51 protein-coding genes and 1 pseudogene (1 of these 52 cut by a window edge) are annotated in these 49,971 nt (G+C 53.2%); 15 read left to right on the forward strand and 37 right to left on the reverse strand.

The annotated features are described in order from the left end of the window. Nucleotides 1–541, reverse strand: partial view of a hypothetical protein gene (locus tag CIK95_RS05380; protein ID WP_144007746.1) — the 5' portion only. Its footprint begins 224 nt before the window's first position; the window shows 541 of its 765 coding nt (coding positions 1–541); its start codon is at nt 539–541; its stop codon lies beyond the left edge, outside the window. Between the two features lie 218 nt (nt 542–759). Here CIK95_RS05380 and CIK95_RS05385 point away from each other — a divergent pair, with 218 nt between their 5' ends. From CIK95_RS05385 to CIK95_RS05415, 7 genes are all read left to right on the forward strand, one after another. After that, nucleotides 760–1,314: a glutathione peroxidase gene (locus CIK95_RS05385; RefSeq protein ID WP_094423239.1), complete on the forward strand. Its 555-nt coding sequence runs from the start codon at nt 760–762 to the stop codon at nt 1,312–1,314. A gap of 4 nt (nt 1,315–1,318) precedes the next feature. Beyond that, nucleotides 1,319–2,248: a thioredoxin-disulfide reductase gene (gene trxB, locus CIK95_RS05390; protein WP_022309916.1), complete on the forward strand. Its 930-nt coding sequence runs from the start codon at nt 1,319–1,321 to the stop codon at nt 2,246–2,248. Between the two features lie 207 nt (nt 2,249–2,455). Further along, complete coding sequence (locus CIK95_RS05395; protein WP_022309917.1) at nt 2,456–2,932, forward strand: hypothetical protein; 477 nt, start codon at nt 2,456–2,458, stop codon at nt 2,930–2,932. Between the two features lie 10 nt (nt 2,933–2,942). After that, nucleotides 2,943–3,209, forward strand: a complete 267-nt coding sequence (locus tag CIK95_RS05400) for a helix-turn-helix transcriptional regulator (protein WP_094387383.1) — start codon at nt 2,943–2,945, stop codon at nt 3,207–3,209. 268 nt (nt 3,210–3,477) lie between these two features. Beyond that, nucleotides 3,478–4,962, forward strand: coding sequence for a glycoside hydrolase family 28 protein (locus CIK95_RS05405; RefSeq protein ID WP_094387384.1), 1,485 nt, complete (start codon nt 3,478–3,480; stop codon nt 4,960–4,962). A 19-nt stretch (nt 4,963–4,981) separates the two neighbouring features. Beyond that, nucleotides 4,982–5,638, forward strand: coding sequence for a glycosyl hydrolase family 28 protein (locus tag CIK95_RS05410; protein WP_094466477.1), 657 nt, complete (start codon nt 4,982–4,984; stop codon nt 5,636–5,638). 24 nt (nt 5,639–5,662) lie between these two features. After that, nucleotides 5,663–7,174, forward strand: a complete 1,512-nt coding sequence (locus CIK95_RS05415) for a glycoside hydrolase family 28 protein (RefSeq protein WP_094466478.1) — start codon at nt 5,663–5,665, stop codon at nt 7,172–7,174. Nucleotides 7,175–7,656: 482 nt separating this feature from the next. Here CIK95_RS05415 and CIK95_RS05420 read toward each other — a convergent pair whose 3' ends face one another. From CIK95_RS05420 to CIK95_RS05430, 3 genes are read right to left on the reverse strand one after another with little or no spacing between them, the layout of a single operon-like run. Next, a complete protein-coding gene (locus tag CIK95_RS05420) occupies nt 7,657–9,105 on the reverse strand; it encodes a sodium:solute symporter (protein ID WP_094466479.1) in 1,449 nt (482 codons plus the stop codon). A gap of 6 nt (nt 9,106–9,111) precedes the next feature. Then, nucleotides 9,112–12,576 (reverse strand): transcription-repair coupling factor, encoded by a 3,465-nt coding sequence (gene mfd / locus CIK95_RS05425; protein ID WP_094466480.1) that lies wholly within the window; start codon nt 12,574–12,576, stop codon nt 9,112–9,114. Between the two features lie 36 nt (nt 12,577–12,612). Next, on the reverse strand, nt 12,613–13,365 hold the full coding sequence (locus CIK95_RS05430; RefSeq protein ID WP_094466481.1) for a polyprenol monophosphomannose synthase: 753 nt from the start codon (nt 13,363–13,365) through the stop codon (nt 12,613–12,615). 26 nt (nt 13,366–13,391) lie between these two features. Here CIK95_RS05430 and CIK95_RS05435 point away from each other — a divergent pair, with 26 nt between their 5' ends. Continuing rightward, nucleotides 13,392–13,865, forward strand: coding sequence for a hypothetical protein (locus tag CIK95_RS05435; RefSeq protein ID WP_094466482.1), 474 nt, complete (start codon nt 13,392–13,394; stop codon nt 13,863–13,865). A gap of 43 nt (nt 13,866–13,908) precedes the next feature. On the opposite strand, the gene CIK95_RS05440 is transcribed toward CIK95_RS05435, so the two are convergent. The 10 genes from CIK95_RS05440 to CIK95_RS05485 are packed head-to-tail and all read right to left on the reverse strand — an operon-like array spanning nt 13,909 to nt 24,093. Beyond that, on the reverse strand, nt 13,909–15,390 hold the full coding sequence (locus CIK95_RS05440) for an NADH-quinone oxidoreductase subunit N (protein WP_022309926.1): 1,482 nt from the start codon (nt 15,388–15,390) through the stop codon (nt 13,909–13,911). Nucleotides 15,391–15,424: 34 nt separating this feature from the next. Continuing rightward, the gene (locus tag CIK95_RS05445; protein WP_022309927.1) at nt 15,425–16,927 is read right to left on the reverse strand and encodes a NuoM family protein; all 1,503 of its coding nucleotides are present in this window, start codon (nt 16,925–16,927) and stop codon (nt 15,425–15,427) included. A gap of 12 nt (nt 16,928–16,939) precedes the next feature. After that, nucleotides 16,940–18,889: an NADH-quinone oxidoreductase subunit L gene (gene nuoL, locus CIK95_RS05450; protein WP_094466483.1), complete on the reverse strand. Its 1,950-nt coding sequence runs from the start codon at nt 18,887–18,889 to the stop codon at nt 16,940–16,942. Nucleotides 18,890–18,895: 6 nt separating this feature from the next. After that, nucleotides 18,896–19,207 (reverse strand): NADH-quinone oxidoreductase subunit NuoK, encoded by a 312-nt coding sequence (nuoK, locus tag CIK95_RS05455; RefSeq protein ID WP_022309929.1) that lies wholly within the window; start codon nt 19,205–19,207, stop codon nt 18,896–18,898. Next, nucleotides 19,204–19,725, reverse strand: a complete 522-nt coding sequence (locus tag CIK95_RS05460) for an NADH-quinone oxidoreductase subunit J (protein WP_094466484.1) — start codon at nt 19,723–19,725, stop codon at nt 19,204–19,206. The genes nuoK and CIK95_RS05460 overlap by 4 nt, the downstream gene beginning before the upstream one ends. Nucleotides 19,726–19,732: 7 nt before the next feature. Continuing rightward, a complete protein-coding gene (locus tag CIK95_RS05465; protein ID WP_094423378.1) occupies nt 19,733–20,263 on the reverse strand; it encodes an NADH-quinone oxidoreductase subunit I in 531 nt (176 codons plus the stop codon). Between the two features lie 47 nt (nt 20,264–20,310). After that, nucleotides 20,311–21,396 carry an NADH-quinone oxidoreductase subunit NuoH gene (gene nuoH / locus CIK95_RS05470; RefSeq protein ID WP_022309932.1) on the reverse strand — a complete coding sequence of 362 codons (1,086 nt, stop codon included), beginning with the start codon at nt 21,394–21,396 and terminating at the stop codon, nt 20,311–20,313. Between the two features lie 37 nt (nt 21,397–21,433). Next, complete coding sequence (locus tag CIK95_RS05475) at nt 21,434–23,005, reverse strand: NADH-quinone oxidoreductase subunit C (RefSeq protein WP_022309933.1); 1,572 nt, start codon at nt 23,003–23,005, stop codon at nt 21,434–21,436. A gap of 21 nt (nt 23,006–23,026) precedes the next feature. Beyond that, nucleotides 23,027–23,752 carry an NADH-quinone oxidoreductase subunit B gene (locus CIK95_RS05480; RefSeq protein ID WP_022309934.1) on the reverse strand — a complete coding sequence of 242 codons (726 nt, stop codon included), beginning with the start codon at nt 23,750–23,752 and terminating at the stop codon, nt 23,027–23,029. Beyond that, nucleotides 23,743–24,093, reverse strand: coding sequence for an NADH-quinone oxidoreductase subunit A (locus CIK95_RS05485; protein WP_022309935.1), 351 nt, complete (start codon nt 24,091–24,093; stop codon nt 23,743–23,745). The genes CIK95_RS05480 and CIK95_RS05485 overlap by 10 nt, the downstream gene beginning before the upstream one ends. 416 nt (nt 24,094–24,509) lie before the next feature. Between CIK95_RS05485 and CIK95_RS05490 the strand changes: the two genes are divergently transcribed. Continuing rightward, entirely contained in the window at nt 24,510–24,812 is a 303-nt protein-coding gene (locus tag CIK95_RS05490; RefSeq protein ID WP_094466485.1) for a hypothetical protein, read from the forward strand. Between the two features lie 22 nt (nt 24,813–24,834). On the opposite strand, the gene CIK95_RS05495 is transcribed toward CIK95_RS05490, so the two are convergent. The 5 genes from CIK95_RS05495 to CIK95_RS05515 form a co-directional block, all read right to left on the reverse strand. Continuing rightward, on the reverse strand, nt 24,835–25,170 hold the full coding sequence (locus CIK95_RS05495) for a transglycosylase SLT domain-containing protein (RefSeq protein WP_254046020.1): 336 nt from the start codon (nt 25,168–25,170) through the stop codon (nt 24,835–24,837). Nucleotides 25,171–25,698: 528 nt separating this feature from the next. Continuing rightward, on the reverse strand, nt 25,699–26,220 hold the full coding sequence (locus CIK95_RS05500; RefSeq protein WP_094388652.1) for a ferritin: 522 nt from the start codon (nt 26,218–26,220) through the stop codon (nt 25,699–25,701). A 1-nt stretch (nt 26,221) separates the two neighbouring features. Further along, nucleotides 26,222–26,407 (reverse strand): hypothetical protein, encoded by a 186-nt coding sequence (locus tag CIK95_RS05505; RefSeq protein WP_144007747.1) that lies wholly within the window; start codon nt 26,405–26,407, stop codon nt 26,222–26,224. 131 nt (nt 26,408–26,538) lie between these two features. Then, nucleotides 26,539–27,015 carry a 6,7-dimethyl-8-ribityllumazine synthase gene (ribH, locus tag CIK95_RS05510; protein ID WP_022309938.1) on the reverse strand — a complete coding sequence of 159 codons (477 nt, stop codon included), beginning with the start codon at nt 27,013–27,015 and terminating at the stop codon, nt 26,539–26,541. 2 nt (nt 27,016–27,017) lie between these two features. Then, on the reverse strand, nt 27,018–27,716 hold the full coding sequence (locus CIK95_RS05515) for a tetratricopeptide repeat protein (protein WP_094388654.1): 699 nt from the start codon (nt 27,714–27,716) through the stop codon (nt 27,018–27,020). A 206-nt stretch (nt 27,717–27,922) separates the two neighbouring features. On the opposite strand from CIK95_RS05515, the gene CIK95_RS05520 reads away from it, so the two are divergent. Both CIK95_RS05520 and CIK95_RS05525 read left to right on the forward strand, forming a co-directional pair. Continuing rightward, nucleotides 27,923–29,044, forward strand: coding sequence for a DNA replication/repair protein RecF (locus CIK95_RS05520; RefSeq protein WP_094387398.1), 1,122 nt, complete (start codon nt 27,923–27,925; stop codon nt 29,042–29,044). Further along, complete coding sequence (locus CIK95_RS05525) at nt 29,037–29,327, forward strand: DciA family protein (protein WP_094466486.1); 291 nt, start codon at nt 29,037–29,039, stop codon at nt 29,325–29,327. The genes CIK95_RS05520 and CIK95_RS05525 overlap by 8 nt, the downstream gene beginning before the upstream one ends. 12 nt (nt 29,328–29,339) lie before the next feature. Here CIK95_RS05525 and CIK95_RS05530 read toward each other — a convergent pair whose 3' ends face one another. The 15 genes from CIK95_RS05530 to CIK95_RS05600 all read right to left on the reverse strand — a co-directional run bounded on the left by CIK95_RS05530 (nt 29,340) and on the right by CIK95_RS05600 (nt 42,996). Beyond that, nucleotides 29,340–30,212 carry a hypothetical protein gene (locus CIK95_RS05530; protein WP_094466487.1) on the reverse strand — a complete coding sequence of 291 codons (873 nt, stop codon included), beginning with the start codon at nt 30,210–30,212 and terminating at the stop codon, nt 29,340–29,342. 16 nt (nt 30,213–30,228) lie between these two features. After that, a complete protein-coding gene (locus CIK95_RS05535) occupies nt 30,229–30,759 on the reverse strand; it encodes a 5-formyltetrahydrofolate cyclo-ligase (RefSeq protein WP_094387401.1) in 531 nt (176 codons plus the stop codon). Nucleotides 30,760–30,777: 18 nt separating this feature from the next. After that, nucleotides 30,778–32,463, reverse strand: coding sequence for a S41 family peptidase (locus CIK95_RS05540; protein WP_094423372.1), 1,686 nt, complete (start codon nt 32,461–32,463; stop codon nt 30,778–30,780). Continuing rightward, the gene (locus CIK95_RS05545) at nt 32,444–32,893 is read right to left on the reverse strand and encodes a dCMP deaminase family protein (protein ID WP_022309945.1); all 450 of its coding nucleotides are present in this window, start codon (nt 32,891–32,893) and stop codon (nt 32,444–32,446) included. Before CIK95_RS05545 ends, CIK95_RS05540 begins: the two co-directional genes overlap by 20 nt. Before the next feature lie 12 nt (nt 32,894–32,905). Beyond that, complete coding sequence (locus tag CIK95_RS05550; RefSeq protein WP_094387403.1) at nt 32,906–34,993, reverse strand: M3 family metallopeptidase; 2,088 nt, start codon at nt 34,991–34,993, stop codon at nt 32,906–32,908. 299 nt (nt 34,994–35,292) lie between these two features. Then, nucleotides 35,293–35,547, reverse strand: a complete 255-nt coding sequence (locus CIK95_RS05555; protein ID WP_144007748.1) for a hypothetical protein — start codon at nt 35,545–35,547, stop codon at nt 35,293–35,295. A 67-nt stretch (nt 35,548–35,614) separates the two neighbouring features. Continuing rightward, a complete protein-coding gene (locus CIK95_RS05560) occupies nt 35,615–36,718 on the reverse strand; it encodes a cytochrome d ubiquinol oxidase subunit II (RefSeq protein ID WP_094423393.1) in 1,104 nt (367 codons plus the stop codon). Between the two features lie 34 nt (nt 36,719–36,752). After that, the gene (locus CIK95_RS05565; protein ID WP_094466488.1) at nt 36,753–38,309 is read right to left on the reverse strand and encodes a cytochrome ubiquinol oxidase subunit I; all 1,557 of its coding nucleotides are present in this window, start codon (nt 38,307–38,309) and stop codon (nt 36,753–36,755) included. 65 nt (nt 38,310–38,374) lie between these two features. Then, on the reverse strand, nt 38,375–38,590 hold the full coding sequence (locus CIK95_RS05570) for a DUF4492 domain-containing protein (protein ID WP_022309949.1): 216 nt from the start codon (nt 38,588–38,590) through the stop codon (nt 38,375–38,377). Next, nucleotides 38,587–39,285: a Crp/Fnr family transcriptional regulator gene (locus tag CIK95_RS05575; RefSeq protein WP_158215098.1), complete on the reverse strand. Its 699-nt coding sequence runs from the start codon at nt 39,283–39,285 to the stop codon at nt 38,587–38,589. The genes CIK95_RS05570 and CIK95_RS05575 overlap by 4 nt, the downstream gene beginning before the upstream one ends. Before the next feature lie 31 nt (nt 39,286–39,316). Then, on the reverse strand, nt 39,317–40,351 hold the full coding sequence (locus tag CIK95_RS05580; protein ID WP_094387407.1) for an FAD:protein FMN transferase: 1,035 nt from the start codon (nt 40,349–40,351) through the stop codon (nt 39,317–39,319). 13 nt (nt 40,352–40,364) lie between these two features. Continuing rightward, a complete protein-coding gene (locus CIK95_RS05585) occupies nt 40,365–41,018 on the reverse strand; it encodes a DUF6048 family protein (protein WP_371327124.1) in 654 nt (217 codons plus the stop codon). Continuing rightward, on the reverse strand, nt 41,008–41,490 hold the full coding sequence (locus CIK95_RS05590; protein WP_094387408.1) for a DUF6452 family protein: 483 nt from the start codon (nt 41,488–41,490) through the stop codon (nt 41,008–41,010). The genes CIK95_RS05585 and CIK95_RS05590 overlap by 11 nt, the downstream gene beginning before the upstream one ends. After that, nucleotides 41,478–42,440, reverse strand: coding sequence for a glycosyltransferase family 2 protein (locus CIK95_RS05595; RefSeq protein WP_022309954.1), 963 nt, complete (start codon nt 42,438–42,440; stop codon nt 41,478–41,480). The genes CIK95_RS05590 and CIK95_RS05595 overlap by 13 nt, the downstream gene beginning before the upstream one ends. A 25-nt stretch (nt 42,441–42,465) precedes the next feature. Further along, nucleotides 42,466–42,996, reverse strand: a complete 531-nt coding sequence (locus tag CIK95_RS05600) for a DUF4199 domain-containing protein (RefSeq protein ID WP_094387409.1) — start codon at nt 42,994–42,996, stop codon at nt 42,466–42,468. 499 nt (nt 42,997–43,495) lie between these two features. On the opposite strand from CIK95_RS05600, the gene CIK95_RS05605 reads away from it, so the two are divergent. The 3 genes from CIK95_RS05605 to CIK95_RS13295 all read left to right on the forward strand — a co-directional run bounded on the left by CIK95_RS05605 (nt 43,496) and on the right by CIK95_RS13295 (nt 46,519). After that, nucleotides 43,496–45,466: a KUP/HAK/KT family potassium transporter gene (locus CIK95_RS05605; RefSeq protein WP_094387410.1), complete on the forward strand. Its 1,971-nt coding sequence runs from the start codon at nt 43,496–43,498 to the stop codon at nt 45,464–45,466. Nucleotides 45,467–45,575: 109 nt separating this feature from the next. Beyond that, entirely contained in the window at nt 45,576–46,214 is a 639-nt protein-coding gene (locus CIK95_RS13445; protein WP_256387372.1) for an IS982 family transposase, read from the forward strand. A 35-nt stretch (nt 46,215–46,249) separates the two neighbouring features. Beyond that, the gene (locus CIK95_RS13295) at nt 46,250–46,519 is read left to right on the forward strand and encodes a hypothetical protein (RefSeq protein ID WP_173823501.1); all 270 of its coding nucleotides are present in this window, start codon (nt 46,250–46,252) and stop codon (nt 46,517–46,519) included. 66 nt (nt 46,520–46,585) lie between these two features. Here the strand turns inward: CIK95_RS13295 and CIK95_RS05615 are convergent, their stop codons facing one another. Genes CIK95_RS05615 through CIK95_RS05625 form a run of 3 tightly spaced genes read right to left on the reverse strand, consistent with a single transcriptional unit; the run spans nt 46,586 to nt 48,326 of the window. Then, nucleotides 46,586–46,951 (reverse strand): hypothetical protein, encoded by a 366-nt coding sequence (locus CIK95_RS05615; protein WP_094387411.1) that lies wholly within the window; start codon nt 46,949–46,951, stop codon nt 46,586–46,588. 42 nt (nt 46,952–46,993) lie between these two features. Further along, entirely contained in the window at nt 46,994–47,827 is an 834-nt protein-coding gene (locus tag CIK95_RS05620) for a hypothetical protein (protein ID WP_094387412.1), read from the reverse strand. A gap of 16 nt (nt 47,828–47,843) precedes the next feature. Then, nucleotides 47,844–48,326, reverse strand: a complete 483-nt coding sequence (locus CIK95_RS05625; protein WP_254046427.1) for a hypothetical protein — start codon at nt 48,324–48,326, stop codon at nt 47,844–47,846. A gap of 433 nt (nt 48,327–48,759) precedes the next feature. Here CIK95_RS05625 and CIK95_RS05630 point away from each other — a divergent pair. Then, nucleotides 48,760–49,466, forward strand: a pseudogene (locus CIK95_RS05630) (transposase); the annotation flags it as partial. Nucleotides 49,467–49,971 lie beyond the last annotated feature (505 nt).

Raw genomic sequence — 49,971 nt, forward strand, 5'->3', positions numbered from 1 at the left:
CGATGAGCATATTGACAGGGTCTTGGCCCGACTGGCTGGGGTCGTAGGAGATTTCAATGCCGCCATATCCGTTGACACACCAAGAGAAATTGGTGCGCGTCTCGCCCTCGTCCTCGTTGTAGCGATACTCCGTGCCGCGGCCCTTGACGTCTGACGAGGCACTGAGCTCAAAGTGCCATATCACCTGATAGTCGGTATACACGGTCTGCCCGGCCTGGTTCTTGAAGTACATGCGCAGCGGGCCCTCCCATTCGCCGTTGAGATAGCGCGCCATGGTGGTGCGCGAGTTGTTTATGTCGGCATTTACCGCATTGATAAACGAGCGGTAGTCATAGTCCGAAGCGTAGGGATAATAGTGGTCAAACCAGTCGGCAGTGGTACGGTCGTCGGTACCGAAGTCACCATAACGGTTGAAATACTCAGTCAAAGCTCTGTCGAGGTCGAAATAGTAGTCATAGTCGTCGCTCTCACCACACGACACCATCGTCGCCGACATCATCACCAGCACCACGGCTGTCATCAAGGTTGCTAACTTTTTCATAATCGTATATTTTTAGTTGTTATTGCTTATTGTTATGCTGCAAAATTAGCATTATATCCTGACAATGCCAATGGAAAATGGATATTCTTTGGTGGGCTTATCCCTACACTTTGTGGGGAAAACCCTAAATAATCTAAAAATCTCTGCTTTACGCCTTCTCCGTCTCGTGAGAAATAAGTAACTTTGTCGCCATATAACTGATATTTATAGTAAACAAGATGAAAACCGTTTTCGATTTTGCTGTCAAAGACAGAAAAGGCAAGGAGGTATCGCTGCGCGAGTATGCCAACGAAGTGCTCCTCATAGTAAACACCGCTACCAAGTGTGGCTTTACTCCTCAGTATGAGGAACTCGAAGCCCTCTATCAGGAATATCACACCCAGGGCTTTGAAATCCTCGATTTCCCCTGCAACCAGTTTGGCCAGCAGGCCCCCGGCACCGATGAGTCTATCCACAATTTCTGCAAACTCACCTACGGCACCGACTTCCCCCGTTTCAAGAAGGTCAAGGTCAACGGCGACGATGCCGACCCTCTCTTCCGTTTTCTGCAGGAGCAGCGCGGTTTTGCCGGCTGGGACGAGAGCCATCCCCTCACCCCAGTCCTCGACAAGATGCTCAGCGAGGCCGACCCTGACTACAAGCAGAAGAGCGATATCAAGTGGAATTTCACCAAGTTCCTCATCAACAAGCGCGGTATGGTGGTAGCCCGCTTCGAGCCCACCGAAAGCCTCGACAACATCAGCAAGGAAATAGAAAAACTCTTAGCCCAATAACAACGTGGAACATACCAAATGTCTCATCATCGGCAGCGGCCCCGCCGGCTATACAGCCGCCATCTACGCCGGCCGCGCCAATCTGCAGCCCATCGAGTATTGCGGTCTGCAGACGGGTGGTCAGCTCACCCAGACCACCATCGTCGAAAACTTCCCCGGCTATCCTGAGGGCGTCGATGCCAACCAGATGATGATGGAACTGCGCGAGCAGGCCGAGCGATTCGGTGCCGACATCCGCGACGGCGTGGTGACGGCTGCCGACCTGTCCAAGCGTCCCTACATCGTGACCATCGACGACGGCACTCAGATAGAGGCCGACACCATCATCATAGCCACCGGCGCCAGCGCCAAATACCTGGGGCTGCCCGATGAGCAGAAGTACAATGGCATGGGCGTATCGGCTTGCGCCACCTGCGACGGCTTCTTCTACCGCAAGAAGGTGGTGGCTGTAGTGGGCGGCGGCGACACCGCCTGCGAAGAGGCATCCTATCTGGCCAATCTCTGCACCAAGGTCTATATGATTGTGCGCAAGCCCTACCTCCGCGCTTCCGACATCATGCGCCGCCGCGTCGAGGAAAATCCAAAGATAGAAATCCTCTACGAGCACAACACCGAAGGACTCTATGGCGACAACGGCGTAGAGGGTGCCCACCTGGTGGCACGACGTGGCGAAGCCGATGAGCGTCACTACGATTTGCCCATCGACGGCTTTTTCCTCGCCATCGGCCATAAGCCCAACACCGACGAGTTCCGCGGACAGATAGACATGGACGAGCAGGGGTATATCAAGACCCTGGGCGCATCGCCATGCACCAATGTCGAGGGCATATTTGCCGCCGGCGACTGTGCCGACCCCACCTACCGTCAGGCCATCGTAGCCGCCGGCAGCGGATGCAAGGCCGCGCTCGAGGCCGAGCGCTATCTCAACCGATAGGGTTGGCTGAGACTGATTACAGATACTGTATCTGACATTCCATCTGCAATATCTACACAATTCACCACATGCTTCTTGATTGAAGCAAGTGGTGAATTGTGTGTTATATAGGTGATTATTTATAGCCAAAAGCACAAATTATTCACTCAAAAGTGAATTAAATAAGAAATTATACTTACCTTTGCAGCAACAAGAACCCATACGACTATGACGACAATTTCATTAAAAACCATAGAGCAGAATGATAACGTAGGCATGTTCTCTATCTGTTTCGACGGAAGTGAAGAAAGCGAGTTCGAAAAGTTCCTGATTGAATTTAAGGATAATGCCACATATAACAAGGATTTTAATGTTATCCTTATGGCTTTATCCAAGATCATTGACAAAGGTGCCCTTGAACGTTTTTTCCGTAATGAAGGCAGAATGAACGACAATGTCAAAGCCTTGGCTATCGACTCACGCAGACTGCGACTCTACTGTCTACGCATATCTGACCAAATTCTCATACTTGGCAACGGCGGCATCAAGAATACACGCACATATCAAGAGGATGAGAAACTAAGCGGTTATGTGATGGACTTGCAGACATTTGACAGGGTGCTTGTCAAAGCACAAAAGTCAGGCAAAGTTACCATTGAGAAAAATATGATAACCGATATTCAAAGTGCTACTTTTGAAATATAACATACAGCTTATGATACAGAATGAATTGTTCAGACAGTGCCTCACCGCTATACCAGCTGAGCAGAAAGCAGAATTTGACCTTTCCTTTGGAATAGCAGAGCGCATCAGCGAAGTTCTAAAAAGCAAGAACCTCACTCAGAAGGATTTTGCCCACTTGCTGCACAAGCGAGATTCTGAAGTATCCAAATGGTTGACGGGCAGACACAACTTCACCATGCAGACCATAGCGAAGATAGAGACTGCACTGGGCTGCAAACTGATTTCCATCGTACGATGAAACCAAATACGCTCAAGGCCGAGCGCTATCTCAACCGATAGGCTTGGCTGAGACGTACACCTTATTATAATATATATAGCTATTTCCCCCGACTCTGGCTCTGCGGCCAGTGTCGGGGGAATTTGCGTGATGGGAAACAAATAGCGGGGGTCAAATATCAAAAAGCACACACATGAGAAGGCGATTATTGTTAATTTTGTAGGCGTAAAGAAATCTAACAATCACCACTCGCGGCCATGTTGCTGCGAGAAACATAACTATCTACGACATGAGAACTATTACTAAAAGTCTGCTCTGTGTGCTCTGCACACTCCTGAGCGTCACAGCCAATGCCGGGGACTATCGCGTTACCGACTTCGGAGCCAAAGCCGACGGCATCACGCTCAACACCAACATCATCCAGCATGCCATCGACCACGTGAGCAGCCACGGAGGCGGCAACCTGGTGTTTACGCCGGGCCGTTACCTTACGGGCACCATCTATCTGAAGTCTGATGTCACGCTGATGCTTGAAAACGGCGCCGAACTGCTGGGCTCTACCAATCCCTGGGACTATGACAAGAGTCCCGTGGTCAACTGGCAGTCGCTCATCTTTGCCTTCGGACAGAAGAACATCGCCATCCGTGGCAAGGGAACCATCAACGGACAGGGCGCACAGACCGCCTACAACCAGGTGGATATCATCAACCGCGGACTCTACGACGATGCGCTGCGCAACGGCCGCCCCTATGAGGGCAACCGCCCGCAGAACATCTATTTCCGTGAGTGCGACAACGTGGTGGTCGAGGGCATCACCCTGCGCGACCCCGCCAGCTGGAACCAGACCTACGACCAGTGCCGCAACCTGTTGGTCGAGGGCATCACCGTAGACAGCAAGTCGTACTGGAACAACGATGGCATCGACGTCGTAGACTGCGACGGAGTGGTGATACGCCACTGCACCATCGACGCTGCCGACGACGTGTTCTGCTTCAAGTCCCACTCTGCCGACCACATCTGTCAGAACGTGGTGGTCGAAGACTGTGTGGGCCGCTCCAGTGCCAACGGTCTGAAGTTTGGCACCGTATCACGCGGAGGTTTCCGCAACTTCAAAGTCAAGAATCTTACCATCTATAACACGTATCGCTCTGCCATCACCTTCGCTACTGTCGATGGAGGTATCATCGACAATATCGAGGTCGATGGCGTGCGGTCCATCAACACCGGCAACGTAATCTTCCTGCGTACCGGCGAGCGATGGAACAAGGGCAAGCGCCCATCCATGAGCAACATTACCATCCGCAATGTCTATGCTGAGATACCCTCTTTCAAGCCCGACGCTGGCTACAGCTATGAAGGACCGGTAGAGGATATGCCGCGCAACATCTCGCCGGCCAGTATAGTGGGCATCCCCACCTGCAAAATCAAGAACGTGACGCTGCAGAACATCGAGATAGTCACCCCCGGCGGCGGCAACCCGCTCTTCGCCTACCGCGGCACCACGGCCAAAGACCTCGACAGCATCCCCGAGATGATTAAGTCTTACCCCGAGTTCTCCCAGTTCAAGGAACTGCCTGCATGGGGCTTCTATCTGCGCCATGCCGAGAATGTCACCTTCGACAACATCGTCTTCCGTGCGCTCAAGCACGACTACCGTCCGGCCATCGTAGCCGACGATGTCAAGGGGCTGACCCTGAAAGACATGCAGTATATAGAGCCCGACAGCAAGGGCAAGGTACAGGAAGTGCTATACCACTCTACACGCAACAAATAACCTAAAAACAACAGAAATCATGAACAAGATAAAGACTCTGCTCTGCGCCACCCTGCTGGCCCTGACTTCCATCTCGGCCATGGCCAAAGACTATCAGGCTGTAGCCTTCGGCGTGAAGAGCGACGGAGTGACCAACAACACCCGATCCATACAGCATGCCATAGACTATATCTCTGCTCAGGGCGGCGGACGCCTCGTCTTCTACGTAGGCCGCTACCTCACCGGAAGCATCGAACTCAAATCGGGCGTAACCCTCGTGATACACGAAGGAGCCGTGCTCGTGGCCTCTCCCTCGGTCTACGACCATAAGGGCAGCCCCCGCCGCGCACTCATCCATGCCCAGGGACAGCACGACATAGCCATCACTGGCAAGGGCATCATCGATGGCAACAGCCGCGCGCTCATCGCCGACATTGCCGAGCAGACCGCTCGCGGATACGCCGACGCCAATGCCGAGGTGCCTGCCCTCATCGCCCTCGACCGCTGCAAAGGTGTGCAGACAAGCGGCGTCACCCTGCAGAACTATGCCTGCCCGCCACTGCAGTTTGACCACTGCCACAACGTCCAGGTCACAGCCGTGACCCTGGGTCTCTCCGACGCCGCCATGCCTCTCTACGAGGCCAAGGAGTGTGGAAAGATGACTGTCAAAGACTGTCTTACACAGCCCCGTTATTAACCTACTACCCAACAGCATAAAACTATGAGCAAGATAAGACATTTGATACTGGTGGCGCTGATGACCCTCGCCGCCGCCAACGTCGCCGCCAAAGACTACCAGATGACCCTCTTCGGCATCAAGAGCGACGGAACCACCATGAACACCCGCTCCATCCAGAAGGCGATAGACTATATCGCACAGCAGGGCGGTGGCAGACTCGTATTCACCGTAGGCCGCTACCTCACAGGCAGCATCCACATGCGGTCCAACGTCACCCTGCACCTCAGTGAAGGCGCCATACTCGTGGGGTCGACCAATCCCTACGACTACGACATGGAGCTCAACTCTTGGTACGGACTCATCCTCGCCAACAAGCAAGACAACATAGCCATCACCGGCAAGGGAGTAATCGAGGGACAGGGCCGCGCGCTCGCCAACAACTTCCTGGCTCAGGCGTGCAACGGCATCATCAACGACCCGCTCAAGCTGGGCCGCGTGGCCAACCGCCCAAAGCTCATCTATTTCCGTGAGTGCAACCATGTCACCGTCAAGGACATTACGCTGCAGAACCCAGCCTTTTGGACCCAGACCTACGACCAGTGCACCAACCTCGTCATCGACGGCATCACCGTGCACAGCCGCGCCTATTGGAACAACGACGGTATGGACATCGTAGACTGCAACGGAGCGCTAATCCAGAACTGCTACGTCGACGCCACCGACGACGCCATCTGCCTCAAGTCGCACGATGCCAAAAGCCTCTGCCAGAACATCACCGTGCGCAACAACAAGGCTTGCTCGAGCGCCAGCGGCATCAAGTTTGGCACCGCATCGGTAGGCGGCTTCAAGAACATACGCATCGTCAACAACACCATCTTCGACACCTTCCGCTCGGCCATCACCATACAGGCTGTCGACGGCGGACACGTGGAGAACATCATCGTAGATAGTCTGCGCTCCATCAACACCGGCAACCCCATCTATCTCGTTGTGGGCCAGCGACGGGGCGACGCCCATGAGCTCATCGAGGTCAACGACGACACCAACAAGCCCGGCCGCAGCCGTATGGACAATGTGCATATCTCCAACGTATATGCCGAGGTGCCTGCCACCAAGCCCGATGCCGGATACGAGTATGAGGGTCCTACCGAGGACAACCCACGCAACATCTCGCCCTCGGCCATCGTAGGACTTGAGAACAACCACATCACCAATGTGAGCATCGAGAATGTGGAGATAGTCTACCCCGGCGGAGGCGACCCCAACTACGCCCGCGTGGGAACCGACGAACTCGACAAGGTGCCCGAGATGCCTCGCGCCTATCCTGAGTTCTCCCAGCACAAGGAGCTGCCCGCCTGGGGCTTCTACGTGCGCCACGCCGACGGAGTGACCTTCCGCAACGTGCGCCTTACCGCCCGCAAGGCCGACTACCGCCCAGCCATCGTCCTCGACGACGTAAACCGCGGCTCATTCACCAAAATCAAGGTGGCCGAGCCAAAAGCCGGAAAGAAACAGCAGATATTCGCCCATAACTCCAAGCAAATTAAGAAGTAACTTAAGACCATAGCTACAAGCAGTCAGCCATCCGCCCGGCAACGGGAGAATGGCTGACTTTTGTTTTCGCACCACTGCCCTGCCCCATCGCGGTCGCGGCGGCAAGCCCTGCCACCTTCCGACGCCACTGACAGACCGGCACAAGCAATACTGCCAGACCACCGCACAACCCACAGCAATACGAGAGGACATCGCCACACCCGCAAAAGCTATTGACAGCCACCACATTCACCACCATGGCTGCTGCGTGCCTTATGTTACGTAGGCTCGTATCGTATGTTACGTGGGCCCGTGACTTCCGACACGTACTCACGTGACATACGATACGAGCCGCCAAAGGCCATCAGCACATCGGTGCACCTGACCGAGACCGAGGCTAAGCTGGCTGCGACCGAGGCAGCGGCAAAGAAGAGGGCTGGACTCCATGTGAGAAGTCCAGCCCTGGTTATGGTAAGGCCGTTGCCTGTGGCAGTAAGGCTGGTCTATGCTTGCAGCCCGGTCGTGGGGTGAGGTTGGGCGTCGCCCTTGCGGCTCACCGCCCACATGCCGGCAAAGGTGAGTAGGCCATTGAGCATCAGCAGCTCGTAGCCGAAGTGATATCCGCAGAGGGCGGTGGTGGCGGTGTCTATGCCAAAGCAGATGAGGGGCGAGGCGACGGCAATATAGGGCACCCAGCGGTCGCGCACCGTGCGGCGGGTGAGCAGCGCAAAGCCAAACATGCCGAGCAGCGGACCATAGGTATAGGAACACATGACATAGATGGCGTCGAGCAGACTGGTGTTGTTGAACACGCGGAAGAGCAGGATGAAGAGGGCAAAGACCACAGCCATACCCACGTGGACACGATGGCGCAGGCGCTCGTCGTTGGCCCGCCCGCGTATGTCTACGCAGAACGAGGTGGTGAGCGAGGTGAGGGCCGAGTCGGCACTGGAGAACGACGCCGCCACGATGCCGATGGTGAAGAACACGACCACCGCCATGCCCAACTCTCCCGAGGCGGCAAAGGCAGGCAGCAGCTGGTCGCCCGAGGCATCGACGCCCGTGCGCTGGGCAAGCATCATGAGCAGCACGCCCAGGGAGAGAAACAGCGCATTGGCGGGCAGAAACGCCACGCCATAGCTGCACATGTCCTTCTGCGCCTCGCGCAGCGTCTTGCAGGTCAGGTTCTTCTGCATCATATCCTGGTCGAGTCCGGTCATCACCACTACGATGAACACACCGCTGAAGAACTGCTTCCAGAAGTTCTGCCGCGACACCCAGTCGTCGAAGACAAACACGCGGCTGTGGCCGCTGTCCATCACAGCGCCCATCGCCTGGGCGAGGCTCATGTCGAGGGCATCGGTGACATGGATGATGATGAGTATCAGGGCGGCAAACATGCAGAGGGTCTGGAACGTATCGGTCCACACCAGCGTCTTCACTCCGCCACGGCGCGTGTAGAGCCATATCGGCACCACCAGCAGCGGCACGGTAATGTAGAAGGGTATGCCCATGCTGTCGAAGACAAACTCCTGGAGGATGATGCACACCACATAGAAACGGGCGGCGGCGCCGGTCATCTTGGACAGCAGGAAGAACGAAGCCCCGGAGAGGTAGGAACAGCGCCCCAGCCTCAGACTGAGGTAGGTGTAGATGGTGGTGAGGTCGTAGCGGTAGTAGATGGGCAACAGCACAAAAGCCACGACAATGTAGCCCAGGATAAAGCCCATGCAGGTCTGCAGATAGGTCATGTCGCTGGCGCCCACCATGCCGGGTACTGAGACAAAGGTGACGCCGGAGATAGAGGCGCCCACCATGCCAAACGCCACCATGTACCAGGGCGAGCGGCGGTTGGCGCGAAAGAATGTGTCATTGCTCGAGCCGCGCGTGGTGAGCCGGCTGAAGGCCAGCAGCAGCCCGAAATAGATCAAGACCGAAAAGAGTATAATCATAATGTGTCAAGCGTTGAATGAGGTGGGCGTCTGGCTGTCTATCTCGCGCAGCAGAGCCACGGCATCGCCCACGGTGGCTATCTGCGCCACGTGCATGAGCCGTCGGCCCTTGACCTCCTTGAGCTCGCAGCGCCGCGGGTTGGCAGCCATGTAGTTGATGGCTTTGCCAAAGGCAGTGCTCTTGTAGTAGACGCTGTCTGGGTTGCCCACAAACTGAAGCGTCATGCGGCCCTGACGCAGGATAATCTTCTCGAAGCCAAGCCGCTTGCCCAGCCGGCGCAACGCCACGACCTGCATGAGCTCCTCGCCCTCGTGGGGGATGGGTCCGAAGCGGTCGATGAGCCTCTGGCGATAAGCGTCGAGCTCGCGGTCGTCGGTAATGTTGTCAAGCTCGCGGTAGAGCAGCATCCTCTCGCTCGAGCCAGGCACATAGGTGTCGGGGAAGTACATCTCGAGGTCGCTCTCCACGGCACAGTCGTCGACAAACTCGCCGCTGATGTCGCGGCCGGCAGCCATCTCGTCGGCATAGATGTCCTGGAACTCGTCGTTCTTGAGTTCGGTGACCGCCTGGGAAAGTATCTTCTGATACATTTCATACCCGAGGTCCTCCATGAAACCGCTCTGCTCGGCGCCCAGCAGATTGCCGGCGCCGCGGATATCCAGGTCTTGCATGGCGAGGTTGAAACCACTGCCCAGTTCAGAGAAATTCTCAAGCGCTTCAAGCCGGCGGCGCGCGTCGGGCTTGAGCAGCGATTTGGGGGGAGCCAGCAGATAGCAGAAGGCCTTGCGGTTGCTTCGGCCTACCCTTCCGCGCATCTGGTGCAGGTCTGAGAGACCAAAGCGGTGGGCATCGTTGATTATGATGGTATTGGCATTGGATATATCGATGCCGTTCTCGACGATGGTGGTAGAGAGCAGCACGTCGTAGTCGTAGTTGATAAATCCCATGATGACCTGCTCGAGCTCGTCGGGCGGCATCTGGCCGTGGCCGATAGCCACACGGCAGTCGGGCACATACTTGTGGATGAGGTTGGCTATCTCGGGCAGATTGGAGATGCGGTCGTTGACGAAGAACACCTGTCCGTTGCGGCTCATCTCAAAGTTGATGGCTTCGGCGATGACCTCGTGGCCATAGGTGTCGACCTCGGTATGCACGGGATAACGGTTGGGCGGCGGTGTGCGCATCACACTCATGTCGCGAGCACCCATGAGCGAGAACTGCAGGGTGCGGGGAATGGGGGTGGCCGACATGGTGAGCGTATCGACATTGGTCTTCATGGTGCGCAGCTTCTCCTTGGTCGAGACGCCAAACTTCTGCTCTTCGTCGATGATGAGCAGCCCCAGGTCTTTCCATTTGACGGTCTTGCTGATGAGCTTGTGGGTGCCCACGAGGATGTCTATCTTGCCGTCGGCCAGGTCTTTCAGCACCTGGGTGGTCTGGCGCGCCGTGCGGGCACGGCTGAGATAGTCTACGCGCACGGGGAAGTTCTTCAGACGGTTGCGGAAGGTCTGGTAGTGCTGGAAGGCGAGCACGGTGGTAGGTACCATCACCGCCACTTGCTTAGAGTCGCACGCGGCCTTAAAGGCAGCGCGCACGGCGACCTCGGTCTTGCCGAAGCCCACATCTCCGCAGACGAGGCGGTCCATGGGGCGGGCACGCTCCATATCGGCCTTCACCTCCTGGGTGGCTCGCAGCTGGTCGGGGGTATCTTCGTAGAGGAAGCTGGCCTCGAGCTCGTGCTGCATGAAAGAGTCGGCGCTGAAGGGGAAGCCCTTCTCGTGACGGCGACGGGCATAGAGCTTGATGAGGTCACGGGCAATATCCTTGATGCGCTTCTTGGTGCGCTCCTTGAGACGGTCCCAGGCGCCGGTGCCCAACGTGGAGAGGCGGGGTGGCTCTCCGGTGTCCTGGCGGCGGTACTTGCTGATTTTGTAGAGCGAGTGGATGGAGACATCGACCTTGTCGTTGTGCTGGTAGATGATGCGTATCACCTCCTGATAACTGTCGCCCACGGGCACGCGCACCAGGCCGCCAAACTTGCCGATGCCGAGGTCGACATGGACAATGAAGTCGCCGGGCTCGAGTTCGTAGAGTTCCTTCATGGTAAGCGCCATCTTGCCGGAACGGGCGCGGTCGCTGCGGAGGCTGTACTTGTGGAAACGGTCGAATATCTGGTGGTCGGTGAAGCAGCAGATGCGCAGCGCATTGTCGGCAAAACCGCTATGGAGGGCCTTGTCGACGCCCTCGAAGTCGATGCCGGTGCGCTGGGCATCAAGGTGGGAGCGCTCGCGGTCGCTGCCCATCTCGGCGAAGATTTCGCGCAGACGCTGTTGCTGCTTGGCGCTGTCGGCAAGGATAAAGAGGCGGTAGCCCTGGAGCAGATAGTCTTCGAGCGACTGGCGCAGGAGGTCGAAATTCTTATGGAAGAGGGGTTGCGGGGTGATGTTCATGGCGATGGTAGCCGTGGCGCCAGACTGGGCGTCGGCATGGGCGCCCACATTCATGCCAAACCACACATGGCGGAGGCGTGCCTGAAGGGTGTCGTACTGCGACGGCGGACAGAGAGCCCACTCGCGCCGCATCTCGCGCTCTATCTGCTGGCGCTCCATCTCGGTGGCGCCCTCAAGCCGCTCGGTGAGAGCCTGGGAGGAGAAACCCTCGCTATAAACGCGCGCCACCACGCTGCCCACGTAGTCGAAGTCGGGGGCAACGAGCAGCGTATCGTCGGGCACGAACTGCAGGAAGGACACGCGCTCGGTGGCAGTCTGGGCAAGTTCGGGCAGGATGTCTATCTCGGACTTGCGGTCCTTGGACAACTGGTCCTCGACCTCAAAGGTACGGATGGTATCAATCTCGTCGCCGAAGAAGTCGACGCGGTAGGGATACTCGCTCGAGTAGGAATAGATGTCGATGATGCTGCCGCGCTGGGCATACTGACCTGGCTCATAGACATAGTCGACCATCTCGAACCCCAGATCGCGCAGACGATGGGCGACATCGGTGATGTCGATGGTCTGACCCGTGGTGAGATGGATGCGGTGGTCGTCGATGTTCTGCTGCGACGCCACCATCTCGGCCAGAGCCTCTGGGTGGGTGACCACATAGAGCACGTCGCCACTGCTGCGCGAGCTGAAACGGCCGAGCACCTCGGTGCGCAATATCTCGTTGGCGGCATCGCGCTGGCCGTGGCGCACGGAGCGCCGGTAGCTCGAGGGGAAAAAGAGCACGCGCTCCTGGCCCATAATCTGAGTAAGGTCGTGGTAGAAATAGCCCGCCTCGTCGGCATCGGGGAGGATAAAGACCACGGGGACGGCCACTCTGTCGGCCACCGAGGCAAAGAGCAAAGGCGTGGCCGACGCCTGTGCACCTTGTATATAGATATGGCGGGTGGCAGGTTCGGCCAAAACCTTAACGAGCGTACCCGCTTGCGGGCACGCTCCGTAGAGTCTGCTTAAATCTTCTATCGTCATAGGCGTGAAATCGCTTCACTCAAAGAGAGGGATGGCTCAGGCTTTGGGCAAGGCAGGATAATGGCGGAACCAGCCGTCCCAACGGAGACGCATCACACCAAAGAAAGCCTCACCGAAGATGCCACCGCTCATCTTGCTGACACCCTCGCGACGGTTGACAAAGATGACGGGCACCTCTTTGATTTTGAACCCTATCTTGTAAGCGGTAAACTTCATCTCAATCTGGAAGCCGTAGCCCTTGAAGCGTATCTCGTCGAGGGGGATGGTGGCAAGCACACGGCGGCGGTAGCACTTGAAGCCGGCGGTGGTGTCGTGGACCTTGAAGCCGGTGACCATGCGCACGTACTTGGACGCGAAATAGCTCATCAGCACGCGCCCGATGGGCCAGTTGACGACATTGACACCGCTCACATAGCGCGAACCGATAGCTACATCGTAGCCCTCGTCATGACAGGCAGAGTAGAGGCGTGGCAGGTCGGCAGGGTCGTGACTGAAATCGGCATCCATCTCGAAGATGTAGTCGTAATTGTGCTCAAGCGCCCACTTGAAGCCAGTGATATAGGCGGTGCCGAGTCCGAGTTTGCCGCTGCGCTCGATGAGGAACAGGCGGTCGCCAAACTCGTCGGCCATAAGGCGCTTGACTATCTGGGCAGTACCATCGGGGCTGCCGTCGTCGATGACCAAGATGTGAAAACACTTGTCCAAGGAGAAAACCGCACGAACGATTTTCTCCATATTTTCCTTCTCGTTGTATGTAGGAATAATTACAATACTATCGCTGGTATTCATACCTCTCCATTTTTCTTACAAAGATAGTGCAAGTCGAAGACAATGCAAAGAAAAACACGAAGTTTTTTTCGTTTTGCATGGTTAAGACGCCGCCTATCTTGACTAAAGATGGTGCAAAGGGAGCAAAACTGAAAAGAAAGCACATTGACAGTGCAGCTGTAGCCTCTGTCGCTGCGATAAACGAGGGCGTGAGAAAACTACGGATAGTGGGTGCCACACTCCCACTCACGGAAACAAACCTGGCGGAGATGACATCTGCGGTGATTTCAAGGTTTGAAACGGGGAATGCAAACTCGGAAATGAATATGGCAAACCATGATTTCTGCATTTCAAGTCGCGGACCCGACTCAGAGTGGCTCGCAGCGGGGTTGCAGACGGCGAGCGGGTGGACGGGCTTCGTGGAGAAACTGACGGTGCGGGCGGAGAAACTGACGGCGCGGGCGGAGAGGCAGAAAAAAGAACAGGGAATAAGCGGTAAGATACCGACTTATCCCCTGTAGATATTATTAAGTTAGATTTAGTATATCTTGCTCTCTTGCTGCGTTATGCCAGAGCTATCCATTCGTAGATGAATGAGCATACACCGAAGAGCAGCACACCTGTGGTACAAACGGCGAGGGCGAGCTTGGTGCTCGTGGCGCTCTGGAATGTAGGCAGAGGATGCTCGTTGGGCTTGATGTACATAGCCTTGACGATGAGCAGATAGTAGTAGAGAGATATCACGGTGTTGACCAGCGCGATGAATACCACGATGTAGGCCAGCGCTCCGGTGGTGGTGGCCAAGTCGGCGCCCTTGACAGCTGCCATGAAGACGAAGAACTTGGAGAACATACCAGCGAAGGGAGGAATACCACCCAGGGAGAACAGGGCGAGGGTCATGAGGAAGGCCAGACGCGGATTGGTCTGATAGAGTCCGTTGTAGCTTTCCATATCTACCACGCCGTTATTGTGCTCCTCGATAGACGAGATGATGGTGAACACAGCCATATTGGCTACCACGTAGATGAGCACGTAGAAGCTGAGGGCGTAGACCGATGTGGCCTGGTTGCCCACGATGGCGAGCACGATGTAACCTGCCTGAGAGATAGAGCTGAACGCCATGAAGCGCTTCAGGTCGCTCTGATGGATGGCGAAAAGGTTGGCCACGGTGATAGACAGCACGATGACAATGAAGAGCATGTACTGCCAGTACTCGACCATGGGACCGAAGACCTTCATCAGCACGGTGCAGAGCGTGAAGGCTGCGGCTCCCTTAGAGATAACCGACAGATAGCCGGTAACGGTGGTGGGAGCGCCCTGGTAAGAGTCGGCTGTCCAGAAGTGGAAGGGCACGAGAGAAATCTTGAAGCCCAGACCGCTGACGAAGAACACCAGACCCACGATGACCATAGGAGTGGCAGAGAGTCGCATCACTACGTCGTCGAAGTAGAGTGTGCCTACTGCGCCATAGAGCAGGCTGATACCATAGAGCATCACGCCGCTCGAGAAGGTGGCGGTGAGGATGAACTTGGCACCTGCCTCGGCTGAGTTGTGGCGGTACTTGTCGAACGCCACCAAGCAGGCCATGGGCACCGAAGCCAGCTCAAGACCCAGGAAGAACAGCAGGAAGTGGTTGGCACTTACCATCATGTTCATACCCAAGAGGGTGGCGAGGGTGAGCATGTAGAACTCACCCTCCTTGAAGAAGGTATCGGGGCGGCGCATCCACTCGCGGCTCTGGATGAGCACGATGAGTGTGCCGAAGGCGAGGATGCTCTTGATGATACCGATAGAGGGTGTGGTATAGTACATGCCGCCAAAGGTAACGGCAGACTCTACGGGAGCGAGATTGAGCAGGGTGTGGACAAGCATGAGCACACACACCAGCGGACCGAACCATGCACGGGGAGCCTTGAAGTCGGCGCCAGCCTGTACATCGGCTACACGGGGGGCAGTAAAGAAGTCTGCAATGAAGACGATTACCAGAACAGCCATAAGGCTTACTTCGGGCATCATATGTAAAAACTGACTATAATCAATATTCATTTCTTTTAGATACTTAATCGTTAGACATTACAGTTTACTGGGCTATCGCAACAAAGTTGCCGATATGCTGGATGATAGGGCCTACTGCATCGTAGATAACCTCCTGTGCCCAGAAAGGCGCAGTACCGAGACCGGCTACGCAGAAGATAAGTCCACCCACGGCCAAGCGCTCGTCCCAAGTAGCATCGGTGAGCTTGAGGAACTCGGGGTTGGGTATCTTCTGGAATAGAATCTTGCCCACAACGCGCAGGATGTACACGGCTGTCACTACGATAGAGGTACAAGCCACGATGGTACATACACGGTGGAAGGTATCGGCGTTCTGGAACGAACCTACGAAGATGGTCATCTCGGCCACGAAGCCAGAGAAACCGGGGAGACCCAGGTTGGCCAAACCTGCCACTACATAGGAAACGGCGAGGAAAGGCACTACCTTCATCAGTCCGCCGAGATAGCGCACGTCGCGAGTGCCGGCACGGTGGTAAATCATACCGATGACAGCAAAGAAGAGGGCTGTCATCAGACCGTGGGACAACATCTGGATAACGGCACCGGTGATGGCGGTCTGGGTAACCATGCAGAGGGCGAAGAGCACCATACCGCAGTGGGATACCGAGCTATAGGCATTGATGTACTTGAGGTCGGTCTGCACACAGGCTGAGAGCGCTCCATATACCACAGAGATGGTGGTGAGGATGAGGAACACAGGTGCCCAGGTGTCGAGAGCGGAAGGCATGAGATACATCGCAATGCGGAAGCAGCCGTAGCCACCGAGCTTCATCAGCACACCGGCGTGGAGCATAGACACGGCGGTAGGGGCGCTGGCATGACCGTCGGGCGACCATGTGTGGAATGGGAAGAGGGCTCCCAGCACGCCGAAACCGATGAAGAGCAAGGGGAAGAAGATGTTCTGCACATTCTCGGGGATATTGGCCATAGCCGCAATCTCATTGATGTTCATCGTGGTGGCTCCACTGAAGAAGTAGATGGCCAGGATGCCGATGATGAGCAGCGCCGAACCACCCATAAGCATCAGGGTGAGCTTCATGGCGGCATACTCCTTGGCGCCTGTACCCCATACTCCGATAAGCAGATACATAGGGATAAGGGCTACCTCGTAGAACATGAACATGGTGAACATATCTACCGAGATGAAGAAGCCGAACACACCGGTGCTGAGCAGGGTGAACCAGAGGAAGTATTCCTTGTGGTTGGACATGGCCTGCCAAGAGGCAAAGGTTCCGGTGAAGACAATGATGGCCGACAGCAGGAGCATCACGACCGAGATGCCATCGACGCCTACGCTGTAGGCGATATGGAGCGAGGGGAACCATGCCACGCTGTAGGTGAACAGCATGGGATCGGTGTTACCGGCATGGCGCATCTGTATAAAAGTAACGGTAAGCCAGATGGCAAGGACCAACAGGGCGCTGGCACCTGCTACCATTACGCCACGTACCTGAGCCAGGTTCTTGGAAAACCAGAGCCCGAGGAGCATCAGGACGGGGATAACTACGAATAATGTTAATATACTCATAATGATAATGCTCTAAAGACAAAGAAGGATTAATGATATAGCTACACTTCCCGTGATAAACCATACGGCATACTGGCGCACGTCACCACTCTGCCATGGACGGATAGACTCACCGGCTTCCTGTGTACCCCATGCCATGAAGTTCATGGTGCCGTCGATGACGCGGCGGTCAAACCATGCGATGGGCTTGGAGAAGAGTCCGAAGACTATCTTGTGGGTGAAGAACTGCCATGCGTCGTCGATGTAGAAACGGTTGAGGGCAGCCTTGTGCAGCACAGGCATACGCTTGGCCAGAGTGTCGGCCAGCGGAGTCTTCTTGGGAGCGTACATATAGGTGGCAAGGGCAATGCCGATGACAGCCACCACAATGCTGGTAGTAGCCACCTGAGCATTGATGTGGATATCGTAGCTCTGGCCGGTAGCCGAAACAAAGTGGCCGAAAGGTATAAGACCGGCTACACACGAGATGATGGCAAGGAACACCAGCGGACCCCACATTACGAAGGGCACCTCTTGTGGCTTGCGACGGTGTTCGGGGTCAAGTTCGTAGTAGCTCTGGCCCCAGAATATCACGTAGTAGAGACGGAACATGTAGAAAGCGGTCATACCGGCAACCAGTGTCATGAAGTAGCCCATGAAGGGAGAGAACTGGAAGCAGGCGGTGATGATTTCGTCTTTAGAGAAGAAACCTGCAAAGGGAGGGATACCGGCGATGGCGAGACATCCGATGAGGAAGCAGACATTGGTAATGGGCATATACTTGTGCAGACCTCCCATATACTCCTTGAAGTTGCTGCCGATAATCACGATGATGGCACCGGAGCAGAGGAAGAGCAGGGCCTTGAACATGGCGTGGGTAAAGAGGTGGAACATACCGGCCATATAACCCAGACCACCCTCGTGGTTGTCGATGGCAGTACATACGCCAAGGGCTACCAGCATATAGGCTATCTGAGAGATGGTCGAGAAGGCCAGACCACGCTTGATATCGCGCTGACAGCAGGCTACGGCTGCGGCATAGAATGCGGTGAAGGCAGCGATGTAGGCCACATAGTGCAGGGCGTTGGGGGCGTAGTTCACCCAGATGGGGAACAGGCTGGCCACCTGATATACACCAGCCACAACCATGGTGGCGGCGTGGATGAGCGCTGACACGGGTGTGGGGCCTTCCATAGCGTCGGGCAACCAGATGTGCAGCGGGAACATGGCACTCTTACCGGCACCACCGATAAACATCAAGAACAGGGCGGTAGGCAGGACAAATGCTGCACCATGCAACTTCAGCACCAGGTCGTGGTCGGCAGCCAGGTCGTAGTTGAACGTGCCTACATAGAAGCTGTAGAAGAGAATACCGATGAGGAAGAAGAGGTCGGCGAAGCGAGTTACGATAAACGCCTTCTTGCTGGCGTGGACAGCGGCATGCTTGGGGTAATAGAAACCGATAAGCAGATAAGAGCACACGCCCACCAGCTCCCAGAAGAGATACATCTGGAAGAGGTTGGTGGCAACCACCAGACCCAGCATGGACATCGTAAACAGGCTCAGGTAAGCGTAGAAACGCTGGAAGCCCTTCTCATAGCCTTCAACCTCATAGTTCTCGTCGCGCTCGGCCATATAACCAAACGAATAGATATGAACCATAAAGCTGACAGTGGTGATAACGATGAGCATCATCACGCTGATAGGCGTAAGGCGGAAACCGATGTTGAAGGTAAGCAGCTCGCTAAACTTCAACCAGCTATAATTGAACACGGTAACGGTGTTGTAGGCGCCAGTGACGGCATCTCTTCCCTCTACGAAGAAATACTTGTAGGCGGTATATACCGACATGGCGAATACGCAGCCCAGCACGATGGTGCCGATGACACCCGCTACCTGCTTCTTCATCTTCATGCCCGCAAGTCCTAACACGAGGAAACTCAGCAACGGCAGAAGAAGTATCAAAAATGCATAACTGTACATAGTGTCTTAGAATTTCATGTTTTCAATACTGTTCACCTGGTCACTGTGATAGTTACGGTAAACATTAATAATAATAGCCAGCGCAACAGCAGTCTCGGCAGCACTCACACCGATAGAGAAGAGTGTGAAGAAGAAGCCTTCCATCTCACCGGGGAAAAGGATGCGGTTCATCACGGCAAAGTTCAAGTCGACAGAGTTGAGTATCAGCTCGACCGAGATGAGCATGGCCACAAGGTTGCGGCGTGTGACAAATCCGAATACACCTATAAAGAACAGCAATGCACTAAGTGTAAGGAAAAACTCTACGGGAATATTCATTTCTGGTCCTCCTTTCTTGCAATCATGATGCCTCCGATGATACAAGCCAGCAAAAATACTGATATCAACTCGAAGGGTAATACATACTGATATTTCTCTGAACCCACAAGGGCAGTACCTATCTCCTGCATGGTTACCTCCTTGTCGGCCAAGCTGGCTGCCATGTCGATAAACTTATGCTTGAGGATTACGCCCACTACTGTGGCGAGGCCCAGCAGTGAGATGAGCAGTCCGCCCATCAGGCGTGAGCCCTTGAAGTATTCGGTCTTGCCCTGGAGGGCGCGCTTGTTGACCAGCTGGATGGCAAAGACATACATCACGGTGATACCTCCGGCGTAGACAGCTATCTGGGCAGCACCCAGGTAGGTATAGTCGAGCAGGAAGTAAAGACCGGCGATGCCGAAGAGCACAAACAGCAGGAAGGTGGCTGCACGCATGATGCTGCGGGTCAGCACACACATTAAGGCTGAGCCAAGAATGACTACGGCCAGAATACAAAACATTACAATATTTGCCATAATCGGTTTACTTGGTTTTGGTGTTAAACTTACCTATTTCCAGGGGAGCGCCGCCATCAATGAGGTTGGGCAGCGAACCGCCTTTGTATACTTCCTTGTCCAGATGATAGACGAGCTTGTCACGGTCGAAGACAGCGTTTTCGAAATCGTTGACAAACTTGATGGCTCCGAAGTTACATGCATTGACGCAGAGCTCGCAGAACATGCAGTCGCCCAGGTCGTACTGGTAATCTACCAGCTGGCGCTTCTTCTTGCCTGTCTCGGGGTCCTCCACCATCTCGGTAACAATCTTGATGGTGTCATTGGGGCATGACTTCTCACAGAGTGTACATCCCACACACTTGTAGCTCTCGTCCTCGTTGCGCTCGAAAACCAGGCGTCCGCGGAATCGGGGCGAAATGTGGAGTGTAGTCTTGCGGTTCTCGGGATACTGCTCGGTGCTCTTGGGTGTGAAGTACTCCTTCATGGTAGTCTTCATACCTACGGCAAGCGTCTTCACGCCATCGGCAATACCTTTGAAATATGAATTGTTAGACATACTTTGTTATTAATCTATTGTTGAATTACGGTTTGATATTTCGCAGATTATCCGTGGAAGCCCAGCGCTACGCATACGGTCATCAGCACGAGGATAATCAGAGACAGAGGCATGAGATACTTCCACTCGAGGGTAAGTATCTGGTCGATACGCAGACGGGGGAAAGTCCAGCGTACCCACATCAGAATCCATACCACGGCGAAGGTCTTGCCGAAGAACCAGATAAATCCGGGGATGAGGTTCATCAGATTGTCGAAGCCCTCGATACCGATATTGAGAGGCGCCCAGCCACCGAGGAATACGGTAGAGGCGATGCCCGAGATAACGAAGAGGTTGAGGTACTCTGCCAGATAGTAGAAGCCGAAGCCCATACCCGAATACTCGGTGTGGTAACCGGCTGTCAGCTCGCTCTCTGCCTCAGCCAGGTCGAACGGGCCACGGTTGGCCTCGGCGTTACCAGCTACGAGGAATACGAGGAAAGCCAGGATGGCAGGCACGTGGCCCTTGATGATGAGCCAGCTCCAAGGACCGACCTGAGCCTCAACGATGCCGCTCACCTGCATGGTGCCTGTGAGGACTACGGCAGAGATAAGGCAGAGGCCGAGCGACATCTCATAGGAAATCATCTGCACGGCGCCACGCATGGCCGACACTACCGAATACTTGTTGTTGGAACCCCATCCGGCGAGGAACACGCCGAGTACGCCTATCGAACTGATGGCGGTGATGAGGAACAGACCCACATTGAAGTCGAGGATATGCGCACCCATGTTCCATGGCAGGAATGAGAAGGTGCCCACCGAGGCGATAATCACAAGGAAAGGAGCGATGTAGTAGAGCATCTTGTCGGCTCTGTCGACAACGAAGATTTCCTTGATAAGCATCTTGAGCACGTCGGCGAAGACCTGGAAGATACCCCAAGGACCTACTCGCATCGGGCCCAGACGGCACTGGAAGTAGGCACACACCTTGCGCTCCATGAAGATGAGGGCGATGGCTATCAGCGCATAGGCGGTAAGGATGCCTACACCCACGAGCACGCACTCTATCAGTATCGACCAGAAGTCGCCCAGACCGAGGGTCTGGCGCAGAAGACTGTCGATGGCGGTTGTTACTATACTAAAATCAAACATCATTATGTTCTCTTTTTACTTATACATTATTATATTATTATCTGTCGAGGTCGGGGATTACGAAGTCGATGGCAGCACCGGTGGTGATGAGGTCGGCTATCTTCTGACCACGGAGCATAGGGTCGAGGGCGCCGGTAAGCGACAGACCCATCGGGCGCATCTTCATACGGTAAGGCATCTTGTCGCCACGTGAGTCGAGATAGACGCCAAACTCGCCGCTGGCTCCTTCTACAGAGAAATACCACTGTCCCTCGGGCACCTTGATGATGGGCTTCTGCTTGATGTAGTATTCGCCCTCAGGGATATGGTCTATGAGCTGCTCGATGATGTCGAGGCTCTGATAGAGCTCCTTGATGTGACAGTAGTAGCGGTCCATAGAGTCGCCGCCGGTCATGGTTATCTCCTTCCACTCCACCTTGTCGTAGAGGGCATAGGGATGACGTTTGCGGGTATCGTTGGCCCAGCCTGCGGCACGTCCGGCAGGACCGGTCACGGCATAGTTGATACAGTCGTCCTTGCCCATTGGGCCAACACCTTCGAGACGGTTGTGGGTAATCACGTTGTCGCCGAAGACGTCGAGATATTCCTGTATCATCGGGCGCAGATAGGCGCAGAGCTTCTTGACATTGTCCACGAAGTTGGGGTCAATGTCGGCCTGCAGTCCGCCGATGCGATAATAGTTCTGTATGAGTCGGCCGCCGGTAGTTTCCTCCATCACGTTGAGCACGTGCTCACGGTCGCGCATACAGTAGAGGAAAGCGGTGAGGGCACCGAGGTCCTGTGCGGTACAGCCCAGGTAGAGCAAGTGGGAGTCGATACGCTGCAGCTCGTCCATGATGGTACGGATATACTGTATGCGCTCGCTGAGCTCTATGCCCATAGCCTCTTCGATGACGCCCACGAGAGCGTGGCGGTGCATCATGGCCGAGAGGTAGTTGAGACGGTCGGTCAGGGCGAGGGTCTGTGGGTAGGTCATATTCTCCCACATCTTCTCGATACCGCGGTGGATATATCCCAGGTGGGGATAGATGCGCTTCACGGTTTCGCCGTCCACTACGGTCTGCAGGCGCAGCACGCCGTGGGTGGATGGGTGGTTGGGGCCTACATTGATTACATATTCATCTTCGTCGAAGAGTCTCTTCTCGGTAGCTACCAGATGACCGTTCTTGTCGAGCGAGTATTCTACGGTGTAGTCGCTCTCGGGCTCGTCGGTACAGGGGAACTGGTTGGCCTCGGGGCTCATGTCGAAGTCCTTGCGCAGGGGATGACCCTTGAAGTCGGTGCGCAGGAAGAGGCGACGCATGTCGGGGTGGCCGAGGAACTTGATGCCCACGAAGTCGTAGACCTCACGCTCGAGCAGGTCGGCCACCTTCCACAGATTGATTACCGTGGGGATAACGTCGCTGCCATCCACCTTCTTGGCGATGGTTCTCACCGAGCAACGCTCGGCAGTGTCTGTATTTTCGAGAATGTAGATACATCCGAGTCCTTCCTCACCGAAGTCTTCACCGATGATGGTAACAAGGTAGTCGAAGTGTTTCTCGTTCTTCAATTTCGCCATCTCCTCGGCGAAATTGTCAAAACTCAGTTCTATGTTATTCAGCTTCATATTCTTATACCTTATTATATATTAGTCATCAAGTCCCTTCTGTGGGTCGAAGCCTTCGGGCACTTGGGTCACGATGATAGGCTTCTTGTTGCCCAACTTGTTGGCATCAGAGAGGTTCTCGTTGCTCAGACCGCGCAGACCACCCTGACTCATGGAGAGATTCTTCTCATCAGCAGTCATCTTGTGGTTGGCGCCGCCAAAGAATTTCTCGACCTTCACCTTGCGCTGCAGCTGCATCATGCCGTAGAGGATAGCCTCGGGGCGTGGAGGGCAGCCGGGGATGAACACATCCACAGGCACCAGCTCGCTGATACCGCGCACCACGTTGTAGCTCTTCTTGAAGGGGCCGCCGCTAATGGCGCATCCGCCTACAGCCACTACATACTTGGGCTCGGCCATCTCGTCGTACAGACGCTTGAACACTGGTGCCATTTTGTTGGTGATTGTACCGGCACACATGATAAGGTCGGCCTGGCGTGGAGAGTTACGGGTCACCTCGAAGCCGAAGCGAGAGAAGTCGTAACGGGCACAGCCTACGGCCATAAACTCAATACCACAGCACGATGTTCCGAAGGTAAGCGACCACAGCGAGTTGCTGCGACCCCAGTTGATGGCGGCGTCGAGTGAGCTCACCACCACATTGGCACCGCCCTCATTGAGCTCGGCGGCAATCTTCTCCAGCGTGTCGTTGTCCTTAAACTCGTCGTAAGGAATGCTCTTGATAGAGGCTCTGTTCTTTACTTCCATTCCAATGCTCCTTTCCGCCAGGCGTAAGCCAGGCCAAATACCAATACCAACAGGAAGAAACTGATGCTCACGAGGGCCAGACTTCCATACTGCTTAACGACTACAGCCCAGGGATAGAGCAACATAGTCTCGATGTCGAACATCAGGAAAAGGATGGCGAAGAGGTAGTAACCGATGTGCGAGGGCAACCATGAGCTGCCGCGCGTGGGGATACCACACTCAAAGGGCTCACCTTTTACCGGATTGTACGAACGGGGACCGATGAGCTTGGCAATGACATAAGCAGCCACCACCAAGGTTACAGCCGTTAGCATAACGGTAATCAACAAAGTGAAATTCATAAAAATTATAACGTTATTAATAAATATTTTATGCGCAGAAGGCGTTTTGTCACCTTCAAGTTGCAAAGTTACTACTTTTTTTGGTAACATTAGTCATTATTAACTGAAAAAACACCTATTTATATATACGCACGCCCGCAGGCGCGAGCAAAGTGGCATTTTTGGTGACAACCTGACTCACAAGCGACACCATCTACCCGTGCACCGACGGCCGGCGGCAACTTGGAGAGACTACCTCCTCGGGCATCGCCACCGTCACCGCGCACCGCTCCCCGTCGCCACGGTTGCCCGACATAATCTTTGCAAGTTCATCGGTCACCGCAGCCAGCCTCTTGGGCGGCTCGTAACATAAGGTACGTGAGCTCGTGACGCAAGATACGTGAGCTCGTGACTTATGTCACGTGGGCTCGTGTCTTATGTTACGAGCCGACAACCGTCATCAGGACATCGCCAAACCTACTGACAACAAGCGTATTGGGCACCTCTCTGCCATCTCCATCGACTACGAGCCAGACAGAACCCTTCCGGCCGCCTCCATGGCTGCCTGGGCGGAGGCTGTAGTGAGAGGCTGGCGAGGCGACCTCATGGGTGACGGTCTGCACCTGGCTCCGCCCCTCGCCCCTGCTCCACTCCATGCTTGCGACGGTTTACGGCGCCGCCGGCAAGACAGGCTCGGGGACAAAAAAAAGACTTCCATCACTGCACAGAGGCAGGAATGAAAGTCTTGATGTTGTGTTTGTATCAATACAAATGACGTTTCACTTTCTCAAGGTAACGCTGTGTACTCGCCACGGTGTAGTTCTGACCGCCGTTCCAAGCTCGGATGGCCTGTTCTACATTGTTCTGCGGGTTGTAAAACGACTGGATGAGCAGGAACATAGCTCGCGACTTGCTGATGCTGAATCTGTCGGCCAGGGTGTAGCGCTTGTTCGAGCCTCTCATGCGCAGTATGCGGTTGCAGTCTTTTACCAGTACGGGGGTTATCTGCATAGCTCCACAGGAGTTGCCCTTCACCGCCCTTGCGTTTCCTTCGCTTTCTACCTGGATTATCGCATCCATCACGGGATTCCAATCCATGGTCTTTTTAGTTTCCAGTGACCCACTTGCTATCGCCAGCAGTGGAAATGTCACACCAATAGTCAATAATACAAATAATCTTCTTGTTAATAAACTCATAAATTATTGTTTTTGACATCTGAGCCACATCCTGAAAAAAGCTCGCGACAACGGTATTGATAAGAAGAAAAACCACCGTGTCTGGATGCCAGTGAATACTGGGAGTAACCGTGTCTGAAAACCTTAAACCGACAAGCGTTACTCCGATTATCGCGTGCAAAGGTACGAAGAAAATCTGAACCGTGCAAGAAAAACGGCGAATAATTGTAAAGGATATGGTAGTCGAGGTAATCAAGAAACCTTTGTATCACAATCTTTTACGTTTCCAAATTGTTGTAAATTCTTACTTTTGCCATCGCCGCGACGAGGGCCATCGCCGCGGCTGCGACAGGCGCTGCGAGGGGCTTGGCGGAGCTCGTCGCGACGCCTCCGAAAACGAAAAAAGGCATCCCGGAGAGGGATGCCTTGTGGGGCTGGGGTGCGATGGTCTTACTCTTTGCCCACGAGCGGAGCGGCCTGGGTGTAGACACGTGCGCCAAGCTCCTTGTCGAGCATGTAGAGACCATATCCGTTGTCCTTAATCATGCGGATATTGTCGATGATGGTGCTGGCGTTCTCTTCTTCCTCCACCTGCTCGTCGATAAACCACTTGAGCATGCTCTGGGTGGCGAAGTCGAGCTCCTGGGTGGCCAGTGCGTAGAGGTTGTTGATGAGCGAGGTGACCTTCTGCTCATGGGCCAGTGTACTCTCAAATACGTCGAGCATCGACTCCCATGTGGTGGGCACAGCCTCGATGGGCTTGAGGGTTACCACTCCGTCGCGTGAAACGACATAATTGAAGAATATCTTGGCGTGGTCCTGCTCTTCACGGAACTGGACCTCAAACCACTTGGCCATACCGGGCTGGCCCTGGGCGTGGCAATAAGCTGCCATAGACAGATAGAGATAAGCCGACCAGAGTTCGGCATTGATTTGGGCGTTGATAGCCTCTTCTACTTTCTTGTTCAACATGTTATTCAGTTTTATGTTTACCTGCTGCAAATTTACGAAAAAATGTAAACACTGCATAGTTTTTTAACTTATTTATATTTAGCGACTCCACATCTGCGGGCGCCATCACTGTCCTGACAGCCACTTCTCCGCCGCCGACAACCTTTTCCCCACCGCCGACAACCATTTCCACGCCGCCGACAGCCATTTCCCCGCCGCAGCCACCCATTCACCCGCCGCAGCCACCCATTCACCCGCCGCCTACAGCCATCAAAAAAAGCCCATCGGGCGATACCTGCGTATCAGCTCCCGATGGGCTTCATATCTTTGGAATGGGTTTTAGAACTTAGCCATTTTGATGGCGTCGATGGCACACTCGCTTCCCTTGTTGCCATACTTGCCCCCACATCTATCCTTGGCTTGCTGCAAGTCGTTGGTGGTAAGCAGTCCGTAGATGACGGGGATGTTCTGGTTGGAGTTGAGCCGTGCTATGCCGTAGGTGACGCCCTGGCAGATGTAGTCGAAATGGGGCGTCTCGCCACGGATGACACTTCCGAGGATGATAACGGCATCAAATCCGTCATTCTTGGTCATCTGCTGTGCTCCGTAAATCAGCTCAAAGCTGCCGGGCACGGTCTTGACGTGGATGTTCTCGGGCAGAGTGCCATACTTCTCCAAGGTGGTCACCGCGCCATTGAGCAGCGCGTCGGTTATCTCCTTGTTCCATTCAGCCACTACTATGCCGAAGCACATGTTGCTGGCGTCGGGCACATTGGCTATATCCTCGTCGGAGAGGTGGTGGAGTGCTGTAGCCATGATTACTTCTCCTCCAGACGTTGGATGTATTTGTCTATCTCCTGGCTCTGAACAAGAGCAGAGGTGACATAGTTGGCCTTGATATCCTTGTATATCTCGAGCGCCTCATCATTCTTGTTCTGGCTCTCCAGCAACTGCGCTGCTGAGAGCAGGAACAGGGGCGACAGACTGTTGTTTACGCCGTTGTGGCCCTTGCTGTCGGCCATCTTGGCAGCCTTCTTCAGGTCTGATACGGCCTCGTCTATCTTGTTGAGGTTGGCATATACCTGGCCGCGGGCAGCTACTGCTGCGGGGCTTACCAGTGCGTCGGAAGCTGTAGAGTACTTGTCGAGATACTCGGCTGCCTTCTCCCACTTCTCGGTGTGAGCATAGCTCAGACCGGCATAGAGGTTGGCGAGATTGGCTGCATCGGTGCCGCTGTAGTCAGAAGCAATCTTCACGAAACCTACACAGTTGGCGCCGTCGCCATTAAGAGCCTTGTCAAACATGCCCTGGTCAAAATACTGCTGACAAAGACCCAGAGCGGTAGAAGCCTTGTCCTCGCGGGGAGCGCTTACATAATTCTTGTAACAGAAGAAACCTACGATGAGGAGTACTACTGCAGCGGCAGCAATAACGATGGGCTTTTTGTATTTGGTGATAAAAGCCTCAGAAACGGTAAGCACGTCGTTAGCGGGTGCTTGTTCTTTTTTGTTTGTCATTTTATTTATTATTTTTGTTTTTATTCCCAATGTTGCAATCATGCTGACGGCCACGAAAGCCGCGTGCATATTCAAGGCAAAATTAATCAAATAATCTCACATATTGAAATATATTTCTCTATTTTTTTGCTTTTGCGTGATAATTGGCGTAACTTTGCATCACTCACGGGGATAACACACTCCCAGAGAGCAAGGATAAAGCCGCTATGATTCTGAAAAGACTGTCCATACTCAACTACAAGAACATAAGGGAGGCAACGATAGAGTTGTCGCCCAAAATCAACTGTCTTATAGGGCAGAACGGCGTGGGAAAGACCAACTTTCTCGACGCTGTCTATTACCTGTCGTTCTGTCGGAGCGCCTTCACGCCCATCGACTCGCAGGTAATCATGCACGACCAGGACTTCTTTGTGCTCGATGGCGACTACAGGAGCGACAGCGGTGAGGATTTCAACATCTACTGCGGCATGAAGCGTGGGGTGAAGAAGCATTTCAAGCGCGACAAGAAAGACTACAAGCGTCTGGCCCAACATATCGGGCTCATCCCGCTGGTCTTTGTCTCGCCCGCCGACAGCGTGCTCATTGCCGGGGGCAGCGAGGAGCGCCGGAGGCTGATGGATATGGTGATATGCCAGTACGATGTGGCTTACGCCGATGCCCTGATGCGCTGCAACAAGGCCCTGCAACAGCGCAATGCCCTACTCAAGATGGAGGCTGAGCCCGACCCTGCCCTGCTCGACATTTGGGAGGAGGAGATGGCTTCACAGGGAGAGATTATCTATCGCCGGCGCGACGAGTTCATCAGCCAGCTCATTCCCGTGTTCCAGCACATCTACGAGACCATATCCGAGAACAAGGAGAAGGTGAGCCTGCGCTACATCTCTCATTGCCAGCGCGGACGGCTCATCGACGTGATACGCCGCGACAGGGCCAAAGACCGCGCCGTGGGCTACTCGCTCCATGGCGTACACCGCGACGACATCGAGATGATGCTCGGCGACTATCAGATGAAGCGCGAGGGAAGCCAGGGGCAGAACAAGACGTTTGTGCTGGCGCTGAAGCTGGCACAGTTTGAGTTTCTCAAGCGCACAGTGACGGCCACGGTGCCGCTGCTCTTGCTCGATGACATATTCGACAAGCTCGACGCACGCCGCGTGGAGCAGATTGTGAAGTTGGTATCGGCCGACAACTTCGGGCAGATATTCATCACCGATACCAACCGTGACCACCTGGACCGTATACTCCAGCACAGCGCGATGGACTATAAGTTGTTTGAGGTGGAAGATGGAGAAATCACCCAACGCAAGGAGGACGACAATCATGTTTAAGCGCAATGTAAAATCAATCGGTGATGTTATCAATCACCTGCTACGCGACCAGGGGCTGGAGACGCCCTTGCTGCAGCGGAGAGTTATCGACGCCTGGGAGACGGTGACCGGCGCCACCGTGGGCAGATATACCGGCGAGAAGTTCATCAAGAACCAGACGCTGTTTGTAAAAATAACAAATCCCGCCCTCAGGCAGGATTTGTCTATGATGCGTTCCAAGTTGGTACAGCGTCTCAATGCCGAAGTAGGCGCCATGGTCATCGCCGATGTGCGCATCTACTGAGGCTTTTATTCCTTATTTATCTTTCTTGTCTTCGTTCACAAACTTTTCGACCATACCCTGGGTCATCACCACGGCCTTGAAGCGATTGGCGTCGAAGACCACAACGTAGCCCTCGCTGTCGGCGTGGGGCTTGAAGGTCACGTAGGTCGACCCCAGACCGAAGAGGTCGTGACCGTAGAGCATGAAGCTGACGATGTCGGTAGCCGTAATCATCTCGCTGTCGGGAGCATGCCTGTGCGAGATAGAGTTGGAGTCATTGCCGATGGGTATCTCTATATAGAAGTTGTGCAGCCGCCTGAACGAGGTCACCTGGAGCTTGCCGTCCAGGTCGATGACATAATCATTGCCAAACGGCTGCACATCGGTATGGGTCGTGCCCTGGATGATGTACATCCTGAGCCGGCCGTTGTCCATGGGTATCACGTCGAAGTTGAGCGTACCGTCGGCGGAGCTATAGTTTAAGATGCTGTCGCCACACGTCTCCACCACCGTCTTGATGGCCTGTGTCCGCAAGACCATCGCCTGCATCTCACTGTTGTCGAGGGCACGCTTCTTGGTCGTGGTTATCGAGAACATCGACTGCGGGTCGAGCACATAATCAAGCAGCAGCTCGCCTTTCTTGTCCACATAGATGTAGTGCATGATGCCGTTGTCGTCGACGGTGACGCCTCCCATGCCGATTTTCTTCACATCCACCTTGTGCTTGGTCAGTTCGTCGGCACTGTGCCAAGCCAGATACTCATAGAGATACAGTCTGCGGGCTTCGTCGACCACCGAGTCTGCCATCTGCTGCAGTCGGCGCAGCTCGAGCGAGTCTATGGGCGTAATGGCAAGCGAGGTCATGACGCCCGTCGCCATCATCAGCATGAGGATAATGCGTTTCATATCTATTGTCTGTAGGTTATATCACTTCGTCTACGGCGATATCGGTAGACTCACACGGCACATGCTCCACGCGTTGGAAGTCGAAACACATACCTATCTTATAACAGTGAGGGAGATTGACCAGGAAGCGGTCGTAGTAACCCTTGCCGCGCCCAAGCCGATGGCCGCTGTCGTCGAAGGCCATGCCGGGAATGACAGCCAGGTCGATGCTTTCGTAGTCGGCAAAGCGCTCGCCCACGGGTTCGAGTATGTCGAAAGAGCCACGACGCAGACTGTCGGCGCCATGATAGACGCGCAGCTCCATCTCGCCTTCGCCGGTCACCACAGGCAGCACCACGGTCTTTCCCTCGCCGTAGAGCGTGTCTATGAGCCCATGTGTGTCCACCTCATCGGGCAACGAGCAATAGAGCATCACGGTCTGTGCCTCTGCCATCCGCTTATGGGCCGACAGACGCCCCACAACGGCAAGCGACAGTTCGCCCAACTCCTGCTGGGTGAACTGTCGCTTGCGTTGGCGGATAAGTTGTCTTAGTTCCTTCTTAGACATATCGCCTGGGTGATTATGTTATTTTCTGTGCTTGGCCACCGCCTTCTTTACGGCGACCTTCCTCACTGCCTTTTTCTTGACTGCCGGCTTCTTGGGAAACGCCTTGCCCTGGGCAAAGACATTGAGAGCAGCCCTGATGTTGTCATCGTCCTGGTTGAGGTATTCGTTCCAAGCCTCCTCGTCGAGCATATTATAGATGATGCGACTGTTGATATACTGGTCGAGCAGCTTGTGCGACTTGCGTATCATCAGGTTGCGTCGCTGCAGACCGTTGCGGTCAGCATAGGAGGCAAATCGCTCCACGAGGTTCTGTGTCTTCAGATAGTCGTAAAGCGACTGCATGTTGCGATACCCGTTCAGTTTGGCACGGTTATCATCCGTATAGTCGTAGGCAAACTGCAGTATCAGTCCGCTCATGGCAGCCCGCTTGTAATATGACGTCATACCCAGGGTGTCTTCGGGGATGAAGATGTCGGGGGTGATGCCGCCACCGCCATAGACCACGCGTCCGATATGGGTGTGATAAGCCGGACCGGTGTGCTTGATGGAGTCTTGCGAGAAGTATTCGCCGTGCTGATAGCGGTCTACCAGGTCTTGGGCGTAGAACGACTCGTCGCCCATGGTATAGGGCTTCTGGATGCAGCGGCCCGAAGGAGTGTAGTAGCGGGCGGTGGTAAGACGGATGATGCTGCCGTCGGGGAACTCCATCTGCTTCTGCACAAGGCCCTTGCCAAACGAGCGGCGGCCGATGATGGTACCGCGGTCATTGTCCTGGATGGCGCCGGCAAAGATTTCAGACGAAGAGGCCGAGCCCTCATTGATAAGCACCACAAGCGGTATATCCTTGTAGCTGCCGCGACCATCGGAGAGGAACTCCTGCCTGGGCTGCTTGCGGCCCTGGGTATATACTATCAGACGGTTCTTGGGCAGGAACTCGTTGGCCATCTGCACAGCCGTCTCGAGATAGCCGCCGGTGTTGTCGCGCAGGTCTATCACGAGATTGGTGAACCCGCTCTGCGAGAGCTTGGCCAGCGAGATGAGCAGCTCGGCATAGGTGGTCTCAGAGAATTTCTTCACGCGGATGTAGCCGGTCTTGTCGTCGAGCATATAGGTGGCGGCGATGCTCTTCTGGGGGATGTCGCCACGCGTGATGGTAAAGGTATGGACCATCTTGGAGCCATAGCGCACCACGCCTATCTTGACCTTGGTGTCCTTGGGGCCCTTGAGCCTGTGCATGGCCTCTTCCTGGGTCACTATCTTACCCACAAACGGCTTGCCATCCACGCTCACAATCTTGTCGCCTGCCAGAACGCCGGCCTTTTCGGCGGGACCGTTCTTGATGACGCCCTGGATGTGAATAGTGTCCTGTCGGATGACAAACTCGACACCGATACCCGAGAACGAACCCTTCAGGTCGTCGGTGGCAGTCTGCGCCTGCTTGGCATTGATATACACAGAGTGAGGGTCGAGCTCGGAGAGAATCTGCGGGATAGCCACATCCACCAGCGAGTCGATGTTGACCTCGTCTACATACTGGTCGCTGATGATATGCAGCAGATTGCTCAGGCGGTTGCTGCCGCTGTTGATGATATTCAGTCGGTTGCCCGAGAAATGATTGGCATAGAATGTTCCGATGATGATGCCTATGATGATGCACAGGGCCATCAGCAGCGGAGTGAATCTGTTAGACTTTTTCTGATTCATTGTCGTTAGCATTAAGATAAACCACTTCGATATTTGCACGCTTCAGAAGGTTGATACCATCCTCAAGACGATACTTCTCACCATAGACCACGCGCTTGATGCCTGCCTGGATGATGAGCTTGGCACACTCTATACAGGGCGAGGCGGTGACATAGAGCGTAGAGCCGTCGCTGTTGTTGCTGCTACGTGCCAACTTGGTGATGGCGTTGGCTTCGGCGTGCAGCACATAGGGTTTGGTGAGATTGTTCTCGTCTTCACACACATTTTCAAACCCACTCGGTGTGCCGTTATAGCCGTCGCTGATAATCATCTTGTCCTTGACCACCAGCGCCCCTACCTGCCTGCGACGGCAGTAGGAGTTCTCGGCCCATATATGTGCCATGCGCAGATAACGCAGGTCAAGGCGGTATCGCTTCTCTTCTTCTGTCATGTCGGTATGTTGTTATTGGGTGTCGCTTTTTATTCCGTTGCGCTCGAGCAGTGCGTCGATGGTGGGCTCCTGACCGCGGAAGCGCTTGTAGAGCGTCATGGGATGCTCGGTACCGCCACGCGAGAGGATATTGTCTCTGAAGCTCTGGGCGGTGGCACGGTCGAAGATGCCGTGCTTCTTGAAGACGCTGAAGGCGTCGGCGTCGAGCACCTCAGCCCATTTGTAGCTGTAGTAGCCGGCTGCATATCCGCCCGCCATAATGTGGGAGAACTGCACCGTCATGCATGTGTCCTTGAGCTGCGGAGTGACCATTGCCTTGGCCCAAGCCTTGTGTTCGTAGTCGATGATGTCGTCATCGAAGGCGTCGCGCTGGGTGTAGTAGGCCATATCCAGCAGACCGAAACTCACCTGACGCAGACAGCTGTAGCCCACCATGAAGTTGCGGCTGTCCACGATGCGGCGGATAAGCTCGTCGGGCAGAGGCTCGCCGGTCTGATAATGGTAGGCAAAGGTACTGAGGAATTCCTTCTCTACGGCATAGTTTTCCATAAACTGGGAAGGCAGTTCGACGAAGTCCCACCACACGTTGGTACCCGAGAGACTCTGGAAGCGGGTGTTGGCAAACATGCCGTGGAGCGAGTGACCAAATTCGTGCAGGAAGGTCTCCACCTCGCTCAGCGTGAGCAGTGCCGGCTTCTCGGCCGTGGGCTTGGTAAAGTTCATGACCAGTGACACATGCGGGCGCACATTGTTGCCCTTGCGGTCTATCCACTGTCCCTGAAACTCTGTCATCCATGCTCCGTTCTGCTTGCCTTTGCGCGGATGGAAGTCGGCATAGAGCACAGCGAGATACTCTCCGTCGTTGTCGTACACCTCATAGGCTTTGACATCGGGATGATACACGGGGATATCCGCGTTTTCCTTGAAGGTGATGCCGTAGAGACGGGTAGCCAGTCCGAAGACGCCGCCGATGACGTTCTCCAGCTTGAAGTAGGGGCGCAGCATTTCGGCATCGAGATTATAGCGCTCCATCTTGAGCTTGTGGGCGTAGTAGGAGATGTCCCAGGGCTCCAGCTTGAAGTCGTCGCCCTCGTGGCGGCGCGCCATCTGCTCTATCTCTTCCATCTCGTTGACGGCGGTGGGCTTGTAAGCCTCGATGAGGTCATCGAGCAGACGATAGACATTGGCGGTATTGGTCGCCATGCGCTGCACCAGCACATAGTCGGCATAGGTGTCATATCCCAGCAGCTGTGCCACCTCGCGGCGCAGATTGACCAGCCGTTTGCATATCTCCAGATTGTTCTGCTCGTTGTCGTGGGTACATACGGTCATGTGGGCCATATACATCTCACGACGCAGGTCGCGCCTGTCGGCATAGGTCATGAAGGGCGAATAGCTGGGGAAGTCGAGCGTGAACACCCAACCCTCCTTGTCCTTCTCGGCAGCAGCCTGGGCGGCAGCCTCACGCTGTGTGTCGGGCAGTCCGCTCAACTCTGCTTCGTCGGTGATGTGCAACTGATATGCCTTGTTCTCCTTCAGCAGGTTCTGAGAGAACTGCAGCGAGAGCATGCTGGCTTCTTCGGTCAGCCGGCGCAGCTTCTCCTTGTCCTCGTCACTGAGCAGGGCACCGCTGCGCACAAATCCGTCGTAAGAGGTTTGCAGCAGCATACTCTCCTCGGGCGTGAGCTCACGATGGTGCTCATAGACATACTTGATGCGCTCAAAGAGACGACGGTTGAGCGACACGTCGTTGGCGTGCTTGGTCAGTATAGGGTTGAGTTTCTGGGCCAGGGCGTCCATCTCATCACTGGTCTCGGCACTGAGCATGCACGAGAACACGCTCGACACGCGGTCGAGCAAATCATAATAGTGCTCGCCCTTGCTCAGGTCCACTCGGGTGAGAGTATTCTCAAAGGTGGGTTCTTCGGGGTCGTTGATGAGCTTGTCGATAGCCTCATCGTCACGGCGTATACCCTCCATGAACGCCTCTTCATAGTGTTCGGTCTTTATTCTATCAAAAGGAACAGTGTCGTGAGGGGTGTTATATGGCAGGAAAAAGGGATTTTCCTGAGTTTTGTCTATATTTGCTGTAATGTCCATACTATTCGTAGTTGATTTCGATGCAGTGACGGCGCTCCTGTTCACCACAAGCACGCTTAATGGCTGAGGCGCCGCCTATTTTATGCAAAAATAGTGCAAACCGAACGCCATAAGCTCGCTTAATGGTTGAGGTGCCGCCTATTTTATGCAAAAATAGTAAAAAACTAACATATTCAAGCCATTATATCCATTTTTTTAACTAATGTTTTACTTCCATTGGCGACGGCCGCTGTCATTCATGCCTTGAGCGGGCTTTGATCCGCCACTCCCCTCGCCCATTTCGCGACCCATGAACTTGCCTACGGCGCCACCCAGACCCGCTCCAGACCGCTGCCCACCAAGCCATTTCCCACAGAGATGGCATTGGCGATGATTTCAGGGTTTGATTTCTGTATTTCGGACTGCGATTTATGTGTGGCAAACCATGATTTCAGTATTTCCCACTTCGCCGTCAACTTATTTGCGGTCACGGGCGGTTTGTCGCCATTCACGGTCATGACGGGGCTGCGGGCGAAGCGCCCCTCGGCGGTAGAAACGACAGAAGGGGATGACACCTTGGGGCGCGGGAAAACCGCTGAACCTTACGGAGTCATCCCCTTCGGGAATATGGGGGCTATCGCTTTACTTCCTGTCCATCACGCGCCATACGTAGGCGATGTAGGCGAAGACAAACGGCACAAGGAGCGACACGTAGAACATCGTGCGGAGCGTGAACTCACTGCTGCAACTGTTGGCAATAGTGAGCGAGCACTGCAGGTCGGCATTGGAGGGATAGTAGGCGGTATCGGCATAGCCTGCCACCAACAGCAGAGAGAGCACGACCAGCACCACGCCCACACCGGCGGGCCAGATGCCACGGATATAGGTTTTGCTGACGATGGTGCGCACCACGCCGTAGAGCAACAGCACCACGCCCGCGAGGGTGAGCACGACGAGCAGCGGCATGGCAAGGTAGTTGTGCAGATACTTCATCGGCTCCAGCGACACCACGCCCGTGGCGGCGTCGACGGCATATCCGTCCTTGAGCAGCAGTCTCACAAAGAAGGCCAAGAACAGCACGAGGAAGGGCACCGTGCATCCGATGAGGCGCACGCTGCCACGCGAGCGGATGTCCTCGTCGTCCACATTATTTATAATATAGAGCGTGCCCAGCATGCGCGCCAGAAACATCACGGCGAGACCAAACACGAGGTTCCACACGTCGAGCAGCGCGTCGAGTCCGGCAGAGGCGTTGGCCCAGCGGCTGATGACGGGCGAGCCGACATCGGTCAGCGACGCCTTCTCTACCAGGAAGTTTGAGCCGTCGAAGAATGTAGCCACAGCGCCACCGAGCAGCAGCGGACCCACGATGCCGTTGAGTATGAGGAACCATCGGTAGGTGCGGGTGCCAAGCAGATTGCCCTTCTTGAGCTGGAACTCATAGCTCACTGCCTGCAGCACAAACGAGAAGAGGATAATCATCCACAGCCAGTAGGCTCCGCCAAAGCTGGTGCTGTAGAAGAGGGGGAACGAGGCAAAGAAGGCTCCGCCAAAGGTGACGAGCGTGGTAAAGGTGATTTCCCATTTGCGTCCGGTAGAGTCGAGCACCTTGCGCTGTCCTTCTTCGGTACGGCCAAGGCTATAAACCATTGAGTTGGCGCCCTGCACAAAGAGCAGGAACACAAGCAGCGCCCCAAGCAGCGAGACGATAAACCACCAGTATTGTTGTAGGAATTCGTAAGTCATAATCATATTATGATGTATAGGGTTTCACAAGTTGTTATTTGTTGGCATTATAGTTTCTGATGACACGGCACATGATGCTGACCTCGGCTATGAGCAGCACGGTGAAGAGTATCAGGAAGAGGAAGAAGGTCAGGGCCACGCTGCCCGACTGCAGGTCGGAGACGGCTGCCACCGTGGGCATCATGTCCTGGATGGCCCAAGGCTGTCGGCCCAACTCGGCGACTATCCATCCTGCCTCGCTGGCGATATAGGTAAGGGGCAGCATCGCCAGGGCAGCCAGATACAGCCAGCGATGGGTGGCGGTGATGTCCTTGCGCCAGGCGATATGGCCGATGACGAGGAAGAAGAGCATGAGGAGCGACCCCACGCCCACCATGATGCGGAAGGCGTAGAAGTTGACGGGGATATAGGGCACCAGTTCGGCTCGGTCCTTGATATATCCATAACCGAAATATGGCATGTCCTGCTTCAGCTGGGCAGCCAGACTGTCCAGTCGGGCGTCGGTGGCGTCGGCAGCCTTCAGCTTGCGATAGGTGGCAAGGGAGGTGATGGCTCTACGGCCACGCTCCATCTTCTCTTCGGCAGAGAGTTCGCGCTTGCCGTCACGGGTATAGCCGTTGAGGATGTCGTTGACACCGGGCACGTAGCCGTCTATCGAGTGGGTGGCAAGCAGGGAGAGTCCGTTGGGGATGGCTATGCGCAGCGGAGCCTCGCCGCCCTGGGCATAGTCGGACTGCTCCAAAGGGTTGACAGCGGCTATGGCGGTGAGCGACACGCCCTCGCCTCCGTCGTAGAGTGCCTCCATGGCTGCCAGCTTCATGGGCTGGGTCTCTGCCACCTTCACTGCCGAGAAGTCGCCTGTGGTCATGGTGAGCACAGCGGCCACGATGCCCACGATGCTGGCGATGCGGATACTCTGGCGTGCCATCTCCTGCTCACGGCGGCGCAAGAGATACCAACAGCTTACGGCGCACACGAATACGGCGCCCACCACCCAGGTAGAGGTGACGGTGTGGAAGAACTTGTCGACGGCAAAGGGCGACAGGGCTACATCAATGAAGCTCGTCATCTCGTTGCGCACGGTGTCGGGATTGAACTCGCAGCCCACGGGGTACTGCATCCACGCATTGGCCACAAGTATCCACCATGCCGAGATGGTGGCGCCGAGTCCGGTGAGCCATGTAGAGGCGAGGTGGAAGCCACGCGACACCTTCTCCCAGCCGAAATACATGACGGCGACGAAGGTGCTCTCCATGAAGAACGCCACGATACCCTCGACAGCAAGCGGGGCGCCGAAGATGTCGCCCACAAACCAGGAGTAGTTGCTCCAGTTGGTGCCGAACTCAAACTCGAGGATGATGCCCGTAGCCACGCCCATGGCGAAGTTGACGCCAAACAGGCGCTGCCAGAACACGGCAGTTTCTTTCCAGAATAGTTTACCTGTGCGGTAATAGCACGTTTCCATAATGCCCATGATGAGGGCCAGACCCAGCGTGAGCGGCACAAAGAGCCAATGGTAGATGGCTGTAAGTGCAAACTGCGCACGCGACCAGTCGATGAGGGTTGGGTCGATTGTCAACAGGTGTGTCATTGTTTATAATTTTAAGATGATTGATGATTGTCGTAAGATTTCTAAGGGGCAGCACCGCCATCGGGTCAGCGCCCCACCAACTGGCCAGCCACATAGGCCGCCTTGTCGCCGTCGTGCGCCTTCTGCTCCAGCACATCGGGGAAGAAGAAGAGTTTCAGCACAAAGAAGATGACAAATAGCTTGATGAGGATGACTGCCCACAGCACCCGGCCGAGGGTCATGGTGCGGAAACCGTCGGCATAGAGCCGGTACACCTTATATAATATATTGTTTCTGTTCATTGTCGGAAAGTGTCTGGAGTGGGTTGCTGATGGGCTGGGGCTGCCAGGTCGGCCACAAATCCTCCCCGGAAGAGCTGCAGACGCCCCTGGTTCTGCAGCCGATGCAATGCGCGCGACACCTCGAGACGGCTGCAACCCAGCTCTTGGGCCAGGCGTACCATCTTGACGACCACACGCTTGGCGCCTACGGGGTAGCGGCTGTGACTATGGACAAAGTCGACGACGCGGCTGTCGATGCTTTCGCCGTGGCTGCGCCAACAGCGGGCGTGTCGCTTCTGGATAAGCGCAGAGAGAAGATTGAAGTAGTTGATACGGAAGATGGGAAAACGGTCTATCAACTTATAGATTTCGTCTTTGCCGATACCGATGACGCTGCAGGGCGTCAGGGCGCGATAGAGGCTGGCATAATGGGGGCTCACGCCAAACAGCGCTTCGTACTCGAACAAGAGCGGAGCCGCAGCGGTCTCTGCCACCGCATAGGACCCGTTGTCGGCAGAGGTGACGACCTCTACCCTGCCGTCGATGAGAAAGAAGAGGCGGTCGCAGGTGGTCTGGGCACGCGCTATGGTGTCGCCCTCGGCATACTTGTGGAAACCCAGACGGGTATGGGTCACCAGCGCACCGAGGTCGGCCTTGCTCAGTCCCTGGAAGAGGGCAAACTGGAGCAGCTTGTTGTATATATGCAGCGTGTCCATAGGGGTAACGGTGTCAGAGGGGGTGGCGCTATCAGCGGGCGGGGTCGGCCATCTTGTCGCGCAGTGCCGGAGAGCACCACACGGCATGGCGGCCCTCGCGGTCGGTATAGATGAAGTAGGCCATCATGTCCTTATGTCGGGCAAGCACCTCCTGGGCGCGCTCGAGTCCCATCACCATGAAGGCGGTGGCATAGGCGTCGGCACGGGCACAACTGTTGGTGAGCACCGTGGCAGAGAGAATGCTGTGCTGGACAGGGTAGCCGGTCGCAGGGTCAATGGTATGGGCATACTTGCGGCCGTTCTTGTAGTAGAAGTTACGGTAGTTGCCGCTGGTGGCCATCGCCTTGTCGGCAACATCGATGATGGTCTGCAGTTCCTGGTTGATATTGAGACTGTCGTCGGTGGGCTTGGTGACGCCGATACGCCAGGCGGTCTGCTTGTCGTTGACGCCGTGGGCAACGATTTCTCCGCCTATCTCTATCATATAGTTGGTCACGCCCTGGTCACGCAGATAGCGCGCCACCACATCGCAGCCGTAGCCCTTGGCTATGGCGCTGCAGTCGAGCATGGTGCGGGCGTCCTGCTTCACGACATGGCGTCCGCTGAGTTTCACCTTCTCATATCCCACAATAGCCAGCAGACTGTCTATCACAGCCTTGGTGGGCGGGGTACCCTGCTTGAAACCGAAGCCCCAGGTATTGACCAGCGGCGCCACGGTGATGTCGAAGGCGCCGTGGGTGTCGGCAGAGACCTCCTGCGCCATCGTAAACACATCGGTGAAGAGGTCGTTGACCTCGACGGTCTCGTTGCGGTTTACGCGAGAGATGATGGAGGTCTCGTTAAACGGAGAGAGCGAGTTGTCTACCTGCTGCAGCTGGTCGAGTATCCCGGCTTGCAGGTCGCGGTCGTACTGGTACACGATGCTGTAGGTGGTGCCGAATATCATGCCCTTGTTGTGCTGGTAGGGCATCGCCCGGTTCTGGCGCACGATGATGACCGTCGCCACAATCAGAAAGAGCAGAAACACACCCTGCCCTATCAGTTTCTTCTTGCTTGTTCGCTCCATATAGATGATGGTGTCAGAGTTCGATGATTACATTGAAGGTGCCGCCGATACGGTCGTCGTAGCGACCATAACCAGGGATATACCAGGCCTTGCCGATAGCGGGGTCTTTGGCTGTGAGTTTGCGCTTGTAGCGCAGGCTCCATCCCAGACGCAACGGGCCCCAGATGCGGGCATCGACGCCAGCGACCAGTTCGAGCCAGTGGCAGTTGGCACTGTTGTCCTTATAGCTGTACTCCACATCGTCGCCCCACACGGGGTCCTTGACAGCGGTGCCGTCGACATCATACTTGAAGGAGGTATAGCCATAGCGGCCGCCCACATAGACGCGGTTCACGTCGTGCTTGTTGCGCAGCACGTTGAAGTCTACACCCACACGGCCGTAGGGAGCCGAGGTCTTGTAGCGCAGTCCACTGTCTACATCGTCGGCATCGGCATGGCCCACACCCAGCTCGACAACGGGGAAATAGCGGTCGCGCAGATTGAGACGGGCGGCAGCCTCGTACTGGCCATAGTCGCCCAGACCCGACTGGATGACGCCCACGAGGTCGAACGACACTGCCACTCCGCGGAAGAGGGGTATGGTGTCGCGGTCGGTAAGGGTCTTGCCCTTGTGGTTCTGCGCCTGCAGCGCCAGGGGCATCAGCAGAAGCATGAGGCTAACTGCCAAGACTCTTGAAATAAATGAGCAAATGCGGTTTCTGAGCATCGTAGCTTACTTTATTCTGGTTAATCACAACAGAGTCAATGCGGTGATGGGTGCATTTGACCTGCTGCAGCGTATGAAACATGGTGGCAGGACAGTCTACCGACTCGAAATGGGGTTCGTTGGTCTTGGTGATGGTCACGGTGTCTATGGTACGCACACCGCCATCGGGACGGATGTCGAAGTAGTACTCGTCGCTCTCGTGGCTGTAGCTCAGCGGGATGCTGAAGCTGTCCACGCGCAGCGCCTTGTTGAGCAGCACGGTGTCGGCTCCCGATGTGCGCTTGACCGATATGGTCAGCGTGTCGTCGAGCGTCGTCACGTCGCCAGCCAGCCTATACTTTGTATAGACGGTATTGTTGAGCGGACAGTCTATCGACGAGCACGAGGCAATCACCGCCACCACCGCCACAAGCAGTAGCGCTATTTTCCGCATCGTATCTCCTCCTCTATCTGGTAATCATTGCGGTTGGGGTTGCTACGGCTTACCAGGTCGCCGATGAAACCGGCAAGGAAGAGCTGGGTACCGATAAGCATCGAGGTGAGGAAGATATAGAACCAGGCAGAGTCGGTGACCAGATGGCCATAGTTGCCCTGGCTCAGTTCGACCAGCTTGCTGATGCCCAAGATGGCGAGGGCGATGAAGCTGATGAAGAATACCAGCGAGCCCAGAAATCCGAAGACGTGCATAGGCTTCTTGCCAAAGTTGGAAAGGAACCACAGGGTGAGCAGGTCCAGATAGCCGTTGAAGAAACGGTTAAGGCCAAACTTGGATTTGCCATACTTGCGGGCCTGGTGGTGTACCACCTTCTCGCCAATCTTGTCGAAGCCGGCATTCTTGGCCAGGTAGGGAATATAGCGGTGCATCTCGCCATAGACCTCGATATTCTTGACCACCTCCAAGCGGTAAGCCTTGAGGCCGCAGTTGAAGTCGTGCAGGTTCTTCACACCGCTGATCTTGCGGGCGGTGGCATTGAAGAGCTTGGTGGGGATGGTCTTGGACAGGGGGTCATATCGCTTCTGCTTGTAGCCCGACACGAGGTCGTAGCCGTCCTCCATAATCATCTTGTAGAGTCCGGGTATCTCGTCGGGAGAATCCTGCAGGTCGGCATCCATAGTGATGACCACGTCGCCCTTAACCTCCTTGAATCCGCAGTAGAGCGCGGGACTCTTGCCATAATTGCGGCGGAACTTGATGCCACGCACGTGCTCCGACTCCTTGCTCAGACGCTCGATAACGTCCCAGGAGTGGTCGGTAGAACCATCGTTGACAAATATTACTTCGTAGCTGAAGCCGTTGGCTTCCATCACACGCTTAATCCAGGCAAAGAGCTCGGGCAGCGATTCTTCCTCGTTGTAGAGGGGGATTACTACTGATATATCCATATCTTGTTTACGTTTTATATATACATTATTTATTATAGGGGGCATAACTTCGGCGCATGATGGCAGCCACGGGCAGCGACATGATGGCGCAGAACGTGATGTTCTGGGTGAAGAAGGTGAACACCAACTGCACATCGCTTGTGGCGCGAAGCGTGTTGACGGCCTCCTGAAGCTCTCGCACCGACAGGTTCTGCTGTCGGTAGATGGCCTCTATCGTCTGGAGGGCGCCCACCAGCATGCCGATGAAGGCACCGTTGTCGAAGAAACGGAAGTAGACCAGCTGGAAAGCCGCGAAGAGCAGGCTGGCGTAGAGGAAGGTATACCACAGATAGGCATAGCCACGACGGAACGAGATGACTCCGTCGAGGGCGCGGTCACGGAAGACCTTGAGGCGTGCGCCGGCCACAAAGGGAGTGGCTATGGCAAGCATCGTGCCCCACACGGACTGGGGGTCGAAGATGATGGCCATAAAACTGGCTGCCCACAGCACTGCCATGAACACGCCATCGATACGCGCAAAGGCCTTGACCTGTTTGAAAGCGTCGCTAAGTGTCATATTATCTGCAAAAGTACTGTTTTTTAGAGAGAAAATCCATAAAACTGCGATTTTTTCGCATTTCCATGGTCTTTTTTTTTGGTTCTTCCGCCTTTTAGAATGATGGAAGATAATTAGCTGGTTATCGACAAAGGCCTTAAGGGATATATGGCATGACTTAGTCAAGACCTATAAAACTTCTGGTTGACAACAACTTGTAGAACAGAACACGCTCATAGCTTATAAGCGACATATGATGGTGGCGGAAAAGGATTGGTTTCTTGGGATAAAATCGAAGAGTTTCTGAAGAAGAATCAAAGGCAATTGTATAGACAGAAAAACATACTTCGTAGCTACCCGCCTGGCATGGGGCGACTGCCATTCGCATACTTATAGTGAACTTCACCAGATGTTAAAACCGATAAATCTTGTTAAACGAAGGGCGTATTACTTCGTATGTTTATACCTTTGTGTACTGTTTTATAATCTGAAGGATAACACTTAATAAAGAGAAGGAAAGATGAAAGATTGTTCAGGACATCCAGTTGTCTGCAACCATAATAAAGTAGGCTTCTTGGGATTGCTCGTCACATTAGGCATCGTATTTGGAGACATTGGAACATCACCCCTATATGTGATGAAGGCCATACTCCATACAGGCGAAGCCATCGACGAAAGCACTATCTTGGGTGCATTGTCCTGTATCATTTGGACACTCACCCTACAGACCTCCATCAAATACGTATGTGTGGCTCTGCGTGCCGACAACAATGGCGAAGGAGGCATTCTCGCCCTCTACGCTCTTCTGCGCCGCCTCAAGAGTAAGTGGATTTATATACTGGCTATCATTGGCGCCAGTACCTTACTGGCAGATGGAATTATCACCCCTGCCATTACGGTTACTACAGCCATTGAAGGACTCGAAAGTATCAGTCCGAATCTGCCTGTCACTCCCATTACACTTGCCATTATCACCATCATCTTCTTTGTGCAGCGGTTTGGCACCGAGAGTATTGGCAAGTCTTTCGGAGTCTTCATGCTCCTATGGTTTCTCCTGTTGGGCATAATAGGCGTCATCAGTATCACGACCTTCCCTATGATACTAAAGGCATTCAACCCATATTATGCTGTCATCCTGTTGGCAAAATCCCCCCAATGGTTTTTAATTCTGGGTGCCGTGTTTCTCTGTACTACCGGTGCAGAAGCTCTTTACTCCGACTTGGGACATTGTGGCAGAAAGAACATCACCATCAGTTGGGCCTTTGTAAAGACCATGCTCATTCTCAACTATCTGGGACAGGGAGCATGGGCGCTGAATCATGTGCAGACAGCCTACTCCGTGAATCCGTTCTTTGCCATCATGCCGCAGAACATACTTGTCTTCGCCATCATTATGGCCACGGGTGCGGCTATCGTTGCGAGTCAGGCACTCATCAGCGGTACCTTCTCCATCTTGAGCGAAGCCATGAACCTGCACTTCTGGCCCCGTATGCGAATCAAGCATCCCACACATGTAAAAGGGCAGCTTTATATCCCCGTAATCAACCTTGCCATGTACATCGGTGTGGTCCTCATCATCCTGCTGTTTCGCGACTCCTCACACATGGAGGCTGCCTACGGACTCGCCATTACTATCACCATGCTGATGACTACATTGCTGCTCGGTTTCTACCTGCACAGCAAGGGTATGGCGCGACTTTTCACGATATTGTTTATTGGCACATACTGCACCATCGAGGGCATCTTCTTAACTGCCAATTTGTCAAAGTTTCTCGCAGGAGGCTGGTGCACAATGCTCATTAGCGGAATCCTGTTCCTGATGATGTATGTATGGGTACGTGCCATGAAGATACGCCGCCAGTACATTAGCACCAAACCACTGGACGACTATTATCAGATTATCTCCGACATCAAAGCCGACGAAGACATCCCCAAGTACGCTTCCAATCTTGTCTATGTAAACCATGCCGACAAACAAGGTACCGTAGATGACAAGTTGCTATATTCCATCATCAACAAGCAACCTAAACGCGCTGACCATTACTGGCTCATCAATATGGAGTTTGTAGATACTCCTGATACGCTGGAGTACAGTTGCGAGACCTTAGTGCCCGACACACTGTACAGCGTGACCATGCACATAGGTTTCCGTATCGAGCCTCGGGTTAGTCTCTATCTGAGACAAGTGGTGGAAGACCTTGTGGATAGCAAGAAGGTTGACCTTACCAGCACCTATCCTTCACTCCGCAAAAACGGTATTCCTGGCGATTTCCGTTTCATCATCATCCACCGCGTGTATTATCCCGAGAGTTCCGTCAACCGCCAGCAGAACCTGCTGATGACCATCTACGCCCTTATCAGCAAGATAGGCATTGACGAGCCAAAGGCATTGGGCCTTGACACTTCCATGGTGGTGGTAGAACGCGTGCCGCTGATTATCAATCATCACATTGGCAGCATCAGGCGAATCGCACAAATTGTAGAAGAATAAACAAAACCGACTGATTGTAACCTGAGTTCGGGATAAGAAAGTCTTTGTAAAAGTTGGTAATCCCAATAGTTCTTAGTACCTTTATGGTTGTAACACGGGTATAAGTTTCATTGACAGTACATGCATTCCCATATGCCACAACAAGCGCATAACAAGGAACAAGGTGTTCCGTGGTTATGCAGAAAGAGGTGAGAGTACCATGGGATGGTATTTCGGTTTCAAGTTGCACCTGATATGTAATGAGAGAGGTGAACTGCTTAACTTTATGCTTACGAAAGCGAATGTTGACGACAGAAATACAGATGTGTTTAACAGATTGAGTGATAATGTGTTCGGAAAAATATTCGCAGACAAAGGATATATTTCACAGGGCTTGTTTGAGAGATTGTTTAACGACGGCATTGAAATTGTCACTGGCTTGAAATGCAATATGAAAAACAGACTCATGCCATTGTATGACAAGATTCTGTTGCGCAAAAGGTCTGTCATAAAAGAAAGTTCCGACTTCGACAACATGATGAATGATGTCGAAAACGAGGTTGAGGAACAGCAAGCCGAGGATGGACTTGTAAACCGTGTTCCTGAGTTAAAACAGTTGAGTGAGGACATTGACAAGGCTACCAATACCTTCATCAATTCCACATTTGAACTGGAGTCTACCATTCAGCAGTATCAACGTGCAGAAACCAAATTAGGTGGTGCTGTGACTACTATCAGCAAAAAGGTTGATCAATCGATCAACACTTAGACAAAGTTTTAGAGAATACGCCAACACAATTAAAGGTGTCTGTAAATGTCAACGATGCTGACTGGCAGAAAATCCAAGAACTGTTTGCCAAAGAACGCCAATGGATGACCGCACAGATGCATATCCGTGAGGTCAATTCCATGTTTGCTGATGAACGGAAGAAAGTCCGTGAACGATACAAGGAATATGATGGCTGCTATCTCGGTCACTATGCCCAGTGGTTCTTCTGGTTTTTCTTCTCTATCGGCATCTTTGTGGTTGCAGGAGTTGTAGGAATGATGATTGCACAGAGTTATGGAAAATGACAAGCCGACTAACCTTAGACTTTCGCCTAAAGTCAGTCGGCTTATCTCAATTAAACTATTCGCATCCTAACTCTGTGAACACGAAATAATCATAGAAATGATAGAAATGACTATTGCAATAGAGGACAAAACTAAGCTGCCTATATCCTTAATTCGACCAATCAAATGATCTTTCTCTTTTTGTTTCTTCTGCTTAATTAACGAAGAGACCTCTTGTGAAAGCAACTGTAATTTTCCGTTTGGCTTTACTACCCATCCTCCTGTTGTTACAGTTATAGCCTCATGTTCTTTAAGGATATTCGTTATGGCTTTGTCTCTATTGGAAGGTGTAACACCTAAGGTTGAAGGTTCTATGTATTTTAAAGTACTATTCTCCAGTTCTTTAATAACATTAGCAAGTGCCGCTAAAAAGTCCAAATCTAAATTTTCCATTGTAACACTATTGTTTTTGTAAATGCTGGTATCACACCTCTATTAGTTTAAAGAGATTTCTCCATCTTTAACCTTATCAATAGTAGCTTTTCTATGATAGCCATTCTTGGTGAATTCATTTATCCATATAAGCCTCCTTGTACCATCACCATAAGGTTGTAATCTGAAATGACCACTAACTTTGAAAGACTCATCATTACAGATTTCGGTATACCACTTACTATCAAAGCGATAGTAATTAAGCCCTGCTTCTGTGACAATCTGAGTCTTTTTGTTCTTTTTAATCTCTTTTCTTATGGTGGTTGAAACTTTACCTAATTGCACTTCTGCCCATTGTCTTAAACACAAATAATCCAAGACCATATCTATGTAATCTCTGATATTTGCTTCCATACAACCATCAATAAGAGGTAGAACCATGCAGTCTAACTGATGTCCATTTCCCTTAATTCTATCCTTTGGTGACACACAAATGTAATATGTAGGTATCGACAAATATTTATCGATGTTGTCTTGGAATATCCATAAAGTAAGACAGCCATTCTTTATGCTATACACGACATAACACCCTTCTATAAAGTATGGGCTACGAACAATTCCATTCTCATTATCTAACTCTTGGAGAATATCAATATGAAATTGTGTAAATTTCATATAGGATTTATCCATCGTCTCAACAAATGTCTTAGAGAAAACGACCAAATTACGGCAGTTTCCTTTTACTGTAGATAATTCTCTTATCGCATTCTCTCTGTCAGAATCAATTGCACTACCGATATTATTACACCAATTAAGAATGCTTTGTGGCAATTCTCTTTTATCAAGACAAAACAAGTATCTAAACAATGTAATGTCATTTATGTTTTTAATTTTCATAAACAAATACAATTTGTCAATTAACCCTTTTGATCCATCTATAGTCAGGACCTTTAGTTGTCCACTGAAATTGCCACATTGCACCGGACTTATTGCTTATCAAATAGTATTGATACATACTCGTCATCGGTTGTATTGTAAAAATGCTACTATTACCTGCTTCAAGAACTTCTTCATTAATTGAAACGCAAAGGAGGTTGTCTAAAGACTTGGTATCGTATTGCACTTGCCAAAGTCTTCCTGTAAAACTATCCAACATGATGAATGTCCACATATTTTGAGTAGCAAACATTTTGAATCTCCCCTGCCATCTATCAGTTGAAGATGGATATGCTTTTGACCAGTAATTTATTGGTGCAGCAAACATGTAATCTGTTCCTTTTGTGCTAAATTGGACTTGCCAATTCTTTCCAGTAAAAGTATCAAGCATGATGAAAGTCCACATATTCTGTGTTTCATAAAGACAAAAGCGATTATCAGTTTCGCCACCATCTTCCATTGCATCACATATTTTCCAAGATTGACCGTCATCTTGCACCTATAACACTTCTCCCGTAGCAGTATTCAAACGTAACTGGTTATGGTAGTTACGTGTTTTATACATTTTATAAGTTTGTGCAAATAGGCTGATAGGCATAAAGCACAAAAACAATAAAGCAGCAATTTTCCTCATATCGTTTCTGTTTTACGAAAAAACTAAATGGAATTTGGATTATGCAATATTACCATCATTCCTTCATTTATTCTTTTACGACAAAGATTATGTCGGCAAGACTTTCGTACATTTTTTTATTACCCCTTAATTCCGCAACACTATTATAAATTAGGCCTTTTAAGTACCTGAGCAACAAAAAGTTGCCCAGGATTTTTCCATGTCGAAGAATTCACTTATCTTAGTGTTGCAAAATAAACAAGAGAATCCGACGATAGACATGGCAAAAATACAAATTAAATCTGAGAAACTCACTCCTTTTGGAGAAATATTTTCAATCATGGAGCAATTTGACTCCACATTGTCATCTGTAATCGACTCAACCCTCGGTCTGAGGTGTAGATTGTTCCATTTCATGGCACGTTTTCTCGCCATGACAGAGCTTAAGTAAACTTAGCTCTGCTCATCTGGCTTAACGAAAACGTTCGTTTCCATCAGAAAGACACGCTGAAGAGATTCTTTGAAAGATTTGAACAGAACGGGCTTACTATCTATCGTTTCATAGCTGACTGTGGATCATGTTCCGAGGAAATCACAGAAGAAGTAGAGAAACACAGCAAGTCCTTTTATATCCGCGCAAACCGCTGCGGTTCGCTCTATAATGACATCTTTGCTCTCAGAGGCTGGAAGACTGAGGAAATCAATGGCATTGACTTTGAATTGAACTCTATCCTTGTTGAGAAGTGGAAGGGTAAAGCATACCGACTTGTGATTCAAAGACAGAAACGGATGGATGGTGTGCAGGACCTTTGGGTAGGAGAATACACATACCGTTGTATCCTGACTAACGACTATGAATCTTCCGCAAGAGAAATTGTCGAGTTCTATAACCTTCGTGGAGGAAAAGAACATATCTTCGATGATATGAACAATGGTTTCGGGTGGGACAGATTGCCCAAATCCTTCATGGCAGAGAACACAGTGTTCCAAAAATAACAGCATCAGATTAAAAATTATCGCTGTCCGCAAAACTTTTTTTTGAGCATAAAGAATTAGGGCTGGATTCATCGCTTGGAATTCAGCCCTTTATTATTGGCTAAACATCCATATCATTGCCATTGTTTTTGGTAACTATATACCTTTCGGGGGTTAAAAGTATATAGTTACCAATTGTTTTATAAAAAGCCGCCATTCCTATCCATATTCTCTTGCTTGCTTAATGGTCATGCCGACCGACCTGATACCCCTGCTTCCCAGCACGATGGACGAGGCGATGTAAATACCTATTTTTGGGTATTGCCGCAGTATTCTGATTGCAATAACTTTGCATTTAGTTAATTATTAGAGGTTAAGACAAGCATGAGAACCCCAGTTCGGGATAAGATTTTGTTCATAAAAAAGTTGGTAGTCTCACAAATATTTTGTACCTTTATAGGTGATTTACAATAAGTTACAAAAATATTTAATATGACTACCGATTACAAAGTTACAG

Source organism: Prevotella sp. P5-108 (assembly GCF_002251385.1).
Lineage (GTDB): Bacteria > Bacteroidota > Bacteroidia > Bacteroidales > Bacteroidaceae > Prevotella.

Bases quoted from the DNA above. Each gene is read 5' to 3' on its own strand.
- CIK95_RS05385 (WP_094423239.1), top strand. From the start codon at position 760: ATGAAAACCGTTTTCGATTTTGCTGTCAAAGACAGAAAAGGCAAGGAG.
- CIK95_RS05395 (WP_022309917.1), top strand. From the start codon at position 2,456: ATGACGACAATTTCATTAAAAACCATAGAGCAGAATGATAACGTAGGC.
- CIK95_RS05400 (WP_094387383.1), top strand. From the start codon at position 2,943: ATGATACAGAATGAATTGTTCAGACAGTGCCTCACCGCTATACCAGCT.
- CIK95_RS05405 (WP_094387384.1), top strand. From the start codon at position 3,478: ATGAGAACTATTACTAAAAGTCTGCTCTGTGTGCTCTGCACACTCCTG.
- CIK95_RS05410 (WP_094466477.1), top strand. From the start codon at position 4,982: ATGAACAAGATAAAGACTCTGCTCTGCGCCACCCTGCTGGCCCTGACT.
- CIK95_RS05415 (WP_094466478.1), top strand. From the start codon at position 5,663: ATGAGCAAGATAAGACATTTGATACTGGTGGCGCTGATGACCCTCGCC.
- CIK95_RS05420 (WP_094466479.1), bottom strand. From the start codon at position 9,105: ATGATTATACTCTTTTCGGTCTTGATCTATTTCGGGCTGCTGCTGGCC.
- mfd (WP_094466480.1), bottom strand. From the start codon at position 12,576: ATGACGATAGAAGATTTAAGCAGACTCTACGGAGCGTGCCCGCAAGCG.
- CIK95_RS05430 (WP_094466481.1), bottom strand. From the start codon at position 13,365: ATGAATACCAGCGATAGTATTGTAATTATTCCTACATACAACGAGAAG.
- CIK95_RS05440 (WP_022309926.1), bottom strand. From the start codon at position 15,390: ATGAATATTGATTATAGTCAGTTTTTACATATGATGCCCGAAGTAAGC.
- CIK95_RS05445 (WP_022309927.1), bottom strand. From the start codon at position 16,927: ATGAGTATATTAACATTATTCGTAGTTATCCCCGTCCTGATGCTCCTC.
- nuoL (WP_094466483.1), bottom strand. From the start codon at position 18,889: ATGTACAGTTATGCATTTTTGATACTTCTTCTGCCGTTGCTGAGTTTC.
- nuoK (WP_022309929.1), bottom strand. From the start codon at position 19,207: ATGAATATTCCCGTAGAGTTTTTCCTTACACTTAGTGCATTGCTGTTC.
- CIK95_RS05460 (WP_094466484.1), bottom strand. From the start codon at position 19,725: ATGGCAAATATTGTAATGTTTTGTATTCTGGCCGTAGTCATTCTTGGC.
- CIK95_RS05465 (WP_094423378.1), bottom strand. From the start codon at position 20,263: ATGTCTAACAATTCATATTTCAAAGGTATTGCCGATGGCGTGAAGACG.
- nuoH (WP_022309932.1), bottom strand. From the start codon at position 21,396: ATGTTTGATTTTAGTATAGTAACAACCGCCATCGACAGTCTTCTGCGC.
- CIK95_RS05475 (WP_022309933.1), bottom strand. From the start codon at position 23,005: ATGAAGCTGAATAACATAGAACTGAGTTTTGACAATTTCGCCGAGGAG.
- CIK95_RS05480 (WP_022309934.1), bottom strand. From the start codon at position 23,752: ATGGAAGTAAAGAACAGAGCCTCTATCAAGAGCATTCCTTACGACGAG.
- CIK95_RS05485 (WP_022309935.1), bottom strand. From the start codon at position 24,093: ATGAATTTCACTTTGTTGATTACCGTTATGCTAACGGCTGTAACCTTG.
- CIK95_RS05490 (WP_094466485.1), top strand. From the start codon at position 24,510: ATGTTACGAGCCGACAACCGTCATCAGGACATCGCCAAACCTACTGAC.
- CIK95_RS05495 (WP_254046020.1), bottom strand. From the start codon at position 25,170: ATGGATTGGAATCCCGTGATGGATGCGATAATCCAGGTAGAAAGCGAA.
- CIK95_RS05500 (WP_094388652.1), bottom strand. From the start codon at position 26,220: ATGTTGAACAAGAAAGTAGAAGAGGCTATCAACGCCCAAATCAATGCC.
- CIK95_RS05505 (WP_144007747.1), bottom strand. From the start codon at position 26,407: ATGGCTGTCGGCGGCGTGGAAATGGTTGTCGGCGGTGGGGAAAAGGTT.
- ribH (WP_022309938.1), bottom strand. From the start codon at position 27,015: ATGGCTACAGCACTCCACCACCTCTCCGACGAGGATATAGCCAATGTG.
- CIK95_RS05515 (WP_094388654.1), bottom strand. From the start codon at position 27,716: ATGACAAACAAAAAAGAACAAGCACCCGCTAACGACGTGCTTACCGTT.
- CIK95_RS05520 (WP_094387398.1), top strand. From the start codon at position 27,923: ATGATTCTGAAAAGACTGTCCATACTCAACTACAAGAACATAAGGGAG.
- CIK95_RS05525 (WP_094466486.1), top strand. From the start codon at position 29,037: ATGTTTAAGCGCAATGTAAAATCAATCGGTGATGTTATCAATCACCTG.
- CIK95_RS05530 (WP_094466487.1), bottom strand. From the start codon at position 30,212: ATGAAACGCATTATCCTCATGCTGATGATGGCGACGGGCGTCATGACC.
- CIK95_RS05535 (WP_094387401.1), bottom strand. From the start codon at position 30,759: ATGTCTAAGAAGGAACTAAGACAACTTATCCGCCAACGCAAGCGACAG.
- CIK95_RS05540 (WP_094423372.1), bottom strand. From the start codon at position 32,463: ATGAATCAGAAAAAGTCTAACAGATTCACTCCGCTGCTGATGGCCCTG.
- CIK95_RS05545 (WP_022309945.1), bottom strand. From the start codon at position 32,893: ATGACAGAAGAAGAGAAGCGATACCGCCTTGACCTGCGTTATCTGCGC.
- CIK95_RS05550 (WP_094387403.1), bottom strand. From the start codon at position 34,993: ATGGACATTACAGCAAATATAGACAAAACTCAGGAAAATCCCTTTTTC.
- CIK95_RS05560 (WP_094423393.1), bottom strand. From the start codon at position 36,718: ATGACTTACGAATTCCTACAACAATACTGGTGGTTTATCGTCTCGCTG.
- CIK95_RS05565 (WP_094466488.1), bottom strand. From the start codon at position 38,309: ATGACACACCTGTTGACAATCGACCCAACCCTCATCGACTGGTCGCGT.
- CIK95_RS05570 (WP_022309949.1), bottom strand. From the start codon at position 38,590: ATGAACAGAAACAATATATTATATAAGGTGTACCGGCTCTATGCCGAC.
- CIK95_RS05575 (WP_158215098.1), bottom strand. From the start codon at position 39,285: ATGGACACGCTGCATATATACAACAAGCTGCTCCAGTTTGCCCTCTTC.
- CIK95_RS05580 (WP_094387407.1), bottom strand. From the start codon at position 40,351: ATGGAGCGAACAAGCAAGAAGAAACTGATAGGGCAGGGTGTGTTTCTG.
- CIK95_RS05590 (WP_094387408.1), bottom strand. From the start codon at position 41,490: ATGCGGAAAATAGCGCTACTGCTTGTGGCGGTGGTGGCGGTGATTGCC.
- CIK95_RS05595 (WP_022309954.1), bottom strand. From the start codon at position 42,440: ATGGATATATCAGTAGTAATCCCCCTCTACAACGAGGAAGAATCGCTG.
- CIK95_RS05600 (WP_094387409.1), bottom strand. From the start codon at position 42,996: ATGACACTTAGCGACGCTTTCAAACAGGTCAAGGCCTTTGCGCGTATC.
- CIK95_RS05605 (WP_094387410.1), top strand. From the start codon at position 43,496: ATGAAAGATTGTTCAGGACATCCAGTTGTCTGCAACCATAATAAAGTA.
- CIK95_RS05615 (WP_094387411.1), bottom strand. From the start codon at position 46,951: ATGGAAAATTTAGATTTGGACTTTTTAGCGGCACTTGCTAATGTTATT.
- CIK95_RS05620 (WP_094387412.1), bottom strand. From the start codon at position 47,827: ATGAAAATTAAAAACATAAATGACATTACATTGTTTAGATACTTGTTT.
- CIK95_RS05625 (WP_254046427.1), bottom strand. From the start codon at position 48,326: ATGGAAGATGGTGGCGAAACTGATAATCGCTTTTGTCTTTATGAAACA.